The organism is Flavobacterium sediminilitoris, assembly GCF_023008245.1.
Classification (GTDB): domain Bacteria; phylum Bacteroidota; class Bacteroidia; order Flavobacteriales; family Flavobacteriaceae; genus Flavobacterium; species Flavobacterium sediminilitoris.
Genome location: NZ_CP090145.1, coordinates 1268774 through 1326444 on the forward strand (window position 1 = coordinate 1268774; position 57671 = coordinate 1326444).

The window sequence follows — 57671 nt, forward strand, 5'->3', positions numbered from 1 at the left end:
AGTTAGCAAAAGAGATTCCTAATTCAGACTGGGCGAATGTAAGTTTATTTAAGTTTTATTTAGTAGATAATAAAGGAGAAGAAGCTTCAAATGCAATGTTTAAAGTTTTAAAAAATAATAAAATTGACATAAAAATAAAACAGCGAATGTTGAATGAGTTTTTAATTTTTGTGGCAAACACAAACACATTTGATAAAGAGTTAGACAAAGCAATTGAATACTTAGCAGATGATTCCAAGATAAATACAGCAAAAGAAGTTGGAAAGTTTTTTTATAATAGAAAACAACATAATAAAACAGTTTACTATTTAGAAAAAGGATTAAAAAAAGAACCTGAAGATTTTGAAACGGTTTCATTATTAATGGAGGGCTATGTTACAGTTCAAAACTTTGAGAGCTTGGCTAAATTAACAGAAGATTATATTGATTTGTTTCCTACACAGGCAAATCTTTATTATTATGCAGGTTTATCAAATAATAAATTATCAAATAATAAAAAAGCTAAAGAGTATCTTGAAACAGGTCTAGAATTTATTGTAGAAGATGTTGATTTAGAATTTCATTTTTATATTTTACTAGGAGAAGTATATAGAAGTCTAGGAGATAAAAAGAAGCAAGAATTATATTTTTCAAAATCAGAAGAGTTAGCTAAAAAAAGAAAATAATGAAGAAATTTTTGTGCTTTTTATTAATCGGGTTGGTGTTTTCATGTAAAACAAAAAAATCTGTTAACGAAGCAGTTGCAAGTAAAGAATTGGCCGCTATAAAAGTAATACAAGGTCATTACGAAAATCAAAAAGATTTTAAAACAATTAGTATAAGAGCTAATGCAAAGTATAAAGACGATAAACAATCGCAATCAGTAAATGCAGATATAAGAATAAAGAAAGATGAAATTATTTGGATAAATGTAAAACTACTTGGGTTTCCTGTAGCAAAAGCATTAATTACTCCAGATAAAGTAAGCTATTATGAAAAAATAAACGGAACATATTTCGAAGGAGATTTTCGTTTTTTGAGTAACTGGTTAGGAACAGATTTAGACTTTTTTAAAGTTCAAAACTTATTTCTTGGAAATGCAGTTGATGATTTAACAAAACAAAATTACGTAGTAAAAATTGAAGATGGACTTTATAAACTTTCTGAAAAAATAAAAGGCAACACTGAAAAAGAATTTTCTTTTGAAGCAGCAAATTTTCTTTTGAAAAAAGAACAAATTAATCAGGTTTCAGAAAATAGAAGTTTAGAAATTGTTTATCCATCTCACTTAAAACAAGAAGATGTATTTATGCCAGATGAAATTAACATAAAAGCAACTCAAGAAAATCAAGTGAGTATAGACTTGTTTTATAAAAACATCACGTTTAATGAAGATTTAAATTTTTCATTTTCAATACCTAATGGTTATTCTCCTATCAATGTAGAATAAATATGATAATAACAAAAACAAAATTATCTTTGTAAAAAAATAACAAATGAATCGCATACTTATTCTTCTTTTCTCATTATTAATGACAAACTTTATGTTTGCTCAAACCTCTTCCGAACAGCAAAAATTGGAAGCAAGAAAAGAGCAAATTACTAAAGAGATTGCAGCTTTTAAAGCCTTACTTCAAGGAGAAAAAAAGAAAGAAAAATCGGTTTTAAGTCAAATAGCAGAACAAAAAGCAAGAATTCGTTTAAGTGAGAAACTAATTTCTACCACAGCTAAACAAATGCGACTACTTGATGACGACATCTATCTAAAACAACTTGAAATTAACAAGCTAAATAGAGAACTGAAAGTATTAAAAGAAGATTATGCAAAAATGATTGTAAAGTCATATAAAAGCAGAAATGATCAAAGTAGAGTAATGTTTGTTTTATCTTCTCAAAATTTCCTTCAAGCTTATAAACGTATTCAGTATATGAAACAATATGCTAGTTTTAGGAAAATGCAAGGAGAAGAAATCGTTGAAAAACAAGATAAATTAACAGAGGCAAAAGCAAAGCAAGAAGCAAGTAAAAAAAATAAAGCAAAAGCTTTAGCAGATAATCAAGCTGAAAAAATAGAATTAGAAAAGCAAAAAGCAGAACAAGAGAAATTAGCAAAAGAATTCCAGAAAAATAAAAAGAAATACGCAGCAGAAATAGATAAAAAAGAAAAAGAGCGTAAAGAAATAGATAAACAAATAAAAAAATTAATAGCAGAAGCTATTGCGGCTGCAAACAAGAAAAATGCAACCAAAACAGGAGTTAAATCTTCAGGTTCTTCTTCAAAATTTGATTTAACACCAGAAGGGAAATTGGTGTCAGATAATTTTAAAGCAAATAAAGGTAAACTGCCTTGGCCAGTAGAAAAAGGATATGTTTATTTAAAATATGGAGATCAGCCACATCCTGTTCATAGTAATCTTACAGTTCATAATAGTGGAGTGGAAATTGCAACAGAACCAGGTTCAGTAGCAAGAGCAATTTTTGATGGAGAAGTACTGCAAATTCAATTGATTAAAGGAAGTAATAAAAAAGTAGTTTTAATACAACATGGAGACTTCATTACAATTTATCAAAATTTAGAAAGCGTAAATGTAAAAGAAGGAGATAAAGTTACTAGAAAACAAAATTTAGGAAGAATACAAACGGATCCTTCAGGAAAAGCTATTTTAAAGTTTATGGTTTCACAAAATGCGAATACATTAAACCCAGAGCAATGGTTATCTAATATGTAATATAAACTTTAACAAGAAAGGTAATAAACATATATCTGGTTTAACAAAGAATTTATATATCTTTGAGATAGTTAATAGCAGTAAATTTTTTTCCATAAAAGGAAAGGGTGAAAAATAAAAGGTCGAATACCTCATTTTCGGCCTTTTTTTGTATATAAAAAAGAGCAAAAACAAACTTTAACAAATTCGGCAAATTTGTTGTATCCAACTTAACAGTATTCCGTCTTATCTTTGACTCGGTTAATAGCAGTAATTTTTTCTACTCAAGGAAAAATTTAAAAGGCCGAAGCGTTCTCTTCGGCCTTTTTTTATTATACAAAAATCCGCATTAAAAAATTTAACAAAAAATACAGATTTGTTGTGTTTATTTTAAGAAAATTCTTGCGTATATTTGATATTAGTTAATAGTAGTAAATTTCCGTAAAAGGAAAGGGTAAAAATTAAAGACCGAACCTCTCATTTCGGTCTTTTTTTATGGAATAAAGTTATTTTAACAAATTCGGCAGATTTATTGTATCCAACTTAACAGTATTCCGTCTTATCTTTGACTCGGTTAATAGCAGTAATTTTTTCTACTCAAAGAAAAAATTTAAAGGTCGAAGTTTTTATTTCGACCTTTTTTATATTTTAGAAATTAATTCTAATGCTTTATTAATTGTTTTCACATTGTCAAATGTAAGCAGTAAGCGAAGTCCATTTTTTGTTTGTTTTTCTTTCATCTTACAAATGTTTCCATTTTGTTGGATACATTGTACTACTTTCATAAAACGATTCGTCTGATAGAAATTACTTTGTTGGTCGCTAATGAAATAACCAATCATTTTTCCTTGTTTTATAATTACTTTTTCTAACCCAAGTGAACTGGCTTTCCACTTTAAACGAACACTGTTTAATAATGCAATTGCGGGTTTTGGTAAAGCACCAAAGCGATCAATTAATTTTTGCTCAAATTTTTCAAGATTAGCCTCACCTTTTATAAGATTTAATTCATTATAAAGATTTAAACGCTCTGTAATATTATTTATATATTCATCTGGGAAAAGTGTCTCAAAATCGGTATCAATTTGTATGTCTTTTACAAATTCTTTAGTTTCTACATCATTTTCTTCTGCATATAATTCTGCAAACTCATTTTCTTTTAATTCTTCAATAGCTTCATTCATGATTTTTTGATAGGTATCAAATCCTATTTCATTAATAAAACCACTTTGTTCACCACCTAATAGATCTCCAGCACCGCGAATTTCTAAATCTTTCATGGCAATATTAAATCCGCTGCCTAATTCACTAAATTGTTCTAATGCTTGAATGCGTTTTCGCGCATCTTCTGTCATGGCAGAATAAGGAGGAGTTATAAAATAACAAAAAGCTTTTTTATTACTTCTTCCCACTCGACCTCGCATTTGATGTAAATCAGAAAGACCAAAGTTATTAGCATTATTGATAAAAATAGTATTAGCGTTTGGAACATCTAATCCACTTTCAATAATAGTGGTTGCTACTAATACATCAAATTCACCTTCCATAAAAGCTAACATTAATTCTTCTAACTTTTTTCCTTCCATTTGTCCATGACCAATACCTACTTTTGCGCCAGGAACTAGTCGCTGAATCATTCCTGCAACTTCTTTGATGTTTTCAATTCGATTATTAATAAAGAAAACTTGACCACCACGCTCAATTTCATACGATATTGCGTCTCTTATTGTTTCTTCATTAAAGCTAACTACGTGTGTTTCTATAGGGTATCGATTAGGAGGAGGAGTTGTAATGACAGATAAATCTCTTGCAGCCATTAATGAAAACTGTAAAGTTCTAGGAATTGGAGTCGCAGTTAGTGTTAAAGTATCAACAGTCTCTGAAATGGTTTTTAATTTGTCTTTTACATTAACACCAAATTTTTGTTCTTCATCAATTATTAATAATCCTAAATCTTTAAATTTTACATTTTTGTTTACTAATTGATGTGTTCCTATAAGAATGTCTAATTTTCCTTCTTCAAGACGTTTTAATGTGTCTGCTTTCTGTTTTGCTGTTCTAAATCGATTTACATAGTCTACAGTAACAGGCATATCTTTTAAACGTTCGGAAAAAGTTCTGTAATGTTGATAGGCTAAAATAGTTGTTGGTACTAAGATGGCAACTTGTTTGCTATTGTCAACAGCTTTGAATGCAGCTCTTATTGCAACTTCTGTTTTTCCAAAACCTACATCGCCACAAACTAAACGATCCATCGGTCTATCGCTTTCCATATCCATTTTTACATCATGAGTAGCTGTAATTTGATTTGGTGTGTCTTCATAGATGAAAGAACTTTCTAATTCTTTTTGTAAATAACTATCAGATGAGCAAGCAAACCCTTTTTCTAGCCTTCGCTTTGCATATAATTGAATCAAGTTAAAAGCAATATGTTTTACCCTTGCTTTTGTTTTTTGTTTTAAAGTTTTCCAAGCATTACTACCTAGTTTGTAAATTTTGGGAGGAGCACCATCTTTTCCGTTATATTTAGATATTTTATGTAGAGAATGAATGCTAACGTAGACAATGTCATTATCTGCATAAACAAGCTTTATAGCTTCTTGTTTTTTTCCTTCAACATCTATTTTTTGTAAACCACCAAATTTCCCAATTCCATGATCAATATGAGTTACATAATCACCAACAGACAAAGAAGTGAGTTCTTTAAGTGTAATAGTTTGTTTTTTTGAATAGCCATTTTTAATGCTAAACTTATGATAGCGCTCAAAGATTTGATGATCTGTATAACAAGCTATTTGTAATTCTTCATCAATGAAGCCTTGAAATAATGGAAAAACCAACGTTTTATATTGTTTTCGAGTAGTTTCATGATTTTCATTATCTATATCTTCAAAAATATCATGAAATCGTCCTGCCTGATTTTCATTGGAACAAAATAAATAATTGGTAATATTGTTAAAATGATTATCACTTAAATTGTTTAATAATAAGTCGAATTGTTTATTGAATGAAGGTTGAGGTTGAATGTGAAATTCAATTTTTTTATCACAATTAAAAATAGTTTTGGAGTGGAGTTCAACAATTGAAAAGTCTAACGCCCTTTTGAGAAACTGTTTTTGATTTAAAAATAATTCTTCTGGTTTTGAATGTTTTATATCTGAAGAAAGTTTTCCAAAAGCTTCATTTGCTTTTTCAAATAACTTATCGAGTTGTTGCCCTAGTAATTCAGTGTTTTGAATAAACAAAACGGTCTTCTCATTGATATAATCTAAAAAACTTTCTCTGTTTTCTTCTAAAAGTTTATTTTCAACATTGGGAATAATACTTATTTTTTTTAGTTTTTCTACAGAAAGCTGAGTTTCAACATCAAAACTTCTAATGCTATCTACTTCGTTTCCAAAAAATTCAATTCTATATGGATGATCGTTTGAAAATGAAAAAACATCAACTATTCCACCTCTAACGGAAAATTCGCCTGGTTCAGTTACAAAATCAACTCTTTTAAAGTTATATTCAAAAAGCGTTTCGTTTATGAAATCAATAGAAAGTTTATCATTTATGTTTAGCTTTAAGGTGTTTTTTTCAAGTTCTCTTCTTGTAACTACTTTTTCAAATATAGCATCAATATAAGAAACAATGATAGCTGGTTTTTTACGAGAGTTGATCCTATTTAAAACTTCTGCTCTTAATAAAATATTTGCATTATCAGTTTCTTCAATTTGATAAGGTCTTCTATAAGATCCAGGATAAAATAAAACATCTTGATCGTTTATTAATTGTTCTAAATCGTTTAAATAATAAGCGGCTTCTTCTTTGTCATTAAAAAGCAAGAGGAAAGGAAGCTCTGATTTTTTAAAAAGAGCATCAATGACAAAAGATAATGATGAACCAATAAGTCCAGAAACATTTATTTTTTTACGATTATTAATGGAATCAGAAATTTGAGCAATTTTAGGTTGTTGCTCATATTTTTTTACTATTTCGGAAGCTTTCAAGGTGTTTAGTATAGTTTGATAAACCTGAATAATGAATTATTCTTCTAATTCAGGTTTTGGTTTGTTTTCATTTTCAATAATTTCATCTTGAAATTTTTTATTAGCTAATCTGGTAGTGTCTAATGCACGAATCATATCATCTTCTCCTATTTCTTTAGGAATTGCTTTTTTAGTAACAACTTCGTCCCATTGAGTGTAAACACCTTTTATCTCTTCATTAATTTCTGTTATTAGTGTAAGAATTCTTTTTTCAGGGATTTCTCCAAGATGAATATAAGTATCTAATGATTTTATCTTTGTATTTAAAGTTACTAATCTGCTTCTTACTTGAGGAATGTTAAAATTTTCAGGAACAGTTAAGCTTAAACTATCTGATTTTTTGGAAACATTTTTTACTTTCATTTGAAAAGCTAATAAAGAAGTTTTAGGTTTTTCTTCTAATTCTCTTTTAAATTGTTGCCATTCATTCCAGTTAGAAATGGTCTCTTTTATTTCAGAGTTAGTGTTTTCAGGAAATACAAATAGCCATTTTTTGGAAATAGACTTAAAAACAGCATCTCTTTTCTGGTTTATTTTAATTGATTCTTCATTTTGTTCTGAAAAATCATTACAGGAAGTAAATCCTATAAACAAAAAAAATATAGGGACTAAATATCTCATTTTTATACGTTATTATAGCAAAAGTAATAATGTTTAGCTAAACTTAGATTATTTATATGTTTTCTTAACATTTTAAAGTCTAAATAAATCATTTAAAATAAATAAATGATCATGGCTAAAATGTTATATTTGCGTACTAATTATATCTAAAAATGAACACAAAAGTTTTGATTATTGGTGCTTGTGGACAAATAGGCACTGAACTTACAGCTAAATTAAGAGCTACTTATGGAGTAGAAAATGTTATTGCTTCAGATATAAGAAAATTAGAAAATGACGTTGTAAATAATGGAATATTTGAGGTTGTAAATGCATTAGATTATAATCAAATAGAACATTTATTGGAGAAGTATAAGATTACGGATGTATACTTAATGGCAGCATTACTTTCTGCAACTGCTGAAAAAAATCCAGCATTTGCATGGGATTTAAATATGAATTCTCTTTTTCATGTGTTAAATCTAGCAAAAGCAGGTAAGATTAAAAAAGTATTTTGGCCATCTAGTATTGCTGTTTTTGGACCAACAACTCCTTCTCAGAATACACCTCAATATACTATAATGGAACCTACAACGGTTTATGGTATCTCAAAACAAACAGGAGAGAGATGGTGTGAGTATTATAATAAACAGTATGGAGTAGATGTTAGAAGTATTCGTTATCCAGGATTAATTAGCTGGAGCACAGAGCCAGGTGGTGGAACTACAGATTATGCAGTAGATATTTATCATAAGGCAATAACCGAAGGAAAATTTACTAGTTTTTTGTCTGAAAATACAGGATTGCCTATGATGTATATGGATGATGCTATAAAAGCAACTATTGGAATTATGCAGGCTCCTGAAGAGCAAATAAAAATAAGATCTTCTTATAATTTATCAGCTATGAGTTTTACACCAAAAGAGATTGCTACTGAAGTTAAAAAACATTATCCAGATTTTACAATAGATTATAATCCAGATTTTAGACAAAAAATAGCAGACAGTTGGCCAGCAAGTATTGATGATACTCCTGCAAGAGAAGATTGGGGATGGAAAAATGATTTTACTATTGAAAACATGACAGAAGATATGTTTGAAAATTTAAAAAAGCATATTTACAATATTTAATTTACTGTTTTTGTAAAGTATCAATTAAAGCATCTTCAATAGGTGCTTTAATTTTTATAACATCATTTGAAATATTATTTGGTATTGTCATGGACAAGACATAATGTTTAATTTTCCAAGTACCGTTTTCTTTAATTAATATACCGCTTCCTCTACAAATTTTCATTTGAGTATTCAATAGTTCATCAAACCAAACTATTTCTCCATTAAGAGAAGAATAAATATTGCGTTCTAAGGTTTTAAAATTCCAAGCTTTTCCTTTGTCAAAATAAGGTTTTGCAAAATTCATAAAAGCTTTTTTATTCCAGTTTTCGGTAGCATCAGTGCCAATAAATATTGATTCTTCAGACATTGCATTAAAATAATCTTCAAAATTGGCCTCTGCTGCTGCTTTATGCCAATTGTTTAGTATGATATTGATTTCTTTTTTTATATCTAATGCTTTTGATTCTGTCTTTTTTTGAGAATAATTGTTTAATGATATAAGTAATATAAGAATATAAATAGATTTCATTGTTTGATTTTTTATAAAGATAAACAAAGTTGTAATATGGAAATTAATCAATTTAGTCTTCTATTGTCAACTTATTTACCAAATGCTCTTTTGTTAAAGACTATTAAAATTCCAACTCCTGTTGAAATTGCCATATCAGCAACATTAAAAATAGCATTAAAAAAAGAAAATTGTTTTCCTCCCCATATAGGTAACCAATCAGGTAAATTTCCTTCCCAGAATGGAAAATAGAGCATATCTACAACTTCTCCATGAAACCACTTGCCATAAGGATCGTCTGAAAAAGCGGTTGCTACTTGATGATAGCTATCATTAAATATAACACCATAGAATACAGAATCTATTATGTTTCCTACTGCTCCTGCTAATATTAATGCTATTGCAGTAATTAGATAATTTGATTGTTCTTTTTTAATAGAATCCCATAGCCACCATGCAATACCAGGAACTACTAAGAGTCTAAATAGAGTAAGGACTAGTTTTCCATATTCTCCTGGAATAACAGCTCCCCAAGCCATTCCTTCATTTTCTATAAAATGGATTCGGAACCAATCAAAAACCTTTATTTCTTCATTAATAAAAAAATGTGTTTTAATATAAATTTTAGATACTTGGTCAATTAGTAAAATTGAAATTACTAAAAAATAGGCTTTCTTTAATGTCATTCTGTAAAAATTTGAACAAAAATAATGATTTTAATATACAAAAAACGCTCCATCAGGAGCGTTAATTAAAATTTTATATAAAGATTAACGTTGTAAATTTTTTGCTTCTATGCTCATAGTCGCATGAGGAACTACTTTTAAGCGTTCTTTACCAATTAATTTACCTGTTACTTTACATATTCCATATGTTTTATTTTCTACACGGAAAAGAGCATTTTTCAAATCGCGTATAAACTTTTCTTGACGAATTGCTAGTTGGGAATTTGCTTCTTTAGACATAGTCTCGCTTCCTTCTTCAAATGCTTTGAAAGTTGGAGAGGTGTCGTCTGTTCCGTTATTTAGATCATTCATATAAGCACTCCTAATCAAATCTAAGTCTGCTTGTGCTTTTTCTATTTTCTTAAGTAAAATTTCTTTAAACTCAGCTAAATCAGCATCTGAATATCTTAATTTATCTTCTACCATAATTTCTAAAATATTAAGTTATTATTTTAATATCATAATAAAAGAATCCTTTATGGAGCTTTATTTTGATATTAATACTCTTGTTTTTACTTCATCAAACTCAATTTCTGTACCATTCTCAATATTGTCTACAAAAATAAGTTCATTTGTTAATGTTTCCGATTTAATGTAATCTGCATTTTCCTTAACGGCTTGTTCTATAACTTTATTGTTTTGTATATGAACTTTTATTTTGTCAGTTACTTCAAATCCTGAATCTTTTCTAATGTTTTGAATTCTATTCACTAATTCTCTAGCAATACCTTCATTACGCAACTCATCTGTAATTGTGATATCCAAAGCAACAGTTATACCGTTTGCATTTGCGACTAACCAACCAGGAATGTCTTGTGAAGAAATCTCAACATCTTCGCTTGTTAAATTAATACTTTTTCCTGAAATGTCAAGTGTTAATTTACTTTCTTTATCCAAAATATTTATTTGATCTTGTGTTAAATTTTGTATCTCTTTGAAAATCAATCCCATATCTTTCCCGAATCGCGGTCCAAGTGCTTTAAAATTAGGTTTGATTTGTTTTACTAACACACCAGATGCATCATCTAATAATTCTATTTCTTTTACGTTAACTTCCGCCTTAATTAGATCAGAAATAGCCTCAATTTCGACTTTAAAATCTTTGTCAAGCACCGGAATCATTACTCTTTGCAACGGCTGACGCACTTTAATCATTTCTTTCTTGCGAAGTGATAATACCAGTGAAGAAACTGTTTGTGCTTTTAACATTCTGCTTTCTAATGATTTATCAACAAACTTTTCAACGTATTTTGGAAACTCGGCCAAATGTACACTATCAAAGTTTTCTGACTGTGTTGCTTGTGTTAAATCTTTGTAAAGCTTATCCATGAAGAATGGGGCTATAGGTGCTGCTAATTTAGAAACTGTAATCAAACAAGTATAAAGTGTTTGATAAGCCGCAATTTTATCTTGAGCATATTCACCTTTCCAGAAACGTCTTCTACATAAGCGCACATACCAGTTACTTAAATTCTCTTGAACAAAATCCGAAATAGCACGTGCTGCTTTTGTTGGTTCATATTCAGCATAAAACACATCAACATCATTAATTAAGGTGTTCAACTCTGATAAAATCCAACGATCAATTTCTGGTCTTTCATTTAAAGGAATTTCAGCTTCTTCATATTTAAAGCCGTCAATATTTGCATACAATGCAAAGAATGAATATGTATTGTAAAGTGTTCCAAAGAATTTTCTTCTTACTTCAGCAATTCCTTCTAAATCAAATTTTAAGTTATCCCATGGATTTGCATTCGCAATCATGTACCAACGCGTAGCGTCTGGACCATATTCAGTTAATGTTGTAAATGGGTCTATTGCATTACCTAGACGTTTGGACATTTTTTGTCCGTTTTTATCTAATACTAATCCGTTAGAGACTACATTTTTATAAGCTACTTTATCAAAAACTAAAGTTCCGATAGCGTGTAATGTATAGAACCATCCACGTGTTTGATCTACTCCTTCTGCAATAAAATCAGCAGGAAAATCTTGATTACCTTCAATCTTTTCTTTATTTTCAAATGGATAGTGCCATTGTGCATAAGGCATAGAACCAGAATCGAACCAAACATCAATTAAATCACTCTCACGACGCATTGGCTTACCTGAAGCAGAAACCAATACTATACTATCCACTACATTTTTATGTAAATCAACTAAATCGTAGTTTTCTTCTGTCATGTTCCCTATTTCAAATCCTTTATAAGGATTCTCACTCATAAAACCAGCAGCAATTGCCTTTTCAATAGCATTGTACAATTCTTCAACTGAACCCATTATTACCTCTTCTGTACCATCTTCAGTTCTCCAAATTGGCAAAGGGATACCCCAATAACGCGAACGTGATAAATTCCAATCGTTTGCATTTTTTAACCAATTTCCAAAACGGCCTTCTCCTGTAGCTTTTGGCTTCCAGTTAATCGTTTCATTTAAATCAAACATACGATCTTTTACATCCGTAATTTTGATAAACCATGAATCCAATGGGTAATATAAAATTGGCTTATCCGTTCTCCAGCAATGTGGATAACTGTGCACATATTTCTCAACCTTAAAGGCTTTATTCTCTTCTTTTAAACGAATCGCGATTTCAACATCCACTGATTTCTCCGGTGCTTCTCCTTCGTTGTAATACTCATTTTTCACATATTTCCCTGCAAAATCACCCATTTGACTTACAAACTTCCCTTGTAAATCTACTAATGGAACAGGATTCCCATTTTCATCCAAAACCAACATAGGTGGCACTTCAGGAGTAGCTTCTTTAGCCACTTTAGCATCATCTGCACCAAATGTAGGCGCAGTATGCACGATACCCGTACCATCTTCTGTCGTTACGAAATCACCAGAAATTACACGGAATGCGTTTTCTGGTGTTTGATATGGCAAAGTGAATGGCAATAATTGCTCGTATTTAATCCCTACTAAATCAGCCCCCTTTGATTCAGCTAAAATTTGGTACGGTATTTTTTTATCATCTGCTTTGTAATTTGTGAAATCTTCTTCAGATTCTGCAACAAAATATTTTCCACCAAATTGTTTTCCAACTAAATTTTTAGCCAAAACAACATTGATTGGTTCGAATGTATATTGATTAAACGTTTTAACTAATACATAATCGATTTTAGGTCCAACTGTTAAAGCTGTATTCGATGGTAATGTCCAAGGAGTAGTTGTCCATGCTAAAAAGTGAACCGTTCCAAAACCCTGTAAAAAATTAGGTAAAGTAGATTCAATTGCTTTAAACTGTGCTACAATTGTTGTATCGGTTACATCACGATACGAACCTGGTTGGTTTACTTCGTGAGAAGATAATCCCGTTCCGGCTTTTGGAGAATACGGTTGGATTGTATAGCCTTTGTACATTAAATCTTTCGAGTAGATTTGCTTTAACAACCACCAAACCGATTCCATGTATTTTGATTTGTAGGTCACATATGGGTCTTCCATATCTACCCAATAACCCATTTTTTCAGTTAAGTCGTTCCAAACATCAGTATAACGCATTACTGTACGCTTACATGCTTCATTATATTCTTCAACTGAAATTTTAGTACCTATATCTTCTTTAGTAATTCCTAATTCTTTCTCCGTACCTAGTTCAACAGGTAGGCCATGTGTGTCCCAACCTGCTTTGCGTTTTACTTGGAAACCTTTTTGAGTTTTATAACGGCAAAAAATATCTTTAATAGCACGAGCCATTACATGGTGAATACCAGGTAATCCATTTGCTGAAGGTGGTCCTTCAAAAAAAACATAAGGTTGGTTCCCTTCTCTTGTAGTAACACTTTTCTCAAAGATGTTTTCTTCTTTCCAAAAATCAAGGACTTCAGACGCCACTTTTGGCAAGTCAAGTCCTTTGTATTCAGTAAATTTTGTGCTCATTATTATTGCTTTCTATAATCAAAGATGCGAAAATACTAAATTTCAAATAATTGTATCGTTTTTTAGCTAGAAAAAGAAGATTGTTGTTCTTGAAATAAAATAATTTGAGTAGAGGGTAGTTGTTTTTTTTAAAATTAAGTTTAAACTGCCTTTGATGTAAGTATAAATAGAGATTTTATCTAAAAAAAAATAGAAATTTATGTAGTAGTTGTATTTTGAAATTTATGTGAATAAAAGAGGTTTCGCATTTATGTGAAACCTCTTTTTTGCTCCCCCTCTTGGGCTCGAACCAAGGACCCTCTGATTAACAGTCAGATGCTCTAACCAGCTGAGCTAAGGAGGAATAACCAATATTTTGCATTTAAGAAGTGAAAAGCCACTCATTATGAATGGCTTTTTTTGCTCCCCCTCTTGGGCTCGAACCAAGGACCCTCTGATTAACAGTCAGATGCTCTAACCAACTGAGCTAAGGAGGAAGGTGTTTTACCTTTAATGCGGTGCAAATATAAGCTGAAAATTTATTTTCACAAACAAAATATGAAAAAATATTAGAAAAATTTATCAGCTACTAATTGATAGATGTCTTTTCCAAAGGTTAAAGCCATTAAAGTCAGTAAGATAATCATTCCTGCGGTTTGAACATATCCCATTGTTTTATTGCTTAAAGTTTTACCTGTAATCATTTCGGCAATGGTAAAAAGGGCATGTCCACCATCCAATCCTGGTATAGGGAGTAAGTTCATGAAAGCAAGTCCGATTGAAAATAATGCGGTAAAATTCCAAATAAACTCCCAATTCCATGTGTCTGGTAATCGTCTAGCTATTCCTACGGGACTTTGTATTTGGGTGTATGCACCTGTTTTTGGTCTTACAATTAATTTTAAACTTTGAACATTGTATTTAAATAATGACCAAGATTGACTTACTGCTTCAGGAAATGCTTGAGCAAAGTTTAACTTTTCAGTAATGATGTATTGATCATCCTTTTTATCAAATCCAATACCGAGTGTTCCTTTTTTATCTAAAGTTGTTTTTAGATCAATGTTTTTTTTGTTTCTTAAAACAGTTAATGTGATTTCTTTTTCTTTATTTTCGGAAAGTATTTTTTTTAAATCTTTGTTCGATTCTATTTTTATATTATTAACGGCTATAATGACGTCATTAAATTCTATTTTGGCTTTTTCGGCAGGAGAATTTTCCGAAATAATATTTACAAAAGCTTTTTTTAGATTGAAATTTTGGTCAATAAAAAGGGTTTTATTGAAGCTATCTATACCAGTGCTGTCTACTTTTGTTTTTAATGTTATTTCTTGGCTATTTCTTTTAATAATAAGATTTATTGAGTCATTTTTATGTGTTTTTAGTGCGTCAATTAATTGATCTAAATAAACAAAGCGTTCGTTATTTATTCCAATAATTTCATCAAATCGTTTAAGATTAGAATTGTTTTTGTTTATAGAGTCAATAAAAAACTCGTTAAGTTTCCATCTTGCATGTACAAATCCTTTGCCTTCTTTTTTTATGATTTCACCTTTTTGTTCATCAGTTAATAAAAGTTCTATTTTTTCACCTTGACGATCCACTTCAATTTTATCACCAAAAAGAACTCCCATGTTCATGAATTTAAAATCATCATGATGTTTACCATCTATACTTATAATTTTGTCTCCATTTTTAAATCCTACGCTTTGACCTACTTCGCCAAATGCTAATCCATTTTTTTGAAGTTCATCAGTTGAAATGATTTTTTTACCAACAGTAGTGTACATTATTGTAAAAATAAGCCAAGCAAGAAGAATATTAACAATAATTCCTCCAAGCATAATAATTAATCTCTGCCATGCAGGTTTTGATCTAAATTCCCATGGTTGAGGTTCTGTGTTCATTTGCTCAGTATCCATACTTTCATCAATCATTCCGGATAATTTTACGTAGCCACCTAATGGAAGCCAGCCAATTCCCCATTCGGTTTCTCCTATTTTCTTTTTGATAAGTGAAAAACCAGCATCCATGAATAAGTAGAATTTTTCAACTCTTACTTTAAATAGTTTTGCAGTAATGTAATGTCCAAATTCATGAAGAATTACTAAAACAGAAAGTATGAATAATATTTGTGCTAATTGAATCATTTTTATGTATGCATTTTAATTTGAACGACAAAAGTAAGGTTTTCGCCTTACTTTTTATCATTATTTTATTTAGGACTTATTTTTTTATAAAATTTTTATGAAACACACCGTTGTTTGTTGTTATTTGAATAAAATATGGGCCGTTTGATAATGAATTAATAGTAATGTCTTTTTCTTTTTTTGTTAAAACCAATTGGCCTAATGCATTAAAAAATAAAACTTTTTCTATTGAGATAGTGTTAGGTAAGTTTATGTGAATTTTATTGGAACTAGGATTAGGAGAAATTGAGATAGTTTTGTCTATTGTAAAATAGTCGTTTGATAACGTAGCTGTGTTATTGTTTGAAATAATATCCTTATTAGGGTCAAACTCAATATCGATAACTTGGAAAGGTACATTTACGATGAAATCTTCATTATTTGTTGTGTTATTGATAAGGAAATCTTGAGATTGACTAGCGTCTCCTATTAGTCGGATTAATAAAGGCATTTCAAAAAAAGTAACAGAAGAGTTAGACTGTGATTGGTTTACTGTGATTTTTGCTTGTCCTGCTCCTAAATTTTGAGCTGTTATGGTGTAAATTGGATATCCTTCATTGTAAACCCAATCATTAAAAAATTCACTAAAATCTAATCCAGAAACAAGTTCTAAATGATTTTGAAATTCAGGTGTTGTAGCATATTTATATGCTAAATTTGGGTCTGCTAAATAGTTTTTTAATGCTTGAAAAAAATTAGCATCTCCTATTTTGTAACGAATCATGTTAGTAACCATAGCTCCTTTATTATAGGTTATTCTGCTACTGAAAATTCTATTTACATTTGTTATTTGAGAATCGGTTAAGTATAAATTGCCATCTGGTTGTGATGTTATACTATTTATTTTGTTTTGTTTCCAATTGATAAATGATGTGTTTCCGTCTAAATTTTCAACTACTAATCCAGACATATATTCTGTAATTCCTTCATTTAACCAAATATCTTTCCAACTTCCGCAAGTAACTTTATTGCCAAACCATTGATGAGCCATTTCGTGGGCAATTAATCCTCTAGACCATGACCCCATAAATGAAACGGTAGTATGTTCCATTCCTCCTCCCCATCCAAATTGTGCATGACCATATTTTTCATTTCTAAAAGGATATTCTCCTATTAGACTTTCATATAAATTCATGATTGTAGGTGTTACGGCAAGGCTGTTTTGTGTTGTAGAAGCATTTTCGGGGTAAATATAATTCACAATAGGGAAGAAGGGACTTTGAGTAGATCCTAAACCTCCTTGTTGATTGTAAATTTGATAGTTGGTAACAGCAATTGCTATCAAATATGCTGGAATAGGGTATCCATGATGATAATGTGTTGTTTTTGTTCCGTTTCCATTATCTGTTATAGATTGTTCTAATCCATTTGAAACACTAATATATTGTGATGGAGCAGTAATGTGGACATCGATAGTTTCTATTTTGTCATTTAAATCTTGTTTGCATGGCCACCAATCTCTGGCACCATAAGGTTCAGATAATGTATATAATATGGGCATTCCTGAATGAGTATTTGTGGTAAAAGCTTGTTCTGCTGTTGAAGGAACTCCAGAATAACTGATTTCAATTGTTGCAGAGTTTCCTATTGTTAAGGTAGAAGGAAGGTTGATTTCTAATTCATGCGAGTTATTGTGGGTGTAACTTAGATTAATTCCATCTTTTTTTATCGAAATAATTGTAAATGGAGAGGATACTTTTTTATAAAAATCGAATATAACAGTATTCATGTTTTCTAGTGCCGTAAAAGTTGTTTTTACTTGACCTTCTATGTTATATATGGCAGGATCAACAGTGAATTTTAATTCATGATAGGTAATGTCATAATTAGCAGTATTTGGGTTGGATTGAAAATTTTGAATTGAAGAAGCTGATTTCATTTCAGATTCAACCATTTTTTGAAAACCATCATTATCTACTTGAGAAAAGGAGAACAATGAATGGATTATTGATGAAAATAGTAATATTTTTTTCATTATTCGATAGGATAAGTTTAACGAATATATGAAATTTATGTTAAATAAAAAGGGACTGTTTAAAAAACAGCCCCTAAAATAACTAACTAAAATTATTTTTTAATAAAATTACCAACCTGGATTTTGTTGATCAGCTAGCGTTGGATTCGTGTTTAATTCCGCTTGTGGTATCGGCCATAGGAACCTGTAATCTGAACTTGGAATTGCAGCAACTCCTAATGCTCCAGTGTAAGGTGTGCCTAAAACAAATGCTGAGGCAGGTGGATTGCCATTTGCAACTTTAGCTGGAATACCATCAATTGGGAATAAATCATCTACTTGAAGCCTGTGGATATCTCCCCATCTTTTGCCTTCCATTAAAAACTCAATTCTTCTTTCTTTTAAGATTGCACCTACTAACTCAGTAGCATCTGCAAAATTTGCAGCAGTATAAGCTTGTGTTATAGGGTCGGCAAGAGATCTATTTCTTACTTCGTTGAGTTTATTTAAGGCTTCGGTTAAATCTGGTGCTGTTTTTCTTGCATATGCTTCAGCCATGTTTAATAGTACTTCAGCATAGCGAATAACAGGTGCTGCATCGGTGTAATCATCGGTGTCTCTATATTTGGCTGTGTATTTTCTACCAGAAAATGTAAAAATCATTCCATCTGGCTTTCCATCACTATTATAAGTTTCGCTTCTTCTTTTATCATCAGCTAACCAATTAGGATCTCTCCAAATAATTGGGCTAATACAAACTAATCTTCTTCTATTGTATTGAGATGCTATGGCTCCATTTACTCCAGGATTATTTGTTGAGGCTTGAAGAGTTGAAAAAATAGATTCAGAATTACCATAATTGTCATCAAATGGACCATCTGGCTCAGGAGTTAATGTATATGAAGTTAATTTAGTGCCTTCTGTAATAACATTATCCCAATCTCTTTTGTGAAGAAAAACTCTAGTTTTAAAAGCTATTGCTGCGTTTTTACTAGCTTTGGTTAAGTCCGAAGTTGTTATTAAGTTCTCAGCATCATTTAGATCTGAGATGATTTTTGTGTAACATTCTTGAACTGTGTTTCTAGGTTTTAAAAGTTCACTATCAATTTCTTCTTGTGTATCGACACCTACTTCTCTGTATGGAATGCCTAAGTGTGTAGCTCCTGGTGTAGCGTTATATGGTCTTGAAAAATGATTTAATAGTTCAAAATGAGTAATAGCTCTTAAAAATTTAGCTTGTCCGATATAGTTGTCTGCAACAGCTTGAGAGATAATTCCGTTAGCAACAGCTCCAGTAACTCCTTCAATCATTAAATTACATCTATTTATTAAACGATATCCATCAATCCAATAATAGACATTGTTAGCAGTACCAGGGTCGTAGGTAGCAGTATATGTTAATTGATAAAAAGTAGCAGTATTTACGACATCTTCTCCTCTACAATCTCCTTGTTGTACAAATGCAGCTCCCCATATATAGCCTCTGCCTCCATTTGGATTGGTTGAGTTATATTGGCCAATTGCAGCGGAATTATAAACACCATTCATTGAACTTTCAATTAATGAAGGAGTAGAGAAGCTTAATTCTAAAGGGATGTTGTTTACAGGTGTAAGATCTAATATTGCTTCTTCTGTGCAAGAATTTAATCCGAATAAAAGAACCAAAATTCCTAAAAGTTTTGATATGTTTTTCATTTTCATTTTTTTAAAGTTTTACATTGATCCCCATTGAGAAAATTTTTGCTCTAGGTGTTCCGTTTAAATCAACACCTGCACTTTCCATTTCTGGATTAAGACCTTTATACTTTGTTATTATAAGCATATTTTGTGCTTGAACAAAAAATCTAAAAGCATCTACTTTTATAATATCAGTTACTGTTTTTGGTAAATTATAAGCTAAAGTAACATTATCCAAACTGATGAAGTCTCCATCTTCTACAAAACGAGATGTGGCAATACTAGTTAGGTTAGTAAAGGTGTTAGAACTTGCCCATAATCTTGGAGTAATACCATCACCAGGATTGTCTATACTTTGCCATCTTCCTAATATTTCGGTACTGTTGTTGTTTAAGTTTTGGGTTAATAAATCTCTTCTAGTTGAATTGAATATTTTATTTCCTCCACTAAATCTAAATAAGAAACTGAAATCTAAATTTTTGTAACTAAGTTTAGAGTTAAACCCACCATAATATTTAGGTAATGTATTTCCTAAAATTACTCTATCTGTTGATGCGCTTAGAGAAGAAGAAGTACTTAAATCTGATGGATTATTTGGATCGAAAACAAAATAAGTCCCTGTAGGAATGTTTCCTTGCACTAAACTTCCATCTGCTTTATAGTAAACAGGATTACCATTTGCAGGGTTTACACCCCAATATTTAATCCCATATAATGAATTAATAGATTCGCCAACTCTAATAATATTATTTGTTCCAGGAGGTAATTCTGTTGCTCCATTTGGAAGAGAAGTTATTTCATTTTTAATAAAGGAAATGTTGGCTCCGATGTTCCATTTTAAATGGTCTTTGTTGATTACATTGTATTCAATGGAGAACTCTAATCCTGTGTTATCTACTGATCCTGTGTTTTTTGATATTGAGTTGTTTGGTATGCCTAATGTAGGGGCAGTAGGGACATCTAAAATTAATCCATCACTATTATTTTTAAAATAATCAAAAGTGAATTGAATTTTATTGTTTAATAAACTGAAATCAACACCAAAATCTGTTTTCTTGCTAGACTCCCAATTTAAATCATAAGTTCCATATTGAGTAAATCCAATACCATTCAAACTTCCATATTGAGAAGGACTTGTTAAATTTAAATAAGGATAACTTCCAATATTAGTATTTGCAACTTGAGAATAAGATCCTCTAATTTTAAATTCTGAAACAATGTGATTGATATTTTCCATGAAACTTTCTTTTGCAATATTCCATCCTGCAGAATACCCTGTAAAAGTTGCCCATCTATTTTCCGGAGCTAATTGAGAAAGACCATCACGTCTAATAGATCCTTGTAAAAAATACTTTTGTTTGTAATTATAATTTAAACGGCCAATATATGATATAATTCCTGTTTCTATAATGCCTCCTCCAGACTCTTGTGTATTGTAAGAACCAGTAACTAAGTTTTGATTATAGAATTCATCCAATAAACCCTTTCCAACTCCAAAGAATGATTGGTTTTTTTGTTTTTGATACTCTGTTACGAGTGTTAAACCAATATTGTGGTGTTCTGCAAAAGTTTTATTGTAGTTTAAAATATTTTGCCAGTTCCATCGTAATAGATCTGTATTGTTATTTTGTAGTCTTCCATTAGAGCTGTTGCCGTCTCCATGTACAGGGTTCCAGTATAAAAAACCACTTGTTATAGGATTGTCAGCACTTGCTTGCATTCTAAAGTTTAATCCTTTAGTAATATCAGCGGAGATAAAGAAGTTTGCTAGAGTTCGATTTACTTTAGAATAATATTTATTATGATCTAATACATAAACAATATTTGGAATATTATCACCAACAGCATCAGTATTATCCCATTGACCGACAACAGTATCATCTAAATTATACCCTGTTGGGTTGTTGTTATCGTATATCGGAGTATTAGGTAATTGTCTGGTAGCATTGAATATATTACCTGATAATGAGCTGGTTCCAGTATTTAATCCATTGTATTCAGTTCTAGTAAGAGCTAAACCTCCTCCCATAGATAACCATTTGTTTAAATCATGTTCAATATTGGTTCTCATAGAATAGCGTACCATATCATTTGCTTTTGCAATTCCTGATTGTTCGGTATATCCAATAGACATAAAGTATTTTGTTTTTTCAGATCCTCCGTTAAATGACAAGCTATGGTCCATTTGAAGTGCGCTTTTATTTAAAACAGCTGCTTGCCAATCCGTATTATAAGTATCACCAACGGCCCAAGGTGCTTGACCTCTGTTTGTTCTTTTTTCATTAGCAATCACTAGAAAATCTGGAGTTTCCAATAGATCAAATGTTTTTACAGCAGAAGCAAAACCTATGACATTATTGTAATTTATAGACATTGTTCCTTTTTTTCCTTTTTTTGTAGTTATTAATATAACTCCATTTGCTGCTCTTGAACCATATATTGCAGTTGCTGCTCCATCTTTTAAAACTTCATAAGATTCAATATCGTTTGGATTAAGGTCACCTAATGCATTTGTACTTGCATAACCACCTATGTCTCCTGTGTAAACAGGCATTCCGTCAATTACAACAAGAGGGTAAGTTCCTGAAGTAATTGAAGCGATACCTCTGATTCGAATCCTTGGGACTTCACCAATTATTCCATTTGAAGTTGTTATTTGTACACCAGCGGCTCTACCTGCTAGTTGTCCTTCAAAACTAGGAGTAACAAGCCCTTGAATAGCATCTCCTTTTATTTGTGATACTGACCCAGTTACTTCACTTTTCTTTTGAGTTCCATAACCTACAACTACAATAGTTTCAAGAGCTGTAACTTCTTCTTCTAATATTATATTTAGTACAGTTGATGTTACAATAACTTCTTGTGTTTTCATACTAACATAACTGAAGACTAAAGTTGCTCCTTGTTTAGTGTTAATTTTAAATTTCCCATCAAAATCGGCTTGCGTTCCGTTGTTGCTTCCTTTTTCGACAATAGATACCCCTGGCAAGGGAAGTCCATTGACATCAGATACTGTTCCGGAAACAGTTTTGACCTGTGCTAAAATCAACTGTCCTAACATTAATACTATTAATGTTAGTAATTTGTTAAATTTAAATTTCATACGTTATAAAAAATTGGATTAGTTCTTACAAAGATTATGAAATTTTTTATTATTTAACATTATTTTAATATAATAAATTAGATATAATTTGTTAAATTTTTATAAATGATTGATGTTATTTCATTTTTATAACATTAATCTTACAAAATTCGTAATACAGTAATCTAATTTAATATCGTTTGAATGGATATCATCAATGCAGTTTTCAGGTTCAAAGAATGATAAGCCTATCTTAATTACGTCAGGTTTACAGGTTTTGAGAAAAGCATCATAAAATCCCTTTCCGTATCCTACGCGATTTCCTTGCTTGTCGTAAGCTAGAAGAGGGATGAAAACAACATCAATTTTATTTGAAGGAACTTCTATTCCATCAATTGGCTCTGGAATATTATATTTATTTTTTTTAATTTTTGTGTTATCGGTTAGCAAAAAGTGTGTCATGGTTGTTGTTTCAAAGTTAGATTTTGAAATAACAACTTCTTTATCTTTACCTGCTAAAATTTGTAAGATATATTCTGTATTAACTTCTTTTTGTTCTTTAATAGGTAAGAAAATATGATAATATGTTTTGTCCCAAATGTCTAGTTGTAATAATTGGTTTGCAATAGCTAAACTTTTATCTTCAATCTCTTCAAAAGTTAATTTTTCTCTTTTTGTTTTATATTTTTTTCGTAGCTCTTTCTTGTTCATTATATGTAATTTGCTTTAATTAATTGAGTCCTTCTAATTGAGTTGAAATGTGAAATATAGCATCTCCTTGATATACAATAGGAGCATCATTTACATTGATTAAATAACCATTATTTGGTGCCTTAACTTTGTGTTCAATTTTTCCAAAAGGATCTGAAATGGTGGCTAAAGTGTCTCCTTTTTTAACATAGCTACCAATTTTTATTAGTCCAATAAACATTCCTGAAAAATGAGCTCTTATCCAGTAAGATTTTTCAATAAAAATTGTTTTATTAGTATTGGGTTTTATTTCTTTTTTCGGGTTTAGCATATTTAAATGTGCTAAAAATCGTTTAGACCCTTCTACTCCTTCTTTTGTTATTTCTGAGTTTAAATCTAGTGATTTTCCTCCTTCAAAAAGCAACATTTTCACACCTAATCTTGTACATGCATTACGAAACGAGCCTTGTATGTTTTTAGAATATAATGTAAAAGGAGTGTTAAATACGGAGGCTAATTCTTTTAATTCTGAATTGTTGGGTACAATTCGTATTTGAGGAGCATTAAATCGACTTGCTCCTCCAGCATGAAAATCAATAGCATAATCAATTATTGGAATGATTTCTTTAATAAGAAAATGTGCAAATCTACTGGCTAATGAGCCAGTTTTACTTCCTGGGAAAACCCTATTTAAGTCGCGACCATCTGGAAATTGACGACTTTGATTTACAAAACCAAAAATATTGATAATTGGAATACAAATTATAGTTCCTCGTTTAGGTTTGTTTATTTTTTTAATAATTATTTGACGGACGATTTCTGTTCCGTTTATTTCATCACCATGTAGTCCTGCGCTAAATAAAACAATAGGGCCATCTATCTTAGATCGTTCAATGATAATAGGGATTTTAAGTTTAGTAGTAGTATGTAGTTTTGCAATTTCTACATCAATAGTTTTACTTTCTCCAGGTAAAATGGATTCCCCTAATAATTGAATTGCTTTGTTTTTCATGCGAGTAGATTATAAGAGGATAAAAGTAGAAATTAAATTCGGTTTTTGTAAATTTGCTACATGCAAACACCTCTCGAACTTCAAATTCAAACATTGCCTGATAATCCTGGAGTATACCAATATTTTGATAAGGATGATAAGATTTTATATGTAGGAAAAGCTAAAAATTTAAAAAAGAGAGTTCAGTCTTATTTTACTAAGAATCATGATAATTATAAGACGTCTGTATTAGTTAAAAAAATAGTTTCTATAAAGCACATTGTTGTTCCTACAGAAACTGATGCGCTTCTTTTAGAAAATAATCTTATTAAAAAATTACAACCTCGTTATAATGTATTATTAAAAGACGATAAGACATATCCTTGGATTTGTATAAAAAGAGAACCTTTTTCTAGAATATTCCCTACAAGAAATATGATAAAAGATGGTTCGGAATATTTTGGACCTTATACTAGTTTTAAAACAGTTAATACACTTTTGGATTTAATTAAAGAATTATACCCATTGAGAACATGTAATTATGATTTGTCAAAATCAAATATTGACTCGGAGAAATATAAGGTATGTTTGGAATATCATATAGGAAATTGTAAAGGATCATGTGAAGGATATGAGCCTTTAGAAGAATATCAAAATCGGATAAATGCAATTCGAGAAATTTTAAAAGGTAATTTTAAAGAAAGCTTAAAAGAGTTTAAAACTTTAATGACAACTTTAGCTTCTGAAATGAAGTTTGAAGAAGCACAAAAAATAAAAGAAAAAATTGATGTTTTAGAAAATTATCAAGCAAAATCAACTATTTTAAATCCTAAAATATCAAATATTGACGTGTTCTCTATAGTTTCAGATGAAAGTATGGCTTACGTGAACTTTTTACAAATTTCTCATGGCGCTATTGTCAGGTCGCACACTATGGAAATTAAGAAAAAATTAGAGGAAACAGATGAAGAACTTTTAGGATTAGCGATAGTAGAACTACGAGAACGTTTTCATTTGCTTTCTAAAGAAATAATAGTTCCTTTTGAGGTGGATTTAGGAGAAAACATAAAAATTACAGTTCCTAAACTGGGAGATAAAAAACAAGTTTTAGATTTATCAATTCGAAATGCTAAGTTTTATAGAATGGATCAATTAAAGCAAATTAAAATTGTAGATCCTGATAGGCATGTTAATAGAATTATGGCGCAAATGAAAAAAGATTTGCGACTTTCTTTAGAACCAAGACATATAGAGTGTTTTGATAATTCTAATATTCAAGGAACAAATCCTGTAGCAGCTTGTGTAGTTTTTAAAGATGGTAAAGCTAGTAAGAAAGATTATCGCCATTTTAATATTAAAACTGTTGAAGGTCCAGATGATTTTGCATCAATGGAAGAGGTTGTGTATAGGAGATATAAGCGATTGTTAGATGAAAAAGAACCATTGCCACAATTAATTATTATTGATGGAGGAAAAGGACAACTGTCTTCTGCTTTAAAAAGTTTGGATAGTTTAGGGCTTAGGGGAAAGATTGCAATAGTTGGTATAGCTAAGCGATTAGAAGAATTGTTTTATCCTGATGACCCAATTCCGTTATATTTAGATAAAAAATCGGAAACGCTAAAGATTATTCAGCAATTAAGAAATGAAGCGCATCGTTTTGGAATTACTCATCATCGAGATAAGAGAAGTAAATCTGCTTTACAAAATTCATTAGAAAGTATTCCTGGAATAGGAGAAAAAACAATGATAACGTTATTAAAACATTTTAAAAGTGTTAAAAGAGTGCAAAATGCTTCATTGAAAGAAATTTCTGAGATAGTTGGTGTATCAAAAGCCAAAAAAATTTCCGACTTTTACAAGACAATTCAACAACCGCAATAAATCATTATAATGAAAAAGATAATCTTGTTACTAAGTTTTCTGATTTTTACTCAAGTTAGCTTGTCACAAGATAATAATGTTGAGCAATCATTTCCGAAAATAGGGCTTGTCCTTAGCGGTGGTGGCGCAAAAGGATTGGCGCATATAGGTGTTTTAAAGGTAATCGATTCTTTAGGGATAAAGATTGATTATATAGGAGGAACAAGTATGGGTGCTATTATAGGAGGATTGTATGCATCAGGTTATTCAGCTAAAGAATTGGATTCTATTTTTACGACTGTAGATGTAGATGCTTTATTACAAGACTTTACACCTAGAGATTCTAAGAGTTTTTATGAAAAACGAAATGATGAAATGTATGCGCTAACTTTACCATTTGATAATTTTAAAGTTGGATTGCCGTCTGCTTTATCGAAGGGATTGTATAATTATAATCTGCTCTCAAGATTAACTATGTCTGTTTGTAATATTAAGGATTTTGATAAATTACCAATTCCTTTTTTTTGTATAGCTACAAATGTTGAAACAGGAAAGGAAGTAGTTTTAGATAAAGGAATTCTTCCTCAGGCCATGATTGCAAGTGGGGCAATACCAACATTGTATAATCCTATTGAGATTGATGGTAAAGTGCTGGTAGATGGAGGTATTGTGAATAATTATCCTGTAGAGCTTATTAGAGCAAAAGGAATGGATATAGTGATTGGAGTGGATGTGCAAGATGGGTTAAAAAACAGAGAGCAGATAGAAGGGGCAACAGATTTGTTAGTACAGGTTTCTAATTTTTCAATGATTGAAAAAATGGAAAAGAAAAAAAAGTTAACTGATATCTATATTAAGCCAGATATAACAGGATTTACAGTTGTGTCTTTTGAAAAAGGGAAAGAAATAATTCCTCGCGGGGTTCAAGCAACACACAAGTTTATGGATCAGTTAATAACATGGCAGAGATTAGAAAAAAAGCAGCAAGAAAATCAAAAAACACCAGATTCTATAAATATAAAAGATATTAAGGTAAGTGAATTAGATAATTACACAAGGGCTTATATTCTAGGGAAATTAAAATTCAAACAATGGAATAAAGTTAGTGTCAAGACATTTGAAAAAGGAATAAATAATTTGAATGCTACTCAAAATTTTGGGTCAATTGCTTACTCTTTTCAAAAAAACAGTGATGGAGAGAATTTGATTCTTGATTTAAAAGAGAAAAAAAGTAATATGTTTCTGAAATTTGGTTTGCACTATGATGGCCTATTTAAAAGTAGTGTACTACTAAATTTTACGAAGAAAAAATTATTTACTAGAAATGATGTTTTTTCTTTAGATGTAATTTTAGGAGATAATTTCAGATATAATCTAGATTATTATATAGACAATGGATTTTATTGGAGTTTTGGATTAAAATCAAAATTTACAACATTTGGAAAAAATGTACCAAATGATTTTAATGATGGAATAACATTATCTAACCTAGGAATTAATTCTTTAAATGTTGATTATTCAGATTTAAGTAATCAAATTTATTTACAAACAATATTCGCTCAAAAATTTTCAATAGGAGCAGGTTTAGAATTGAAACATTTAAAAGTTAAATCAGAAACACTTCAAAATATAACACCTGTTTTTGATAACAGTGATTATTTTTCAGCTTATGGTTATATGAAGTTTGACTCGTTTAATCAAAAGTATTTTCCTAAAAAAGGATGGTATTTTAATGGAGAAGTAAAAGCGTATCTTTATTCATCAGATTATAATAATGATTTCGAAAAATTCACAGTAGCAAAGGCTGATATGGGAATTGTTCATACATTTTATAAAAAAGCTACAATAAAATTATTTACAGAAGGCGGATTTGCAGTTGGTGAGAATACTATTAGTTATTTAGATTTTGCTCTTGGAGGATATGGATTTGCACCATTTAATAATTTTAGATCCTTTTACGGGTATGATTTTGTTGGAATTGTAGGAGATAGTTATGTAAAAGGAACTTTAGAATTTGATTATGAAATTTTCAAAAAGCATCATGCTAATTTTAGTGCCAATTATGCTAATGTCGGGAGGAAAATTTTTGAAAATTTAGATGGCTGGTTAACCAAGCCAAGCTACTCAGGTTATGCATTGGGATATGGTTATGAAACATTAATAGGTCCTATTGAGATAAAACATTCATGGTCACCCGAAACGCGTGATCATTATACTTGGTTTTCAGTTGGTTTCCAGTTTTAAATATTCAAAAATATTTACGATATTTGTATGATTATGAAATTACATTGGTCAGAATTACTATCACACCTTAAATTCCTCATCAAGAGAAATCCTGAATGAATCGTTTCTTTTTGATTTATAAAAAGTATATATGTTGTATGTACTTAAAATTTTTAAACTTAAAAATAAAAGAAAATGCCAATATATCACAAACTAGGAAATATTCCATATAAACGTCATATACAATTTCGAAAACCTAATGGAGATTTGTATTACGAACAGTTGTTTGGTACAATAGGTTTTGATGGAATGTCTACTAATATGTATCATGAACATCGTCCTACACAAGTTAAAGAAATAAAAAATCAATATAGTGTAGCGCCTAAAATTGCAAAAGAAAATAATATACAATCATATAGATTAAAAGGGTTTCAAGTTGCTCCACAAGATGATTTTTTAGAAAGTAGAAAAATTGTATTGACAAATACAGATTGTCATATTGTGTTAGCAGCACCTAAGAAATCAACTACAGAGTATTTCTATAAAAATACAGATTCAGATGAAGTTATATTTATTCATAAAGGAACAGGTAAATTAAGAACTATATTAGGAAATTTAGACTTTAAATATGGAGACTATTTAGTTATCCCTCGTGGAATTATCTATAAAATAGATTTTGACACAGAAGATAATAGATTGTTCATAGTAGAGTCTAGAAGGCCTATTTACACTCCTAAAAGATATAGAAATTGGTTTGGTCAATTGCTTGAACACGCACCATTTTGCGAAAGAGATATTCGTAGGCCAAATGAGTTGGAAACTTATGATGAAAAAGGAGATTTCGTAATAAAAGTAAAGAAAAGAGATGAAATTATAGACATGGTTTATGCGACACATCCTTTCGATGTTATAGGATATGATGGCTATAATTATCCGTATGCTTTTTCAATTCATGATTTTGAGCCAATTACTGGAAGAATTCATCAACCGCCTCCTGTGCATCAAACATTTGAAACAGATGCTTTTGTGATTTGTTCATTTGTTCCAAGATTGTATGATTATCACCCAGAATCAATTCCTGCGCCATATAATCATAGTAATATAGATTCCGATGAGGTATTATATTATGTAGATGGTGATTTTATGAGTCGAAATGATATAGAAGCAGGTCATATTTCTTTGCACCCAGCAGGTATTCCTCATGGACCACACCCTGGAGCAACTGAAAGAAGTATTGGAAAAACAGAGACACAAGAACTAGCTGTTATGGTGGATACTTTTAAACCACTAATGGTTACAGAAGAAGCAATGAAAATTGCAGATGAAAAGTATTATCAATCTTGGTTAGATTAAAATTAAAATTAAACACAACATTTAGAACTGTAAAAAGTTTAAAATATAAGATATTATGAGTAAAGAAGTGAAATCAGTAAACTACGGTTTAGAAAAAATATTTGAAGGAGCTCAAGACTTTCTTCCACTTTTGGGAACAGATTATGTAGAATTTTATGTTGGGAATGCAAAACAAGCAGCTCATTTCTATAAAACAGCTTTTGGTTTTCAATCATTAGCATATAGAGGATTAGAAACAGGAGCTAAAGACTCTGTAAGTTATGTATTAAAGCAAGATAAAATACGTTTAGTGTTAACAACGCCATTAAATAGTAAATCACCAATTAATGATCATATAGTAAAACATGGAGATGGAGTTAAAGTAATTGCTTTATGGGTTGAAGATGCTAGAAGTGCTTATGAAGAAACAACAAAGCGTGGCGCAAAATCATTTATGGAGCCAGTTGTTGAAACAGATGAACATGGAGAAGTAGTTAGAGCAGGAATCTATACTTATGGAGAAACAGTACACATGTTTGTGGAGCGTAAAAACTATAGTGGAACATTTATGCCAGGGTTTAAAGAATGGAAATCTGATTATAACCCTACACCAGTTGGGTTAAAATATATTGACCATATGGTAGGAAATGTAGGTTGGGGTGAAATGAATACTTGGGTAAAATGGTATGAAGATGTAATGGGGTTTGAAAACTTCCTTTCTTTTGATGATAAGCAAATTCATACAGAGTATTCTGCTCTAATGAGTAAAGTAATGAGTAATGGAAATGGAAGAGTGAAATTTCCAATTAATGAGCCAGCAAAAGGGAATAAACGATCTCAAATTGAAGAATATTTAGATTTTTATGAAGGATCAGGAGTTCAACATATAGCTGTTGCAACAGATGATATTATAAAAACGGTAAGTGAATTAAAAGCAAGAGGAATTGAGTTTTTACCACCACCACCACAAGCTTACTACGATGCTATTCCAGAAAGATTGGGCGCTCATAAAGATATGATGAAGGAAGATATTTCGGAATTACAAAAGTTATCTATTATGGTAGATGCTGATGAGGAAGGCTATTTATTACAGATTTTTACTAAACCAGTAGAAGATAGACCAACATTGTTTTTTGAAATTATTCAGAGAATGGGAGCTAGAGGATTTGGAGCAGGTAACTTCAAAGCACTTTTTGAATCTATTGAAAGAGAGCAAGCTTTACGAGGTACATTATAAAAAGTGAATATTTTTTCATTTTATTAAAAAATAACCGATTTTGTTAAAGATATTTCTGTTAAAATGGTTAAAATTGCTGTTTTTGTGAGAAATACTCAGAAAACTATATACCTTTGCACTCGCAAAAAAGGAGATAGCATTATCTTTGGATTTGTAAGTAAGTTTTCATAATTTATAGTTTTTGGTTGGTTAATAGCATAAAAACTCAGTCATTATTTTGACTGGGTTTTTTTGTTTATTATTTTTGGAACAGAAATTGTACTTAATTCTCTAAAAAAGTAAAAATTATGAAAAAGATTATACTACTCGTATTGGTTTTTGTGACTACAAATTCATTCGTCAAAAAACAAGACACTTTTGGAACAGGAGAATTTTTTAAACTACGTATACATTACGGATTAGTAAATGCAGGATATGCTAGTTTAGAAATTAAAGAATCTACAAGGAATAATAAAAAGGTGCATCATGTTGAAGGAAAAGGTTGGACCGTTGGAATGGCTAAATTTTTCTTTAAAGTAAAAGACGATTATCAAAGTTTTTTTGATAAAGAAACAGGTAAACCATATCAATTTCTAAGAAAAATAGATGAAGGAGGTTATACAAAATATCAAGAAGGCTTTTTTAATCAAGATAATAACACAGTAAGAGTTAAAGACTATAAAAATAATACAGAGAATACGTATTCTGTACCAGAAAATGTTCAAGATATAGTGTCTGCTTTTTATTATTTACGTAATCATCCACAAATAGATACGTTAAAAGAAGGAGAGTCTATTTCAATAGATATGTTTTTTGATAATGAAACTACAAAGTTTAAGTTAAAATTCCTTGGTAAAGAAGATATAAAAACTAAATTTGGAAAAATTTCATGTAAAATTTTTAGACCGTATGTTCAAGCAGGTAGAGTTTTTAAAGAAGAAGAGAGTTTAACTGTCTGGATTTCAGATGATAAAAATAAAATACCTATTCGTTTGAAAGCAAGTTTAGCCGTCGGATCATTAAAAGCTGACATAGAGAGTTATAGTAATTTAAAGCATAATATTAATTTTAAATAATGGAAATAACGCAAGAGCGATATCGTCAATTAGAACAAATTGAAAAAAAATATAAAGCAATAAACCAAAATACAGATACACATCTTGAGGGCTTGTTATGGTCTAAACCTATAACATATTGGGATTATATTCAAACAGATGCATTACTGAATTTACAAATTCAAAGAACAACATTACCAGATGAAATGGTTTTTATCATGTATCATCAGGTGAATGAGTTGCTTTTTAAAATGATTCTTTGGGAAATAGATCAATTGTCGCATACAGAAGAACCTACGGCAGCCTTTTTTACCGAAAGATTAGGTAGAATTAGCCGTTATTTTGATATGTTAACAACATCATTTACAATAATGACAGATGGAATGGAACCAGAGCAATATCTGAAATTTAGAAATACACTTACTCCTGCAAGCGGTTTTCAAAGCGCTCAATATCGATTAATAGAGTTTGCGTTAACAGATTTAATTAATCTAATTGATTATCGATTTAGAAGTACAATAGATAGAAATACTTCTTATGAGCATGCTTTTGAACATTTATATTGGCAAGCAGCAGGTAAAGACTATAAAACAGGAGAAAAATCATTTCTTATTAAAGAATTTGAAAAGAAGTATAAAAAAGTTTTCTTAGATTTTATGGAAGAGTATAACACAATAAATTTGTGGAAAAAATACAAACAATTACCTGAAGAATCTCAAAAAAATGAAACCCTAATAGCAGCAATGCGTCACTTAGATAAAACAGTAAATATCACTTGGGTAATGGGACATTTTAATGCAGCTAAAAAGTATATTGAAAGTGTTCCTGGAAATCATGAAGCAACTGGAGGGAGTGACTGGAAAAAATACATGTTACCAAAGTATCAAAAGAGAATTTTCTTCCCAGAATTATGGTCAAAAGAAGAATTAGAAAATTGGGGAGAAGAAGCATAAAAAAATATTTAAAAAGCAAAAGCATTGAAGTATATAGTATTATTATTTTTATCATTGATAATGTTGTTTTCTTGTGAATCAAAAGAAAAGAAAACAGAAAAACCAAAAGTTGTAGTAAATAAAGAGCCTATAATAAAAGATTATGGCTTTATATTTAATGATTTTAAAGTAATAAAAGATACTATTAAATCAGGAGACAATTTAAGCTTAATACTTGGAAAATATACTTTGCCAGATAGCTTAAAAACATTTGATGCAGTTGAAAAAGTTAGGGATTCGTTTAATCCAAGAAAAATAAAAATTGGGAAGCCATATTTATTATTTTTTAATAAAGAAAAACCAAATGAATTAAAGGCACTGGTTTATATAAATAATAAAATAGAATACTCCGTTTTAGATTTTAGAGACTCAGTTAATGTAAGTAATAAGAAAAAACCAACCTCTTTAAAAAGAAGAACAATTGCGGCTGAAATAGAAGGGTCTTTGTCTGAAACTCTATCAAAAGCAGGAGTTAGTCCAGGATTTGCATCTAAACTAGCTAAAGTTTACGAATATTCAATAGATTTTTTTAAAATTCAAAAAGGAGATAAATTTTCTGTAACAATAAACGAACGATTTATTGAGGATTCTATATATGTAGGAATTGAAAATGTAGAGTCAACATATTTTGAACATAAAGGGAAAAAGATCTATGCTTTCCCATATAAAATTAAATCAGATCAAAAAGTAGCTGACTACTATGATGAAAATGGAAATGGTCTAAAAAGTATGTTTTTAAAAGCGCCATTAGACTATTTTAGAATATCTTCTCGTTTCTCTGGAAGGCGTTTTCATCCTGTTCAAAAAAGATGGAAAGCACATAATGGAACAGATTATGCAGCAGCACACGGAACACCTATAAAAGCAACAGCCTCTGGAGTTGTTGAAAGAGCAGGATATACATCTGGTAACGGTAATTATGTAAAAATAAAACACAATAGTACATATTCTACTCAATATTTACATATGTCTAAAATTCTAGTTCGAAATGGAGAAAGAGTTTCTCAAGGACAAATAATTGGAAAAGTAGGGAGTACGGGTTTAGCAACAGGTCCACATGTCTGTTATCGATTTTGGAAAAATGGAGTGCAAGTAGATCCATTTCGTTTGCAACTTCCAAATGCTGAACCAATGAATGAAAAAGATAAGGCAAAATACTTAACCTATATTGAGCCCTTAAAAAAAGAGTTAGATAGCGTAATGAAAAATAAATTTAGAGAGTAATGGCTTTAGAAATAGTAAATCCAACGAAAACTTTGGCATGGGGAAAGTTAACAGCTCACTTTGAGGAAGTAAAACAAACCTCTATGAAAGAAATGTTTGCTATTGATAAAGAAAGAGTTGAAAAATTTCACATAAAATGGCAAGATTTTGTTATTGACTATTCTAAAAATAAGATTACAGAAGAAACGATTAAACTCCTATTAGAATTAGCGAATGAAGTAGGTTTAGATAAAGCAATTAAAGATTATTTTTCTGGAGAAAATATTAATCAGACAGAAAATAGAGCTGTTTTACATACTGCTTTAAGATCAAATGAATCAGACGTCGTTAAATTTGAAGGTAAAAACATAATTCCAGAAATCTTTGAAGTTAAAAAGAAAATTGAAAAATTTACTAATGAAATAATTGATGGAGGCAGAAAAGGCTACACAAGTAAAGTTTTTACAGATGTAGTAAACATTGGAATTGGAGGTTCAGATTTAGGTCCTGCAATGGTTGTCGAAGCACTACAATATTATGGAAACCATTTAAATATACATTTTGTATCTAATGTTGATGGAGATCATGTTAATGAAGTTTTAAAGAAAATAAATCCTGAAACAACACTTTTTGTAATTGTTTCAAAAACATTTACTACGCAAGAAACATTATCAAATGCAGAAACAATTAAGAAGTGGTTTCTGAAATCGGCAAAACAAGAAGACATAACAAAGCATTTTGTAGCGGTTTCAACAAATATTAAAAATGTAACTCAATTTGGAATTGCAGAAGAAAATATTTTTCCAATGTGGGATTGGGTTGGAGGACGTTTCTCATTATGGAGTGCTGTAGGATTAAGTATAAGTTTAGCTGTTGGGTTTGATAACTTTAATAAACTTTTAAAAGGAGCTAATCAAATGGATATTCATTTTAAAGAAACATCCTTTGATAAAAATATACCTGTTGTTTTAGCGCTTCTAAGTATTTGGTACAATAACTTTTTTGGAGCAGAAACAGAAGCTTTAATTCCATATACACAATATCTTCAAAAATTAGCACCTTATCTACAACAAGGAATAATGGAAAGTAATGGAAAAAGTGTTGGTAGAGATGGTAAACTTGTAAATTATCAAACAGGAACTATTATTTGGGGAGAACCGGGAACAAATTCACAACATGCTTTTTTTCAATTAATACATCAAGGGACAAAGTTAATTCCAACCGATTTCATTGGATTTAAAAAATCATTGCATGGAGATAAAAACCATCATGATAAATTGATGTCTAATTTTTTTGCGCAAACAGAGGCTTTGTTAATGGGGAAAACGAAAGAACAGGTAAAAGCAGAATTTGAGAAAGCAAAAATAATAGGAGAAAAAGCAGATTCTTTATTACCTTTTAAAATATTTGAAGGAGATAAACCTACAAATACCCTTTTAATAGAAAAGTTAACTCCAGAGTCATTAGGTTCTTTAATTGCACTTTACGAGCATAAAATATTTGTACAAGGAATTATTTGGAATATTTTCAGTTATGATCAATGGGGAGTTGAATTAGGAAAACAATTAGCTAATTCTATTTTGGAAGAATTAAATACAGGAAATCTTAACACTCATGATAGTTCTACTAATTTCTTATTACGTAAATATATAGAATAAATAATAGTTTAAAAAAATAGTAAAAGTGATTAAGCAGTTCATTACAACATTTGTTATGAGTTGCTTTTTTATTTTTTAAAAACCTTACAGTAAATCATTCTAAAAAAGTACTTTTGCAAAAAACGACACCCATGATTCCTAGGTTTTTATCTTTTTTATTATTATATACTTCTTGTCTACATGCTATAGAAAACATTCCATTATCAGATACATTAAGTCATAAGAAAATTGAAGTTTCAAAATTTTCTAAGCTTGATGCCAAAATTGCATTTAAGAAAGTTTTTAAAAAGAATGAAAACCTTAAGCTGTCGCCTGTTAGTAGTTCAACATTTGTAGGGGATTCTTTAAAAGCATTTGCAGATGAGTTGTTTACTAATAAAAATTTGAAATTTGTTGAAAAATTAACTGGTTTTGAAGAAATACAATTGCCAATTGGTCTTTCAGGTTATACTAAAGATGCTTTTAAAGCAGAAATGGCAATAGTAAAAGCAAAAGTCACGCCAGCATATTTAGAATTAACAGCGTTTGCAAGAATTGAAACAAAATATGAAAATGTTTATCTTTATTTTGCTGCTGATAAATTAAAACTTTCTCATGATGGTGGAGTTATTGGTGATTGGAAGCTTTATTTAATTGGTAACCAAACGCTCCCTCAATTTGGCGGTAAAATGCTTTTAAGTATTATTGGAGGTGATTTTAATAAAGAATCAGGAGAAATTAATAGCAAGTCATTTGTCGAGTTCGATTGTGATGGTTTTAAATTCTTTACTTTCGATATGGACATAAGATTAGCAAGGTCTTTAGTTGTACCAGTAGATAGCAATGGAGAAAGAATTAATCATAATAAAGATTTAAGTGATGATGGAATTAACGCAATTGATAATCCAAAATATGTAGGTGCTAAAATTGAAATGTCTGCAACTGGCTGGAGCGATATGTTAATTCAATTAAATTTACCAAATTTTGAAATAAATGATTTGGAAGGCTGGATTTTTAATCTAAAAGAAATGGTTTTCGACATGAGCGATACGAAAAATTCAAGCTCGGTCGTTTTTCCTGAAATCTATGTTGCAAATCAACTTTTTCCAGGAGGAGATACAAATGCATGGCGAGGTTTCTATGCTAATGAGTTGAGTATAACCTTGCCAAAAGAGTTTAAGAATAAGAGTACTAAAGAAAGAACTAAGTTTGAATCTACAAATTTATTAATTGATAATTTCGGAGTTTCTGGTAAGTTTGCGGGTTATAATATATTAGATAAAGGTAACGCATCAGGTTGGCAATTCACTATTGATACATTGAGTGTTGATTTAGTTACAAATAGGTTAACAGGAGCAAAACTCTCAGGAAATATAAAACCAGCAGCATTAGATTCTAACCTAAAATACTCTGGAACTTTTAATAAAGATATATATCGATTAATTGTCAAGGTAGATAGTGCAGACTGTAAGATGTTTAAAGGGAAAATGGTTTTTCTTGAAAACTCTTGGATTAAAATGGAATTAGATAATAATACTAGAGAGTTCAGAGGAGAAGCTTTTTTAAATGGTTGGATGAATTTAGGAGGTGATGTAGGAGAGGATCCGTTGTCTAATAATAATGACCAAGTAGTACAAAGTGAGGAAGATTTTTATCAGTTTAAAGGAATTGTTTTTCAGAATCTTAGATTGAAATCATATGAACAACCTTATATTCAAGCTTCCTATTTTGGTTACCCAAGTGAAGCAAAGTTCGGTAATTTCCCAGTAAGTTTTGAAAATATTCATTTGGTTACACCAGATGCAACTACTGTTGGAATTGGTTTGAAAATCAAACTAAATTTGATGGAAAATTCAGGGATCTATGCTGATACAGAAGTTAAAATACTTGGAAAGTTTAAGGAAGAAGAATTTCAAAGTTATAAATTTGATAGAGTAGATGTAGAATCTATTACTATAGATATTGAAAAAAGCTCATTTCGTTTATATGGGCATATTGATATTTTTAAGAACGATTCAATTTATGGAAAAGGTTTTAAAGGAGAATTAGAAATTAATTTAAAACAAATAAAAATAGAAGGAAAGGCAAAAGCAATGTTTGCTAAAAAAGATTTCAGATACTGGTTTGCCGATTTTCAAATCATTAACACCTCTTCAAATAATAAATTTGGAATTGAAAAAATTGAAGGAGGACTGTCTTATCGTATGAAACGTTCTGATGGTAACATGATGTGGACGTATGAGACTTCAAGATATTTACCAAATGAAGAATACGGGTTAGGATTAAGGGCTGGTGCAAAAATTAAATTTGGAAAAACAACTTCATTTAAGGCTAAAGCATTTATAGAGTTAGAATACAATCAATATGGAGGATTAAACCGATTATATTTCCTAGGAGAAGGAGCGATGATGGCTGGTGATGGAGAAACAGAAGGATCATTAAGTAGTACATGGGCAAGCTATGATACAATTTTTGAAGGAGATGAAGCAGAAGAAATGAATGGATATTTGGCACAAGGAAATCTGTTAGAAATTGCCAAAACAAGGCATCCAGTTTCTGAGGTGGCTAAAGATGGGAAAATTGGAGTCTTTGTAAGTATTGAAAAAGACTTCCTAAATAATTCGTTTGATGGATTATTTGAGCTGTACTTAAAATTAGAAGGCCTTAAAGGTTCGGGTGCAAATAATAAGTTTGGAATGGTACATATGTATTCAAGCCCAGCTAAATCCTATTTACATGTTGGAACTCCTTTAGATAAGTTGGGTGCAATATTTAAAATAGGTATTTATGATGTTAATGTTCAGGCCTATTTTATGACAGGTGATGTACTTCCAACACAAACACCTCCACACCCAAGAGTATTACAAATTTTAGGACCCGATATTTTAAATGATAATCGAGATTTAAGTTTACTGAATGATGGAAAAGGATTTGCTTTTGGATTGAATTTTTCGGTACAATTAGGTGGTGATTATGGTTTTTTCTATGCTTTTCTTGAAGCTGGTGGAGGATTTGATATTTTACACCGAAAATTAAACGGTGTTTCATGTGCTGGAATGGAAGGACTAGTAGGAAATGACGGTTGGTACTCAATGGGACAAGTTTATGCCTATATTTATGGAGAAGTTGGAATAAAAGTAAAACTTTTTGGGAAAACAAGAAGATTCTCAATTTTAGAAGCTGGGGTAGCTGCAATGCTAAGAGGAGAATTTCCTAATCCAACACATATGGAAGGTTATCTAGGGATTTATTATAAAGTTTTAGGGGGATTAATAAAAGGAAGATTACGCTTTAAGTTTGAAGTTGGAGAAAAATGCGAATTTATAGGGATGTCTAATCCATTAGGAGTACCTGTAATATCAGATGTAAGTCCAGATAATAATAATGAAGTAGATGTATTTAAAAAACCACAAGTTGCTTTTAATTATGCAATGTTAACACCATTCTCAATTGAAGACACAAGTGGAACAACCAAAACGGTGCGAATTAGTCTTAATAAATTCGAATTGATGCATGAGGGGCAAAATATAGTTGGAACATTAGAGTGGATAGATAATAACACAAAAGTTAATTTTGTTTCAGACGATATATTACCACCTAATACAACTATACAAGCAAGGGTAGAAGTTGGATTAGAACAAAAAAACGGAGCTACTTGGGGAGTATTGACCAGCGGTGATGGATCTGGTAAAGAAGTACGAACATTTTCATTTACCACAGGAAACGCTCCTGAATATGTGCCATTAGATAATATAGCCTATTCATATCCTGTGATAGAGAGTAATAATTTTTATCCTGAAGAGCATAAGAATGTTTATCTAAAATTGAAACGTGGTCAAGATTATTTATTTGATGGAACAATTTCTAATTGGAATATAAAAGGAGAAATTAAACAAGGGGAAAATTTAAAAAGCAAGAATGACATAATCTATAATACTACTGAAAATAAAATTACTTTTCCATATGATAATATTAGTTTAAGTACTACAAATCATTTGCAAATCATAGCATATCCAGAAGCAAATGCTGAAACCACTACCCATTTAACGGAAAATGTTGTTACTGGAGACGTTTCAAGTTCTGCAAATAATACTACAGAGGTAAATGAAGTAACGGTTACAAATAATATGGCAAAAGCTCAGAATAATACAAATACAAATAAAATAATACTGGAGTATAATTTCACATCGAGTAAGCATCCAACATTTACGAGTAAAATGGAATCCATTCAAAAAGCAGGTGATATTTTGGAAATTTTAACTGCAGATGTTCACGCCCTACATTATAAGACAACTCCTTATGAAATATTTAATGAAGCAGAATTGTTTGGGAATCAATATACAGACAACAGACCTTTGATTCAAGTTGAAGCTATACTAGATGATTCATATTATACTAATTCAATTTATCCATTATTATATCAAAACTATCCTTTAGATGAAAACATTTTAATAACTAATCGAAACACTAATCTTTTAGGAATACCACCTATGAAAGCAATAGAGATTCCTTTATACTATCAAGTGTATTTACAAAATGATTCCAATTCAAATATTTTAAAAGAAAGGTTACCATTTAAATACAACCTTCCGTTGGCTTATAAAAAAGATTATATCGATATGAAATATCAAATGATAAACAAATATATGAGCGCACCAATTAATTGGGGGAAATACGATCAATTTAAGTTTTTAATTGAGAGCAATTTTCCAAGTTTGCCTATAGGAGCATATAAATTTAAAATTATTTATTCTTTGAATAGTGGAGAGTTTACAAATACAAACGACAAAGTTTTTAACAAAAACTATTAAAAAATTAAAAATGAAGGTAAAGAGATTGTTTAAAATATATATGGCTTTTGTAGCCATCCTTTTTATGCTGAATAGTGAGTCTTTAAATGGGCAGACACTATATATTATGAAGACGAATACTTATTCTTCAGGTGGAGCATTATATTTTGAATATTATGTTAAATCAAATGGTGTTTTAATTAATCCGATTTCAACTCATCCAATTTCATCTAATGAAAGATATTTAATATTTAATCAGCAACCTACAGAATTTTTGTTCGAAGATGGACAACCAGACAGTTATACTTGTAGTGGTTTTTGTGGAGATGAATGGGATGCAGGAATATTCTACACATCTATAAATTCTTGTTCAGGCAAATTAATTGGAGGGAGTGGAGGTTCTGACTCTCCATTTAATCAAGATCCACCATATATAGATATAATTTCCAATCAGGTTCTAGTACAACCAACGATAACAAATACTTTTTGCGATTTTATTACTTTAAAAGCAGAAGGTTGTACAGGGACACAACGTTTTTTTTGGTATTATAGTACAGACGGAATAAACTATACAAATACCAATATAAATACAGGCTTTAATCAAGATTTTGTATTTAATAAGACTACTTATTTATCAGCAAACTACAGCGGTAACATTTATTTTAAAACATTAATAGATTCAGACGCTTCAATAACTGGAGAAAATGTTTTTTCAAATATAGTAAATTATAATATTATCCCATGTTCTCCACAAATTGTAGGTTCACCTGTCTTGGTTCAAAATGAGTGTAACAATAGTAGTAGCGGAAGTGCAACCTTTACTTTCGATAGAAATTTAAACGCAGGAGAATATTTAAATTTGACATATAAAAAAGATGGAGTTCCAGATAGTGTATTAAATATTTCCTCACTTGGTGCCAATAATACCTATGTTCTATCAGGCTTAGGCCAAGGAGTCTATACTGATATTGTTTTTCAATCTATTAATAATGGTATAAATACAAATCCTGCTTATTCTGTAAACTTCACCATAACAGCTCCATCAAAAGTAGAATTCTCAACAATAAAAACAGATATTATCTGTAAAGATGAGGCTACAGGAAGTATTACAGTTACCGCAACTGGAGGAACAGCACCTTATGAATATAGTAAAGATGGAGGAGTAAATTGGCAATTGAGTAATGAATTTGTAAACCTAACAGCGGGAAATTATAATATGCTTGTTAGAGATGGAAATAATTGTATAGCTCCAGATGGTTCACAGACGGTTACTGTTATAGAGCCTAATACGAGAGTTACAGTTGCCTCAAACCCAGTTATTGTTGAACCATTGTTAAACAATGAGAATTCAGGAAATATAGACATTACAATAAACAATGGAGCACCTCCCTATACTTTTTCTTGGTCGTTTGATAATATTTATAATATATCAGGTGCAACTTTTGCTACTACGAGTTCGGAAGATATTTCAAACCTTTACGCAGGTGCTTATACAGTGTTGGTAACAGATGCCAATGGCTGTACAGATACAGAAACCTATACGCTACAAAACCCACCATTATTAGTACCTGAAATAACAGTAGATCAAAATATAACTTGTAATGGAGCAAATAATGGTAAATTAAGCGCTAGTGCTACAGGAGGAAGACCTGGATATACTTATCAATGGTTTAAAAGTAACCCAGCACTTATATTTTTATCATCAAATACACAAATTATTAATTTGTCAGCTGGGGATTATAAGCTTGTAGTAACAGATGCTGATGGTGCTGGTGGTACAAAAGAGATTTTTTATACATTGACACAACCCAATGTTCTTCAAGTAACAAATACAATAACCAATGTAAGTTGTAACGGTGGAACAGATGGTGAAATTGAATTAACAACCATTGGAGGAACAGCACCCTATACTTTTTCATGGAAAAAAAATGGAGTGTCAATTTCAGAAACAACAGCAACAATTAGTAGTCAAGGAGCAGGAAACTATAGTTGTACCGTTATCGATCAAAACGGGTGTAGTCAAAGTATAAATAATCTCGTTATTAATGAAAACCCTCCAATAGCGATCTCTTTAAATTATATAACTAATCTTCTAGACCCTGCCATAAATAACGGAGCAATTAACCATAATGTATCTGGTGGTACGGGTTCGTATACATATTTATGGAATACTGGAAATACAACTTTAAACTTAAGCAATGTTACTGCGGGGAATTATAGCTTTACAGTTACAGATTCAAATGGTTGTTCCGCAACTCAAAATTATACAATAACAGCACCTCCACCATACCTGTTAACGATTCAGCAAAATAGTGAAATAAATTGCTTTGGAGACAGTACCGCTAGTTTAGAGGCAATAGTGTCTGGTGGAACACCATATTCATCAGGAAATGCGTATCAATATTTCTGGTCAGGGTCAAATATTCCTTTTTCAGAACCAACAGATCTAGCATCAATATCAAATCTACCAGCAGGAACTTACACTGTGGAAGTTAGAGATGCGAATAACATTATTAGAACACAGACTTTTACAGTTCAACAACCTCAAGTGTTAACGGCAAGTTTTATAAAGAATGATATAAGCTGTTTTGGAGCTAATGATGGAACTATAAATATATCAACTTCAGGAGGAACTCCAAATTATACTTATGAGTGGAAAAACCAACAAAATCAAATAATAGCCACAACAGAAGATGTTAGCAATTTAGCATCTGGTATATATACCTGTTCAATTACCGATTCAAAAGGATGTACTATTACAATAAATAATATTCAAATAATTGAACCATCACAATTGGCTTTCATTTCAGAAACGGTAGTCCCAGTTTCAACAGCAATAGCAACAGATGGGAGTATTACTATTGTAGTTGCAGGTGGAACATTGCCCTATAGTTACTCTTGGTCTATGAATGCTAGTCCAATAGGATCAAATAATGCAACATTGAGCAATATTGGAGTAGGAACATATACTGTAATAATTACAGATAGTAAAGGTTGTAGCATTACAAATACCTACACAGTTGGAGTTATTCAGCCATTAGAAGCCTCAATAAGTGTACTAACACCTATAAACTGTAATGGGGATCTAGTAGGAAGTTTAAAAGTTAGCCCTACAGGAGGTTTGCCACCCTATACAATAGACTGGAGTAATGGAGGAAATACACCTATAGTCTCAGGATTAGGAGCTGGAACATATTCCGTTACTATTACAGATTCAAATATACCTCAAGGGACATTTTCTGCAAGTTATAATTTAACAGAACCGACACCTTTAATCATTGATATGGTTAACACTACTAATATAATTTGTTTCGGAACCAATTCTGGAAGTATAAGCATAGATGTTTCAGGTGGAACAACACCATATACTTATGAATGGAGAAATGCAGCCAATACAATTATTTCTAATAGTCAAAATATAAGTGCATTAGGAGTAGGTAATTATAGTTGTACAATAAGAGATGTAAATAATTGTACAATAACAACAGCAAGTATTCCAATCACAACCAGTCCAGAATTAATTGCAACACTTGTTAGCACAACAAATGTTTTAATTAATGGGCAAGCAACAGGAAATATAGATATAAATGTTACAGGAGGAAATGGTTCCTATACTTATCTTTGGAACAATGGAAATACAAGCCAAGATCTTTCTAATATACCAGCGGGTACTTATAGTGTGATAGTTACAGATGGGCTAGGGTGTCAAAAAACAATCAATAATATTGTTATAACCGAACCAAGTCCATTAGTAGTAACTACAAGTACACTTCAAAATATAAGTTGCTATGGAGGAAATAACGGTCAAATCACAGCAAATGTTTCTGGAGCGGTTCCTCCCTATTTTTATACATGGAACTATCCAAACGGAACAATAAGCAATCAAGCAACAATCTCTAATTTGTCAGAAGGGAATTACACCCTAACGGTTAGTGATCAAAATAATGCAACAGTTACACTGTCAATAGCTCTTGTCGCGCCAAATCCTTTAGCAGGAAGTTTTGTAAGCACAGCCGTTTCATGTGGTGGTGCCACTGATGGAACCATAACAATCCAGCCTACAGGAGGTACAGGTAGTTATACCTATTTATGGAATAATGGAGAAACAACACAAACTATCACAAACGTTTCTGTTGGAAACTATGTAGTATTGGTAACCGATTCAAATGGATGTGAAAAATTATTCACAGGTGGGGAAGTGCAAGCATCTGGAGGAATTGTAATTCAAGAAACAATTCAAGATGTAGATTGCGTTGCGCTCAATTCAGGAAGTATTGATTTGCAAGTCACAGGAGGTAGTGGTTCTTTTGCAATTCAATGGGATAATACAACACTAAGTGGGTTTTCAGTTACTGGTTTAAGTGGAGGGCTATATACGGGAACAATTACAGATCTAGTAAGTAATTGTATCATTCCATTTAGTTATACAGTTGCTCAACAAACACCTGTTTTCTTTGATTTAGAGGATACAATAACGCTGTGTCAAAATCAATCAGCTACAATAGACGGAAGTGCTACTGGAGTAAATTTAACCTATTCTTGGACAAGTACAAATGGTTTCACGTCCTCAAGCCCTATTATAACTATAAATCAATCGGGAGATTATACTTTAGTGGTAACATCTTCAAACGGTTGCAGTTATACAGATACAGTGACAATAGATATACTTTCAGAATCAATTGAGTCCGAATATTTGGTTGCTTCACAGACCTATAAAGATCAAGAAATAATACTAATTAATGTAAGTGAAAGTACAAATGAAAATTATGAATGGATTTTTCCTTCACAAGCTGAGATTCTTTCGCAAAATTCACAAACCGCTATCGTTAAATTTTCTGATGTTGGCGTATATGAAATAGGATTGAAAGCAACCAATAGCTCTGGTTGTGTGTTGTATGATTATAATCAATTAATTGTGGAAGAAAATCCTGGATTACCAGCGGATGATTCAAACTCGATACTCATTAAAGAGTTTAAAGTTTTTCCAAATCCAATTAATCAAAATGACAGTTTTAATGTGCTAGTAGATTTGGCACATTCCTTACCCATTTCAATAGCTATTTATGAAGTTTCATTAGGGACATTAGTAAACATTACGAACTTCCCTGCGAGTAAAATTCATACCAAACAATATAATTTAAATGTGAGTAGTGGAGTATATTATATTGTATTAAGGACACCAGGAAATGTTCAAACAAAAAAAATAATTATTAATTAATCCGAATGAAATTTTTAAAAATATATACAATCATTTTCCTCTTTTTAGGGGTATATAGTTACTCACAAGTAGATACTATTTATCGTGCTCCAAACGTATATGCTAAAGGAAAAGTGAGCAATAATAAAATTTTATTGAAATGGTCTGTAGATGATCCAGTTTTGTGGAAAAAATCGTTAAAGACAGGATATAGTGTACAGCGCACAACGGTTTTAAGAGATGGCAATCCAATAATGAAAGATGAAACAGTTATACTTCATGAAAAATTATTGCCTTTGCCTTTAGCACAATGGGAAAAAATTGCAGAAAAAGACAGTACTGTGTTAATTGTTGCTCAAGCGATTTATGGAGAAGATTTCGAGGTGGAAAGAAAAGGGACTAACCTTGAAACAATGATGTTGTTAAATGATGAGAATAATCAACGTTTTGCTTTTGCAATAATGGGTACTGAACAATCTTTTCTAGCGGCGAAAACTGCGGGTTGGGGTTTAGAAGATACCACTGCAAAACCCAATGAAAAATATGTTTATACCATAACCTTGCTTGGAGTAGTTGGAGATTTACACGCATCTGTATATATTGGATTACAAGATAAAACAGATACAACACCTCCGTTGAAACCCGAAGCTATTTTTGGAAACAATACAGTGATGATTATTTGGGATTTTGAAGCACAACAAAATTTATATTCTTCTTATCATTTGGAAAGAGCAACAGATGGGAAAAATTTCAAAAGATTAAATAAAGCACCCATTTTTTCTTGGGAAAGTAAAAGTAAACTCATTTCCTATACTGATAATTTAGAAGAAAACGGAAAACTGTATTATTATCGTATTTTAGGTATAGATACCTTTGGAGAGGTAAGTGCACCTTCTGAGGTTATTTCTGGAAAAGGAATTAATATTTTAGAATTTTCTCCTCAAATTACTGCTAAAGGAGTTATTGCAGAAGAGGAAGTTAATATTGAATGGAATTTTTTAGAAGAAGGAGAATCTAAAATTTCTGGTTTTAATGTTTTGCAAGGAGATACTGAAGACGGACAATTTCAAGTGGTAAAACAAAATATATTACCACAATCTAGAAAAGATATTGTAAAGACTAAATTAAAACCGTCAAATTATTTTAAAATTCAAGCAGTTGCAAAAGAAGGAGGATACAGAGATTCTTTTCCAGTATTAGTGCAACCGGTTGACTCAATACCTCCGCTTCCTCCAATTCAATTAGAAGGGAAAATAGATTCATTAGGAGTAGTCTCATTAAAATGGAAACAAAATAGCGAAATTGATCTACAAGGTTATAAAGTATTTAGAGGTTATACTCCAACAGAAGAGTTCTCACAAGTAACAAGAGCAGTTTGGATGAATAACTCTTATAGAGATTCTATTAATGCGAAAGCGTTAAACAAAAAAGTATACTATAAAGTTATTGCAATAGATAATAGATACAATGAATCAGGATTTTCGGAAATAGTAGAAATAAAGAAAATAGATTTAATTCCACCATCTTCACCAGTTATTAAAGATTATTTATTTGAAGAGAAGAGTATAAAAATAACGTTCATTCAAAGTAGTTCCGATGATGTAGTAAAACATAAAATCTACAGAAGATCAGAAAAAGAACAAGACTGGATGGTTATAAAAGAGATAGATTCTAGAAAGATTACCGATTTTACAGATACAGATTTGGAAACCAAAGTAGAGTATTATTATACTATAGTTGCCATTGACGATGCTGGAAATGAAAGTGACCCTTCAGAACCTTTAATCGCATCGCCAATGATGCCTTTAGTAAAACCAGCAATAAGATCATTTGATTTTCATGTAGACAGAAATAATAAAAGGATCGAGCTGTTTTGGTCAACCAAAGAAAAAGAACTCTACGAATATCAGCTCTATAAAAGGAAAAAAGACGGTGAATATATTCTATTCAAAATTATTCAGCCTAAAAAAGATAAAATGAGCTATATAGATACAAATATCAACCCAGGGAATGTTTACGAATATGCCATTAGAGCAGTGTTCAAAGATGGAGCATTCAGTAATTTTAAGGAAATAATTGTAACGTATTAACGAAATTCATAATGTTAAAAAATAAAATAAGACATATTTCTTTCTTCATTCTAATTCTTCTTTGTAGTTGCTTAAAAGAAGAAATGCTAGTTGCAAAGGCAGATTTTGTTATAGAGGAAACAATAACGCCAAACGGTAAAATAGCAAAGTTCATCAACCTATCAACAGGAGGAGAGGCCTTTGAATGGACATTTGAAAATGGTTCGCCAGCAACATCGAACGATTTTAATCCAGGAGAAGTGAGCTTTATGCAATCAGGAACACATACAATACAATTAAAAGTATCAAACAAAGATGGTTCGGTTTCAACAATTGAAAAACAAATTGTTATAGAAACAAGCCCTACTACCGATTTTAATTATGAAATCTTAATCAATAATTATGCACCAGCAGAAATACAATTAACAAATTTATCGCAAAATATAGCGTCCTATAATTGGTCGTTCACATCAGGTGTGCCTGTAAATAGTACCGATGCACAACCTACCAATGTAATTTTTAGTACGCCAGGTCAACATACAATAACTTTAAACACTGTTGGCACAAACAATGAAGTGGGGCAAAAAACAATAACATTTGATGTATTACCAGAATTGAATGCCGACTTTGATTATACTGTCCTTCCAATAGACAATGATTATAATGCACCCGTTAAAGTTTTTATTCAAAACAATACGATAAGTGCAACTTCCTACTCATGGGAAGTAATTGGAGCCAATCCTTCAAATACTACAGCAGAAAATCCTAGCTTTGTTTTCAATAGTCAAGGAAACTACCAAATCAAATTAACGGCTATAAATGGCAAACAAACGCAAACGGTTATAAAGAACATTCAAGTTTTAGCATATACGAACCTAAGTATTCAAAATGATGTAAAATTCGGAATCAATACTGCTCAAAACACGCTTGGATGTTATTATTCTACTGTAGAAAAAACAATGTATAAGAGCAATCAAATAGATTCTAATAACGGATCTTTAATAGATATTGTCTTCTTTGGTTTAGGAAGCACTTTTTCTTCAAACGTGTTTGTATCTCCAACCAATACAAATGCTTTTGGTTTAGCAACAATTCCTAATGCTACAGCAACAACCTATACAAATAAACAAGAAAATTGTAGTTGTACAGTGGTCACAGAAAATCAATTTAATGCCATGACAAGTGATGCTTTTCTACAAACATTATCAATTACAAATGAAACAACTTCTTTTAATAATGGAGTATTACCTAGAATTATTCCCTTTGCAACAGCCGATGGAAGAAAAGGACTACTCAAAGTGAAATCATTTGTGAATGACGGAGCCAATTCCTATGTGTTGGTCGATATTAAAGTTCAAAAAAGCCTATAATTTTTAAAATTTCCCTGTGAACCCTAATATAATTACTTATATAATTTTGTTTGCCAATTTTTTTAAACAACTCTTTTCAAATAGCAGTTCAAATGCTTTTTGTGAACTCAAAAGACACAAAAAAAGTATCCAAAATCTACTAAAACCCTCTTTGTTAATGCTATTTTTGGCATTAATCAGTCAACCATCCCAATCCCAATCTATCGATTTAGGATCATTTTCAGGGCAACCTTTTAAAATTGGAGGAGGGATCTCAGCAGGAGCAACCTATTTTAATTCTAATAGAAATGCAAGAGAACCTTTCGTATATAATTTTACAGGAAACGTTAACCTTTCGTTCTATTCCTTTTCAATGCCTATTTCTTATAATTTCACCAACCTAGGAGGGCAATTAGACTATAAGATACCTTTCAATTTTAACAGATTAAGCATTAGTCCAAAATACAAATGGATTACGGCACATATTGGAGATGTAAGTATGACATTTTCTCCCTATTCATTAGCGGGGCATCAGTTTAGTGGAGCAGGAGTAGAACTAACACCAGATGGACCACTCAAATTCTCTGCCATGTACGGTCGATTTCTAAAGGCAGTAGAAGATGATGATAATCCAAATACCTTACCAGCTTTTAAAAGGATAGGATATGGTAGCAAAGTTGAATATGTAAAAGATAAATTTAAAGTAGGGGTAATTGGTTTTTATGCTAAAGATATAATCAATTCATTACAATTCATTCCAGATGCTAAAGACATCACCCCAAAAGAAAATTTAGTAGTAAGTATTTCTGCAGAGGCAAAAATAAATGAAGACCTAAAATTATACACAGATATTTCTAACTCTTCTTTAACACAAGATACAAGAGCAGAAGATACCAATGAAAAAAAAGGAATAGCAAGCCTTTTCTTTAACAATAGAACCTCGACTCAAAATTTCAATGCCTACAAGGTAGGATTGGATTATAAAATACAAAAAACAACATTAGGAACTAGTTTTGAAAGAGTAGACCCTAACTATCAAACTTTAGGAGCCTATTTTTTTGCTAACGATTTGCAAAACATAATGGTTAATCTTTCTCGACCTTTTTTTAGCGACAAAGTGATGTTGCAATTAAATGTAGGAGTGCAAGAAGATAATTTAGACAATAAAAAAGTTACCACTACTAATAGATTAGTTGGAACATTAAACGCATCAGCGCGTTTTTCCGAAAAATTAATATCTAATATCACAATAACCAATCAAACAACGACCACAAATGCGAATCCAGATCAGTTTGCGCAGATCAATCAAGTAAACCCAGAGTTGAACAATGTAGATCAGATTAATTATAGACAATTATCAAGAAGTGCTAATATCAATACCAATTACAATTTTGAAGCTACAAAAAAGAATAAAAAAAATATTGTTTTCAATTATTCTTTTAATCAAGTAGCAAACGAACAAGGAGGCATAATTCGTGTAGGACAACTGTCATCTTTTCATAATTTTAGCACCAATTATTCACATGCTTTATTGAAGTCGAAATGGGCATTTTCATCTTCATTAAATTTTACCTATAGTACTATAGGAATTATGGAAACTTCAACCTACGGAACTGTTTTAGGTGTCAATAAGAAATTTTTAAAAGACAAATTAACAACACAGTTCAGTACAGCTATTAATCAAAGCAATAGTGAAACATCTGCTGTTCGAAATCTCAACTTTAGACTCACATCGAGTTACAAATTGTTTGAGCAACACAATTTTAATCTTTCCGCATCACAAGTTTTTAGTAACGCTTCAGGAACAAATCCAAGACCAAGTATCAATGAAGTGACTGTAACTTTTGGTTATAATTATAATTTTGGTGGAGGAAAGAAAAAAGACAAAGAAACAGAAACCGTTCAAAAAGTTGAAAAAAACAGTTTAAAAGTAAAAATAGACGATGCCTATATAGAAAACGATGCTTTAAAAATCAAAAAAGCTATCGAAAAACAAATTGCAACGTTAGATTTTAAAAACTTAGATTCATTAAAGCAAAGTATAAATAATAGAAAAGCAGCAGTTTTTCAACAACTAGAAGCGTTTGATACTATTACCGATAAGAAGGCATTGAAAGAAAAAGACTTAAAAAATAGTATAGCAATATTGAATGAACAAATCCAAGAGATGAAACAATTTAATATAGAATATAATAAAATAGCAGAAAATGCAATCAAGCAACTTCTTTTCAATACACGCGACACGAATTTGTTTAATAAGAATTACTTCGTAAAAAAGTACAATTTAAGTAATACAGAAGTAACAAGAAACAGGAAAGAACAATTCGAACAAATAGAACAAGCCATCCTAAAAGAGAATATTCCACTCGATAAAAAAGATGCTTTCGCAATCTCTCATCTCAAATTAGTATTGTTTTTAGAAGAAAATGAATCTGTCGATGAGGTAAAAGAGAAATACCAAAGCAGCATAGACAATGAAAAGCAAAATTGCTATATTCAATGGATAAATAAAGAAAAAGAAAATAAAATTATTGATAATTTAGAATTAAAATTAGCACAAAGCTTTATTCAAAAGTACCAAACAAAATTCCAGATCAAATGATAAATAGTACATACAAAAAAGCAAATCGACTATTCTATACTCTAGTATTAGTATGTTTAGTGCAATTAGGTTGGGCACAAATTTATCCTGTTCAGGTTAACAGTAATGTAATTCCTCCCTATTTATCATCTGTAGCAAAATACAGCACAACAACCGATCAAAAATATTTAGTCAATATTTTCACAAGCGATTTGAATGTGGTAAACAGGCAAGTCCGATTGAAACTATACATTCAAGGAAACGGCATTCAAGCGCAATCCACACCTGTTGTTGTTGGTGCTTCACCTTTATTCATAAACGGAGGAGAATCATTACAATTAAATAATTTAGACTTAGCGCCCTATTTTGAATTGCAAAACCTGCAAGGCATCAATCCATTGCAATATAGTGGTGTTCTTCCGCAAGGCAATTATAGTTTCTGTATAGAAGTCTATGATTTTATAACCAATCAACCTATCTCTCAAAAATCATGCACGTTTTTCTATTTCATTTATAATGATCCTCCTTTCTTAAACCTTCCTTTCAATCACGAAGTAATACATTTCCAAGACCCGCAAAACATCATTTTCACTTGGACACCAAGACACATCAATGCCACAAATATAGAGTATGAGTTCGTTTTAATTGAACTATTAGACAACCAAGCCCCGTCAAACTATGCTTTTATGGTGGGTGCTCCTATTTGGCAGACAATTACGAATAACACTATTCTTCATTATGATTTCACCTTACCGCAATTAACCTTAGGTAAAAAATATGCTTGGCGAGTAAAAGCAGTAAGCCAACCGGGTTTTGGAGAAGACGCTGTTTTCAATAACAATGGCTATAGCGAAATATTCGATTTTGTATATGCAGGAAATTGTAATGCACCAGAATTTGTAATAGCACAGTCTGTTTCTGCCCGACAAGCCAAAATTATGTGGCAGAACAATCCAAATCATCTGTCCTATATCGTGCAATATAGAAAACTTGGAACAGAAATTTGGTTTAATGCACCAGTAGCCAATAATGAAGCACAACTATTCGATTTAGAGCCGAGTACTACCTATGAATTTCAAGTAGGAGGTACTTGCTTAGGCGATGTAACTACTTTTTCTGCCATTAATCAATTTACACAACCAGAAACGAATGTGGCTGTAATTGATTGTGGTATAGCACCCACAATCGATTTAGCGAATGTTACACTCTATTCTGAAGCATTAGCAGAAGACATGGTTTTCATGGCTGCCGATTTTGCAGTACATATTAATGAAGTTGAAGGAGTAGGAACCTATACAGGGAAAGGATGGACACGATTACCTTATTTAACCAATATTAAAATAGCGGTAGAGTTTGAAAACATCAAACTAAATTCCGAATTGCAATTAGTCGATGGAGAAGTAAGAGCACAGTATGACCCTGAGTGGAGTAATATTTTAGATGTTAACGAAGTAATCGATGTGGTTGAAAACGTTTTAGATAACTTTCAAGAGTCGAATGATACACACAACCATACCGTAAATTATGTAATTGGAGATGTAAATAATATTGTAGTAGAAGATGGAAAAATACTAGTTACCAATCCAGACACAGGAATGGTGTCTAATATTTTCGATTTCGATCAAGGAGAAACAACGACTATTACAGATAGCGAAGGAAGTGTGTACACTGTAGATCCAAATGGGAATGTATCGTTTCAAGGACAAGGTGTAGGAATTGCAAATGCTTCTAATACAGAAAACCTAAATAGTAAAGGAGAAGTTATAGCACTATCAAACGTAGGAGCAAAAGTAGTTTTTAGTCGTAACGATCAAAGTGTCGCTTTTGACGATTCGAGTGCCAACTATTCGGGTGCTCCAAACAAATTAGCAGCAGAATACAAAACAATTAAAGACGGTTCAGGAAACGATTATCCTTTCTACTACAAAGGAATCATTAACAAAGAAGACGGAAAAGTAAGCTACGATTATGTAACTGCAAAAATCACCATTACCGATACTTTAATAGAAGCAAAAAACATTGTTTTTAATGTTAAAGGAATAAAAGTAAATGCAATAGACAGTACTACAGTAGGTAATGTAGTCACTAAAACTTTAAAAGTACCTGCGTTTACAACAGAGGGAGATAATGAATTGTTAGCCTTAGTAAAAACCGATTCCTTAAAACAAAAAGTAGTGGGTGCCATGATGGTAGTACCTATAAAAGACATCGGTACAGTAAACATAAACCTAGTACCTGTAAATGGAGCAACCATTACACAAGCAGACATCCAAGCGATAAAGAATATATATGGCGGAGCAGGAGTTACTTTAAATATAACGACACTTCCAGCCCATACCGATGGGATTACAACCCTAGAATGTGGCAACAGTGGTTGGATTGCCAATTACACCAACGAACAAAATGCTTTTATAGATAGGTTTAAAGCAACAACAACAATAAATAACAATGCCTATTACCTTTTTGTTACCAAAGATATTACCCCTTCAAGACCATTATCAGGGTTCATGCCATTACACCGCCAATTTGGTTTTGTCTTCACAGGGCAAACAGGAACTGGAGAAATAAAACAAACTAACGGTTCTGGTTTAGCAACAGTAATTGCGCACGAACTAGGACATGGTGCTTTCGAACTAGAACACCCTTGGGAAAAATACGATTACGATAAAAATGCTTATGCAACCAATTGGTTAATGGATTATGCTAGCGGTACAAAATTACCCTATAGACATTGGCAACAAATCAGCCACCCAAAAACGAAGTTGTATTTGTTTCAGAGTGATGAGAGTGGGGAGCAAGTTACAGATGAATTACTTGCAGCTCGCTTTATTGAATCAATAAGAGGCTATACCTACAATAATAATTCAATTTCTTCAAATTCACCTACATCAAATGGCACATTGAATGATGTTATATCATTAAATGAAATATTAATTAATGCAAGTAATTTTGAAGATTCAAATTTTCATCTAATTGGTCAAAAAATAACAACAATTGATAATCATGAGCTATTTTTTGATTTGAAAATTTCGGAGTTTAATAATAAGACTATTAATTTTAATAATTTAGTTAGTGAGCTAAAAATTAATAAATTTAATTCACCTGATGGAAGTGAAACGCGCTATTATTATCCATATAACAATAATATTTCTTCACAAGAAAGTACATCATTAACATCTATTGCACCTAATTATAGTATTTTAAAAGGTGTATTGTTTGTAGTGCCTAATCAAAAAGTTAATGTTTTTGAAGAGAATGTATTGAATTTTAATTCAAATGTTTCAAAACAACAAAATTGGATAGAAAAGATAAATACTGCAATTGTAAATAAAGATTATAGTACTATCCAAAAAATACCAGTAATAGCGCTTTCTTATACAAATATAAATGCAAGAATTAGTTTGTTTGAAGATATTGCAAAACAAAAATTAACCACAACAAATGGTTTTATAAGTAGGTTGTTTAGTGGAAATATAGACAAAGAAATAATTTATGTTTCCTTATTGAAATCCATTATCGATGACCAAACAAACGAAGAAAATAATGACCTTTTTAACTCTTTTATTAGTAAAGATTATAAAAAGATATATGATCAAATTGATGATGAACAAACTAAATTAAAACTTTATAAAGCTGTTGCAAAATTAGTATCAAAATCGCAACAAGAAAATGTTTATAACAAATTCTTATCGATTTTTAACGATAGTAATTTTGAAGACCAAAATAGCGAATTATTAGCTTCTATCCTTATGGGAATAGATGATTACAAAATAGACGAAACAAAAGTAAATATTTTAAACATTATAAATTCACAAAATGATTTTAGTGGTATTAAAAATAGGTATCATAATTTAACAGGTTTAGATCAAGAATATTTCAATTATTATTTAACTAAATGGGCAATAGCATATTATAGTTCAGAATATCTAAACATCAAAAATAATTATCAAAGTTACTTAGATAATGGAGGAATAATGGAAGGTGCAGACCTTACAAATCCTAATTTCCAATATTTAAAAAGGGATTTTTTTAAGTTAGATTATTTAGGTATAGGCGCTATGTGTCCTAGCCAGTTAGATTGTAGCTATTTACAGCATTATAGTAGCTCTTTCAATCCTAATAAAGATTATTTTTTTAGTTTTGGTTATAAAAAATATAATCCTCAAATTCAAAAAAGTAATGATGTTATTTATTACAAAACAGGAAAACCTTTTTCAGATTTTGTTTGTATATACTTTAATGAAGATTATAATTATCTAAATATTAAGAAAGGCAAACTAATAGTAGCTCCATTATTTTGGGCTGAAAATTTTGCAAATAAACATAATGATAAAATTGCTGGACAAACATTAACTGTAGCTTTAGAAGGTGCAGCACTAATTTCAATTCCATTTACAGCAGGACAAAGTGTAACGGTTGTAGAGGCAGGTTTAATGATAATTACTGGAACAAGTGCAATAGCTGTAGAACTATATGAAAATGAATTATTAGGGGTTGAGGGCGGAAAAGAATTTAAAGATGCAGTAACAGCAATAAATATTCTTACAGGTTCAGGAATAGCCATTCGATCTATTACTAGAGGTATTAGTTTTGAAGTTAAAATTGATGATTTTAGAAATTTTATAAAAACAACTAGTTCCCAAAATATTGAAAATTTAAAGAACAGTTTAGCAAATGTTATCAAAAATTCAATAAAAGTAGGTAGTAGAATAAAGAATTTCAATATTGAAGAACTAAAAGCATTAGTCTATGAATTAGATTTAAAGAAAGCATTTCGCAGTAGTTTAAATAACACATATTGCAAAGTTAAAAATAATGTATTGGCTACAATTGTAAGTGCAAATATAGAATATGAAATTGCAACATTACGATATTTAGATGGTTTGCAAAGTAAAAATTTATATTTAGCTTCAAAAGAAGGAATACAAATCATTCAAAATGTAAACGGTTATCAAAAAATAGGGGAGTTAGAAAATGTTTTTATAACCGAAAATAATCTTGTAAAAAATAAAAATGTATCCATTTATCTTAAAGAAAATAAAATATTCTTATATTTGGATGAAGTTGTTAATCAGGCAGGGAAGATTACTACAGCCGCTGAACTTAAAGCATTTTTAAATACAGTTGATGAGACAACTACCATTGCTCAACTTGAACAAAAAGGTATAAAATCATTATTTAGAGGTACAACTAGAAGTAAAGCCGATAATACATTATTTCCTGGTAATCCAAATTCACAAGCATTTGGTATTTCAACTTCGACAGATCCAATAAAGGCAACTATATTTTCAATAGAAAGTGCAACAAGTAATGGTGCTTATAAAGGAGTTTTACAAATTGGATTGCCAAATGACTTGAAAAACATTGTTCTTTCTGCTCCTAATTATAGAGTGGGGTTGGAATTAGAAGTGATACTTAAAACACCTGCGGATAATTTTGCAAATTTATCTAAAGTAGAAATTTCAGTAGAAGATGCTAGAAAATTAGTAAAAGAGGTATATGGAGTAGACTTGCCAGCAAGAATAACCACACAAACAGATTCAAGATATTTATTAGAGACAATACCTGAGTCAAGTTTAGAAAAAGCGTACGAATTTTATCAAAAAGCATTTAAGTATAATATTAAATAATGAGAGAGTTATCAATTAGTGATATTTTTTTTAAATTAAATCAGCAAAATTACTTTAATGGGATACCTACACTGTCACTGTTAGATGTTCCAACTGAAAAGGAGTTAAGTAGGGGACTTAGTAATAAAATGCTTGGTACTAACGAAATATTTATATTTGCTTCAGCTGATTTTACAGATGTTAAAACTGGTAGTGAATTTAATGTAATCTTTCCGTGGAAAAACCTACATGAATATGAAAAGTGTTCTTGTGTTTTAAATTATGTGTCTGTAAATCCAAATTATGAAACAGATTATCTTCCTAAAGGATATTCAGCCTTATGTATATTGGAATTTATAAATGGAACCCCCGAAATGTTGAGATTACTAGCAATTTATGGAGAAAAAAAAGATTACACAAAGCACGATACATTGAT

At 30.9% G+C, this 57671-nt stretch carries 31 protein-coding genes and 2 tRNA genes (2 of these 33 running past the window's edge); 19 read left to right on the forward strand and 14 right to left on the reverse strand.

Annotation, left to right across the window (positions count from 1 at the left end):
- The 3 genes in view from LXD69_RS05865 to LXD69_RS05875 are tightly spaced (at most 46 nt apart) and all read left to right on the forward strand, a layout consistent with a single transcriptional unit that may run on beyond the window.
- On the forward strand, positions 1-665 hold the end of the coding sequence (locus LXD69_RS05865) for a tetratricopeptide repeat protein (RefSeq protein ID WP_246918201.1). 688 nt of this gene lie to the left of the window's left edge; only the last 665 of its 1353 coding nucleotides appear in the window; its start codon lies off the left edge, out of view; its stop codon occupies positions 663-665.
- Positions 665-1429, forward strand: coding sequence for a DUF4292 domain-containing protein (locus tag LXD69_RS05870; protein WP_246918203.1), 765 nt, complete (start codon positions 665-667; stop codon positions 1427-1429). The genes LXD69_RS05865 and LXD69_RS05870 overlap by 1 nt, the downstream gene beginning before the upstream one ends.
- 46 nt (positions 1430-1475) lie before the next feature.
- On the forward strand, positions 1476-2708 hold the full coding sequence (locus tag LXD69_RS05875; RefSeq protein ID WP_045970019.1) for a murein hydrolase activator EnvC family protein: 1233 nt from the start codon (positions 1476-1478) through the stop codon (positions 2706-2708).
- Between the two features lie 620 nt (positions 2709-3328).
- On the opposite strand, the gene mfd is transcribed toward LXD69_RS05875, so the two are convergent.
- Complete coding sequence (mfd, locus tag LXD69_RS05880; RefSeq protein WP_394799753.1) at positions 3329-6637, reverse strand: transcription-repair coupling factor; 3309 nt, start codon at positions 6635-6637, stop codon at positions 3329-3331.
- Positions 6638-6718: 81 nt separating this feature from the next.
- Positions 6719-7342, reverse strand: coding sequence for a hypothetical protein (locus LXD69_RS05885; RefSeq protein WP_246918207.1), 624 nt, complete (start codon positions 7340-7342; stop codon positions 6719-6721).
- 152 nt (positions 7343-7494) lie between these two features.
- Here LXD69_RS05885 and LXD69_RS05890 point away from each other — a divergent pair, with 152 nt between their 5' ends.
- Positions 7495-8451 carry an NAD-dependent epimerase/dehydratase family protein gene (locus LXD69_RS05890; protein ID WP_246918208.1) on the forward strand — a complete coding sequence of 319 codons (957 nt, stop codon included), beginning with the start codon at positions 7495-7497 and terminating at the stop codon, positions 8449-8451.
- A 1-nt stretch (position 8452) separates the two neighbouring features.
- Here the strand turns inward: LXD69_RS05890 and LXD69_RS05895 are convergent, their stop codons facing one another.
- The 12 genes from LXD69_RS05895 to LXD69_RS05950 all read right to left on the reverse strand — a co-directional run bounded on the left by LXD69_RS05895 (position 8453) and on the right by LXD69_RS05950 (position 24140).
- The gene (locus tag LXD69_RS05895; RefSeq protein WP_246918212.1) at positions 8453-8965 is read right to left on the reverse strand and encodes a nuclear transport factor 2 family protein; all 513 of its coding nucleotides are present in this window, start codon (positions 8963-8965) and stop codon (positions 8453-8455) included.
- Positions 8966-9036: 71 nt separating this feature from the next.
- Positions 9037-9630 (reverse strand): lipoprotein signal peptidase, encoded by a 594-nt coding sequence (locus tag LXD69_RS05900; RefSeq protein ID WP_045969947.1) that lies wholly within the window; start codon positions 9628-9630, stop codon positions 9037-9039.
- Between the two features lie 84 nt (positions 9631-9714).
- The gene (locus LXD69_RS05905) at positions 9715-10095 is read right to left on the reverse strand and encodes a TraR/DksA family transcriptional regulator (protein WP_045969946.1); all 381 of its coding nucleotides are present in this window, start codon (positions 10093-10095) and stop codon (positions 9715-9717) included.
- Between the two features lie 60 nt (positions 10096-10155).
- Positions 10156-13557, reverse strand: coding sequence for an isoleucine--tRNA ligase (gene ileS / locus LXD69_RS05910; protein WP_246918213.1), 3402 nt, complete (start codon positions 13555-13557; stop codon positions 10156-10158).
- Positions 13558-13826: 269 nt separating this feature from the next.
- Positions 13827-13900, reverse strand: a tRNA-Asn gene (locus tag LXD69_RS05915).
- Positions 13901-13959: 59 nt separating this feature from the next.
- Positions 13960-14033, reverse strand: a tRNA-Asn gene (locus LXD69_RS05920).
- 72 nt (positions 14034-14105) lie between these two features.
- Entirely contained in the window at positions 14106-15686 is a 1581-nt protein-coding gene (locus LXD69_RS05925; protein ID WP_045970011.1) for a site-2 protease family protein, read from the reverse strand.
- 76 nt (positions 15687-15762) lie between these two features.
- Positions 15763-17700 (reverse strand): M1 family aminopeptidase, encoded by a 1938-nt coding sequence (locus LXD69_RS05930; RefSeq protein WP_246918215.1) that lies wholly within the window; start codon positions 17698-17700, stop codon positions 15763-15765.
- 108 nt (positions 17701-17808) lie between these two features.
- The gene (locus LXD69_RS05935) at positions 17809-19374 is read right to left on the reverse strand and encodes a RagB/SusD family nutrient uptake outer membrane protein (RefSeq protein WP_246918216.1); all 1566 of its coding nucleotides are present in this window, start codon (positions 19372-19374) and stop codon (positions 17809-17811) included.
- A gap of 10 nt (positions 19375-19384) precedes the next feature.
- The gene (locus LXD69_RS05940; protein WP_246918220.1) at positions 19385-22459 is read right to left on the reverse strand and encodes a SusC/RagA family TonB-linked outer membrane protein; all 3075 of its coding nucleotides are present in this window, start codon (positions 22457-22459) and stop codon (positions 19385-19387) included.
- Positions 22460-22585: 126 nt separating this feature from the next.
- Positions 22586-23149 (reverse strand): 5-formyltetrahydrofolate cyclo-ligase, encoded by a 564-nt coding sequence (locus LXD69_RS05945; RefSeq protein WP_246918221.1) that lies wholly within the window; start codon positions 23147-23149, stop codon positions 22586-22588.
- 19 nt (positions 23150-23168) lie between these two features.
- Positions 23169-24140: a succinylglutamate desuccinylase/aspartoacylase family protein gene (locus LXD69_RS05950; RefSeq protein WP_045970003.1), complete on the reverse strand. Its 972-nt coding sequence runs from the start codon at positions 24138-24140 to the stop codon at positions 23169-23171.
- 60 nt (positions 24141-24200) lie between these two features.
- On the opposite strand from LXD69_RS05950, the gene uvrC reads away from it, so the two are divergent.
- The 15 genes from uvrC to LXD69_RS06025 form a co-directional block, all read left to right on the forward strand.
- On the forward strand, positions 24201-26003 hold the full coding sequence (gene uvrC, locus LXD69_RS05955; RefSeq protein ID WP_246918223.1) for an excinuclease ABC subunit UvrC: 1803 nt from the start codon (positions 24201-24203) through the stop codon (positions 26001-26003).
- A gap of 9 nt (positions 26004-26012) precedes the next feature.
- A complete protein-coding gene (locus LXD69_RS05960; RefSeq protein WP_246918225.1) occupies positions 26013-28226 on the forward strand; it encodes a patatin-like phospholipase family protein in 2214 nt (737 codons plus the stop codon).
- 174 nt (positions 28227-28400) lie between these two features.
- A complete protein-coding gene (locus LXD69_RS05965) occupies positions 28401-29558 on the forward strand; it encodes a homogentisate 1,2-dioxygenase (RefSeq protein WP_246918226.1) in 1158 nt (385 codons plus the stop codon).
- A 55-nt stretch (positions 29559-29613) separates the two neighbouring features.
- Entirely contained in the window at positions 29614-30774 is a 1161-nt protein-coding gene (gene hppD / locus LXD69_RS05970; protein WP_246918230.1) for a 4-hydroxyphenylpyruvate dioxygenase, read from the forward strand.
- Positions 30775-31061: 287 nt separating this feature from the next.
- Entirely contained in the window at positions 31062-31829 is a 768-nt protein-coding gene (locus tag LXD69_RS05975; RefSeq protein ID WP_045969993.1) for a DUF3108 domain-containing protein, read from the forward strand.
- The gene (locus tag LXD69_RS05980) at positions 31829-32761 is read left to right on the forward strand and encodes a tryptophan 2,3-dioxygenase family protein (RefSeq protein WP_045969991.1); all 933 of its coding nucleotides are present in this window, start codon (positions 31829-31831) and stop codon (positions 32759-32761) included. The genes LXD69_RS05975 and LXD69_RS05980 overlap by 1 nt, the downstream gene beginning before the upstream one ends.
- A gap of 24 nt (positions 32762-32785) precedes the next feature.
- Positions 32786-34024, forward strand: coding sequence for a M23 family metallopeptidase (locus LXD69_RS05985; RefSeq protein ID WP_045969989.1), 1239 nt, complete (start codon positions 32786-32788; stop codon positions 34022-34024).
- Positions 34024-35661, forward strand: coding sequence for a glucose-6-phosphate isomerase (gene pgi, locus LXD69_RS05990; protein ID WP_246918233.1), 1638 nt, complete (start codon positions 34024-34026; stop codon positions 35659-35661). The genes LXD69_RS05985 and pgi overlap by 1 nt, the downstream gene beginning before the upstream one ends.
- 131 nt (positions 35662-35792) lie before the next feature.
- On the forward strand, positions 35793-40451 hold the full coding sequence (locus LXD69_RS05995; RefSeq protein WP_246918234.1) for a hypothetical protein: 4659 nt from the start codon (positions 35793-35795) through the stop codon (positions 40449-40451).
- Positions 40452-40461: 10 nt separating this feature from the next.
- On the forward strand, positions 40462-45648 hold the full coding sequence (locus tag LXD69_RS06000; protein WP_246918236.1) for a T9SS type A sorting domain-containing protein: 5187 nt from the start codon (positions 40462-40464) through the stop codon (positions 45646-45648).
- 5 nt (positions 45649-45653) lie between these two features.
- The gene (locus LXD69_RS06005) at positions 45654-47717 is read left to right on the forward strand and encodes a fibronectin type III domain-containing protein (protein ID WP_246918238.1); all 2064 of its coding nucleotides are present in this window, start codon (positions 45654-45656) and stop codon (positions 47715-47717) included.
- An 11-nt stretch (positions 47718-47728) separates the two neighbouring features.
- On the forward strand, positions 47729-49066 hold the full coding sequence (locus tag LXD69_RS06010) for a PKD domain-containing protein (protein ID WP_246918240.1): 1338 nt from the start codon (positions 47729-47731) through the stop codon (positions 49064-49066).
- Between the two features lie 157 nt (positions 49067-49223).
- Positions 49224-51647: a hypothetical protein gene (locus tag LXD69_RS06015; protein WP_246918241.1), complete on the forward strand. Its 2424-nt coding sequence runs from the start codon at positions 49224-49226 to the stop codon at positions 51645-51647.
- On the forward strand, positions 51644-57256 hold the full coding sequence (locus tag LXD69_RS06020) for a fibronectin type III domain-containing protein (RefSeq protein ID WP_246918243.1): 5613 nt from the start codon (positions 51644-51646) through the stop codon (positions 57254-57256). The genes LXD69_RS06015 and LXD69_RS06020 overlap by 4 nt, the downstream gene beginning before the upstream one ends.
- On the forward strand, positions 57256-57671 hold the 5' portion of the coding sequence (locus LXD69_RS06025) for a hypothetical protein (protein ID WP_246918247.1). Its footprint extends 58 nt past the window's final position; 416 of the gene's 474 nt are visible here — the first part of the coding sequence; the start codon lies at positions 57256-57258; its stop codon lies beyond the right edge, outside the window. Before LXD69_RS06020 ends, LXD69_RS06025 begins: the two co-directional genes overlap by 1 nt.

Excerpts from the sequence above, each read along its gene's own strand:
- LXD69_RS05870 (WP_246918203.1), top strand. The coding sequence starts at position 665 with ATGAAGAAATTTTTGTGCTTTTTATTAATCGGGTTGGTGTTTTCATGT.
- LXD69_RS05875 (WP_045970019.1), top strand. The coding sequence starts at position 1,476 with ATGAATCGCATACTTATTCTTCTTTTCTCATTATTAATGACAAACTTT.
- LXD69_RS05885 (WP_246918207.1), bottom strand. The coding sequence starts at position 7,342 with ATGAGATATTTAGTCCCTATATTTTTTTTGTTTATAGGATTTACTTCC.
- LXD69_RS05890 (WP_246918208.1), top strand. The coding sequence starts at position 7,495 with ATGAACACAAAAGTTTTGATTATTGGTGCTTGTGGACAAATAGGCACT.
- LXD69_RS05895 (WP_246918212.1), bottom strand. The coding sequence starts at position 8,965 with ATGAAATCTATTTATATTCTTATATTACTTATATCATTAAACAATTAT.
- LXD69_RS05900 (WP_045969947.1), bottom strand. The coding sequence starts at position 9,630 with ATGACATTAAAGAAAGCCTATTTTTTAGTAATTTCAATTTTACTAATT.
- LXD69_RS05905 (WP_045969946.1), bottom strand. The coding sequence starts at position 10,095 with ATGGTAGAAGATAAATTAAGATATTCAGATGCTGATTTAGCTGAGTTT.
- ileS (WP_246918213.1), bottom strand. The coding sequence starts at position 13,557 with ATGAGCACAAAATTTACTGAATACAAAGGACTTGACTTGCCAAAAGTG.
- LXD69_RS05925 (WP_045970011.1), bottom strand. The coding sequence starts at position 15,686 with ATGATTCAATTAGCACAAATATTATTCATACTTTCTGTTTTAGTAATT.
- LXD69_RS05930 (WP_246918215.1), bottom strand. The coding sequence starts at position 17,700 with ATGAAAAAAATATTACTATTTTCATCAATAATCCATTCATTGTTCTCC.
- LXD69_RS05935 (WP_246918216.1), bottom strand. The coding sequence starts at position 19,374 with ATGAAAAACATATCAAAACTTTTAGGAATTTTGGTTCTTTTATTCGGA.
- LXD69_RS05940 (WP_246918220.1), bottom strand. The coding sequence starts at position 22,459 with ATGAAATTTAAATTTAACAAATTACTAACATTAATAGTATTAATGTTA.
- LXD69_RS05945 (WP_246918221.1), bottom strand. The coding sequence starts at position 23,149 with ATGAACAAGAAAGAGCTACGAAAAAAATATAAAACAAAAAGAGAAAAA.
- LXD69_RS05950 (WP_045970003.1), bottom strand. The coding sequence starts at position 24,140 with ATGAAAAACAAAGCAATTCAATTATTAGGGGAATCCATTTTACCTGGA.
- uvrC (WP_246918223.1), top strand. The coding sequence starts at position 24,201 with ATGCAAACACCTCTCGAACTTCAAATTCAAACATTGCCTGATAATCCT.
- LXD69_RS05960 (WP_246918225.1), top strand. The coding sequence starts at position 26,013 with ATGAAAAAGATAATCTTGTTACTAAGTTTTCTGATTTTTACTCAAGTT.
- LXD69_RS05965 (WP_246918226.1), top strand. The coding sequence starts at position 28,401 with ATGCCAATATATCACAAACTAGGAAATATTCCATATAAACGTCATATA.
- hppD (WP_246918230.1), top strand. The coding sequence starts at position 29,614 with ATGAGTAAAGAAGTGAAATCAGTAAACTACGGTTTAGAAAAAATATTT.
- LXD69_RS05975 (WP_045969993.1), top strand. The coding sequence starts at position 31,062 with ATGAAAAAGATTATACTACTCGTATTGGTTTTTGTGACTACAAATTCA.
- LXD69_RS05980 (WP_045969991.1), top strand. The coding sequence starts at position 31,829 with ATGGAAATAACGCAAGAGCGATATCGTCAATTAGAACAAATTGAAAAA.
- pgi (WP_246918233.1), top strand. The coding sequence starts at position 34,024 with ATGGCTTTAGAAATAGTAAATCCAACGAAAACTTTGGCATGGGGAAAG.
- LXD69_RS05995 (WP_246918234.1), top strand. The coding sequence starts at position 35,793 with ATGATTCCTAGGTTTTTATCTTTTTTATTATTATATACTTCTTGTCTA.
- LXD69_RS06000 (WP_246918236.1), top strand. The coding sequence starts at position 40,462 with ATGAAGGTAAAGAGATTGTTTAAAATATATATGGCTTTTGTAGCCATC.
- LXD69_RS06005 (WP_246918238.1), top strand. The coding sequence starts at position 45,654 with ATGAAATTTTTAAAAATATATACAATCATTTTCCTCTTTTTAGGGGTA.
- LXD69_RS06010 (WP_246918240.1), top strand. The coding sequence starts at position 47,729 with ATGTTAAAAAATAAAATAAGACATATTTCTTTCTTCATTCTAATTCTT.
- LXD69_RS06015 (WP_246918241.1), top strand. The coding sequence starts at position 49,224 with ATGCTATTTTTGGCATTAATCAGTCAACCATCCCAATCCCAATCTATC.
- LXD69_RS06020 (WP_246918243.1), top strand. The coding sequence starts at position 51,644 with ATGATAAATAGTACATACAAAAAAGCAAATCGACTATTCTATACTCTA.